General features: G+C 39.5%; 68 protein-coding genes and 2 other annotated features (1 of these 70 only partly in view). Of the genes, 65 read left to right on the forward strand and 3 right to left on the reverse strand.

The window, feature by feature from the left end; translation table 11 throughout:
• Nucleotides 1-135: 135 nt before the first annotated feature.
• Both VXN63_RS11080 and VXN63_RS11085 read right to left on the reverse strand, forming a co-directional pair.
• Nucleotides 136-300 carry a hypothetical protein gene (locus tag VXN63_RS11080; protein WP_327758148.1) on the reverse strand — a complete coding sequence of 55 codons (165 nt, stop codon included), beginning with the start codon at nt 298-300 and terminating at the stop codon, nt 136-138.
• 233 nt (nt 301-533) lie between these two features.
• Nucleotides 534-1,397: an SDR family oxidoreductase gene (locus VXN63_RS11085; RefSeq protein ID WP_327758149.1), complete on the reverse strand. Its 864-nt coding sequence runs from the start codon at nt 1,395-1,397 to the stop codon at nt 534-536.
• A gap of 159 nt (nt 1,398-1,556) precedes the next feature.
• Here VXN63_RS11085 and VXN63_RS11090 point away from each other — a divergent pair, with 159 nt between their 5' ends.
• The 13 genes from VXN63_RS11090 to VXN63_RS11150 all read left to right on the forward strand — a co-directional run bounded on the left by VXN63_RS11090 (nt 1,557) and on the right by VXN63_RS11150 (nt 14,883).
• Complete coding sequence (locus VXN63_RS11090; protein WP_327758150.1) at nt 1,557-2,699, forward strand: glycerate kinase; 1,143 nt, start codon at nt 1,557-1,559, stop codon at nt 2,697-2,699.
• Between the two features lie 11 nt (nt 2,700-2,710).
• Nucleotides 2,711-3,274 carry a sugar O-acetyltransferase gene (locus VXN63_RS11095; RefSeq protein ID WP_327758151.1) on the forward strand — a complete coding sequence of 188 codons (564 nt, stop codon included), beginning with the start codon at nt 2,711-2,713 and terminating at the stop codon, nt 3,272-3,274.
• A 158-nt stretch (nt 3,275-3,432) separates the two neighbouring features.
• Nucleotides 3,433-4,539 carry an ABC transporter ATP-binding protein gene (locus tag VXN63_RS11100; protein WP_327758211.1) on the forward strand — a complete coding sequence of 369 codons (1,107 nt, stop codon included), beginning with the start codon at nt 3,433-3,435 and terminating at the stop codon, nt 4,537-4,539.
• Nucleotides 4,540-4,852: 313 nt separating this feature from the next.
• Nucleotides 4,853-5,389, forward strand: a complete 537-nt coding sequence (locus VXN63_RS11105; protein ID WP_327758152.1) for a dUTP diphosphatase — start codon at nt 4,853-4,855, stop codon at nt 5,387-5,389.
• Nucleotides 5,390-5,555: 166 nt separating this feature from the next.
• Entirely contained in the window at nt 5,556-6,926 is a 1,371-nt protein-coding gene (gene radA, locus VXN63_RS11110; protein WP_327758153.1) for a DNA repair protein RadA, read from the forward strand.
• 18 nt (nt 6,927-6,944) lie between these two features.
• Nucleotides 6,945-8,057: a PIN/TRAM domain-containing protein gene (locus VXN63_RS11115; RefSeq protein ID WP_327758154.1), complete on the forward strand. Its 1,113-nt coding sequence runs from the start codon at nt 6,945-6,947 to the stop codon at nt 8,055-8,057.
• Complete coding sequence (gene ispD, locus VXN63_RS11120) at nt 8,039-8,749, forward strand: 2-C-methyl-D-erythritol 4-phosphate cytidylyltransferase (protein ID WP_327758155.1); 711 nt, start codon at nt 8,039-8,041, stop codon at nt 8,747-8,749. The genes VXN63_RS11115 and ispD overlap by 19 nt, the downstream gene beginning before the upstream one ends.
• A gap of 133 nt (nt 8,750-8,882) precedes the next feature.
• Nucleotides 8,883-10,358: a glutamate--tRNA ligase gene (gltX, locus tag VXN63_RS11125; RefSeq protein WP_327758156.1), complete on the forward strand. Its 1,476-nt coding sequence runs from the start codon at nt 8,883-8,885 to the stop codon at nt 10,356-10,358.
• Nucleotides 10,359-10,364: 6 nt separating this feature from the next.
• Nucleotides 10,365-10,592, forward strand: a binding site (T-box leader).
• 73 nt (nt 10,593-10,665) lie between these two features.
• A complete protein-coding gene (gene cysS / locus VXN63_RS11130) occupies nt 10,666-12,087 on the forward strand; it encodes a cysteine--tRNA ligase (protein ID WP_327758157.1) in 1,422 nt (473 codons plus the stop codon).
• A complete protein-coding gene (locus tag VXN63_RS11135; RefSeq protein WP_442915313.1) occupies nt 12,084-12,491 on the forward strand; it encodes a Mini-ribonuclease 3 in 408 nt (135 codons plus the stop codon). The genes cysS and VXN63_RS11135 overlap by 4 nt, the downstream gene beginning before the upstream one ends.
• A gap of 204 nt (nt 12,492-12,695) precedes the next feature.
• Nucleotides 12,696-13,421 carry a 23S rRNA (guanosine(2251)-2'-O)-methyltransferase RlmB gene (gene rlmB / locus VXN63_RS11140; protein WP_327758212.1) on the forward strand — a complete coding sequence of 242 codons (726 nt, stop codon included), beginning with the start codon at nt 12,696-12,698 and terminating at the stop codon, nt 13,419-13,421.
• A gap of 30 nt (nt 13,422-13,451) precedes the next feature.
• Nucleotides 13,452-13,997 carry an NYN domain-containing protein gene (locus VXN63_RS11145; RefSeq protein ID WP_327758159.1) on the forward strand — a complete coding sequence of 182 codons (546 nt, stop codon included), beginning with the start codon at nt 13,452-13,454 and terminating at the stop codon, nt 13,995-13,997.
• A gap of 256 nt (nt 13,998-14,253) precedes the next feature.
• Entirely contained in the window at nt 14,254-14,883 is a 630-nt protein-coding gene (locus VXN63_RS11150) for a sigma-70 family RNA polymerase sigma factor (RefSeq protein ID WP_327758160.1), read from the forward strand.
• A gap of 27 nt (nt 14,884-14,910) precedes the next feature.
• Here VXN63_RS11150 and VXN63_RS11155 read toward each other — a convergent pair whose 3' ends face one another.
• Nucleotides 14,911-15,438: a Gx transporter family protein gene (locus VXN63_RS11155; RefSeq protein ID WP_327758161.1), complete on the reverse strand. Its 528-nt coding sequence runs from the start codon at nt 15,436-15,438 to the stop codon at nt 14,911-14,913.
• 299 nt (nt 15,439-15,737) lie between these two features.
• On the opposite strand from VXN63_RS11155, the gene rpmG reads away from it, so the two are divergent.
• The 52 genes from rpmG to truA form a co-directional block, all read left to right on the forward strand.
• A complete protein-coding gene (gene rpmG, locus VXN63_RS11160) occupies nt 15,738-15,887 on the forward strand; it encodes a 50S ribosomal protein L33 (protein WP_225744946.1) in 150 nt (49 codons plus the stop codon).
• 46 nt (nt 15,888-15,933) lie between these two features.
• The gene (gene secE / locus VXN63_RS11165; RefSeq protein WP_225744945.1) at nt 15,934-16,110 is read left to right on the forward strand and encodes a preprotein translocase subunit SecE; all 177 of its coding nucleotides are present in this window, start codon (nt 15,934-15,936) and stop codon (nt 16,108-16,110) included.
• 172 nt (nt 16,111-16,282) lie between these two features.
• A complete protein-coding gene (gene nusG / locus VXN63_RS11170; protein WP_327758162.1) occupies nt 16,283-16,837 on the forward strand; it encodes a transcription termination/antitermination protein NusG in 555 nt (184 codons plus the stop codon).
• Nucleotides 16,838-16,987: 150 nt separating this feature from the next.
• A complete protein-coding gene (gene rplK, locus VXN63_RS11175; RefSeq protein WP_327758163.1) occupies nt 16,988-17,413 on the forward strand; it encodes a 50S ribosomal protein L11 in 426 nt (141 codons plus the stop codon).
• A 138-nt stretch (nt 17,414-17,551) separates the two neighbouring features.
• Complete coding sequence (gene rplA, locus VXN63_RS11180; protein WP_327758164.1) at nt 17,552-18,244, forward strand: 50S ribosomal protein L1; 693 nt, start codon at nt 17,552-17,554, stop codon at nt 18,242-18,244.
• A gap of 135 nt (nt 18,245-18,379) precedes the next feature.
• Nucleotides 18,380-18,517 (forward strand) — a sequence feature (ribosomal protein L10 leader region).
• Nucleotides 18,518-18,545: 28 nt separating this feature from the next.
• Nucleotides 18,546-19,055 carry a 50S ribosomal protein L10 gene (gene rplJ, locus VXN63_RS11185; protein WP_327758165.1) on the forward strand — a complete coding sequence of 170 codons (510 nt, stop codon included), beginning with the start codon at nt 18,546-18,548 and terminating at the stop codon, nt 19,053-19,055.
• Nucleotides 19,056-19,149: 94 nt separating this feature from the next.
• A complete protein-coding gene (gene rplL, locus VXN63_RS11190; RefSeq protein WP_327758166.1) occupies nt 19,150-19,515 on the forward strand; it encodes a 50S ribosomal protein L7/L12 in 366 nt (121 codons plus the stop codon).
• 268 nt (nt 19,516-19,783) lie between these two features.
• Nucleotides 19,784-20,968 carry an FtsW/RodA/SpoVE family cell cycle protein gene (locus tag VXN63_RS11195; RefSeq protein ID WP_327758167.1) on the forward strand — a complete coding sequence of 395 codons (1,185 nt, stop codon included), beginning with the start codon at nt 19,784-19,786 and terminating at the stop codon, nt 20,966-20,968.
• Between the two features lie 248 nt (nt 20,969-21,216).
• Complete coding sequence (locus VXN63_RS11200) at nt 21,217-22,416, forward strand: FtsW/RodA/SpoVE family cell cycle protein (RefSeq protein WP_327758168.1); 1,200 nt, start codon at nt 21,217-21,219, stop codon at nt 22,414-22,416.
• A gap of 93 nt (nt 22,417-22,509) precedes the next feature.
• Nucleotides 22,510-22,995, forward strand: coding sequence for an LURP-one-related/scramblase family protein (locus VXN63_RS11205; RefSeq protein WP_327758169.1), 486 nt, complete (start codon nt 22,510-22,512; stop codon nt 22,993-22,995).
• Between the two features lie 315 nt (nt 22,996-23,310).
• Nucleotides 23,311-24,603 (forward strand): uracil-xanthine permease family protein, encoded by a 1,293-nt coding sequence (locus VXN63_RS11210; protein WP_327758170.1) that lies wholly within the window; start codon nt 23,311-23,313, stop codon nt 24,601-24,603.
• Nucleotides 24,604-24,812: 209 nt separating this feature from the next.
• On the forward strand, nt 24,813-26,177 hold the full coding sequence (gene fumC / locus VXN63_RS11215) for a class II fumarate hydratase (protein WP_327758171.1): 1,365 nt from the start codon (nt 24,813-24,815) through the stop codon (nt 26,175-26,177).
• 2 nt (nt 26,178-26,179) lie between these two features.
• The gene (locus VXN63_RS11220) at nt 26,180-26,791 is read left to right on the forward strand and encodes a class I SAM-dependent methyltransferase (RefSeq protein ID WP_327758172.1); all 612 of its coding nucleotides are present in this window, start codon (nt 26,180-26,182) and stop codon (nt 26,789-26,791) included.
• A 329-nt stretch (nt 26,792-27,120) separates the two neighbouring features.
• A complete protein-coding gene (gene rpoB, locus VXN63_RS11225; RefSeq protein WP_327758173.1) occupies nt 27,121-30,726 on the forward strand; it encodes a DNA-directed RNA polymerase subunit beta in 3,606 nt (1,201 codons plus the stop codon).
• A 181-nt stretch (nt 30,727-30,907) separates the two neighbouring features.
• The gene (gene rpoC / locus VXN63_RS11230) at nt 30,908-34,540 is read left to right on the forward strand and encodes a DNA-directed RNA polymerase subunit beta' (RefSeq protein ID WP_327758174.1); all 3,633 of its coding nucleotides are present in this window, start codon (nt 30,908-30,910) and stop codon (nt 34,538-34,540) included.
• A gap of 384 nt (nt 34,541-34,924) precedes the next feature.
• The gene (gene rpsL, locus VXN63_RS11235) at nt 34,925-35,335 is read left to right on the forward strand and encodes a 30S ribosomal protein S12 (RefSeq protein WP_225744931.1); all 411 of its coding nucleotides are present in this window, start codon (nt 34,925-34,927) and stop codon (nt 35,333-35,335) included.
• A 59-nt stretch (nt 35,336-35,394) separates the two neighbouring features.
• Complete coding sequence (gene rpsG / locus VXN63_RS11240; RefSeq protein WP_225744930.1) at nt 35,395-35,865, forward strand: 30S ribosomal protein S7; 471 nt, start codon at nt 35,395-35,397, stop codon at nt 35,863-35,865.
• 137 nt (nt 35,866-36,002) lie between these two features.
• Nucleotides 36,003-38,096 (forward strand): elongation factor G, encoded by a 2,094-nt coding sequence (gene fusA, locus VXN63_RS11245; protein WP_327758175.1) that lies wholly within the window; start codon nt 36,003-36,005, stop codon nt 38,094-38,096.
• A 133-nt stretch (nt 38,097-38,229) separates the two neighbouring features.
• On the forward strand, nt 38,230-39,414 hold the full coding sequence (tuf, locus tag VXN63_RS11250; RefSeq protein WP_327758176.1) for an elongation factor Tu: 1,185 nt from the start codon (nt 38,230-38,232) through the stop codon (nt 39,412-39,414).
• Between the two features lie 419 nt (nt 39,415-39,833).
• Nucleotides 39,834-40,142: a 30S ribosomal protein S10 gene (gene rpsJ / locus VXN63_RS11255; protein ID WP_072693478.1), complete on the forward strand. Its 309-nt coding sequence runs from the start codon at nt 39,834-39,836 to the stop codon at nt 40,140-40,142.
• Nucleotides 40,143-40,174: 32 nt separating this feature from the next.
• On the forward strand, nt 40,175-40,813 hold the full coding sequence (rplC, locus tag VXN63_RS11260; protein ID WP_225744927.1) for a 50S ribosomal protein L3: 639 nt from the start codon (nt 40,175-40,177) through the stop codon (nt 40,811-40,813).
• Nucleotides 40,814-40,839: 26 nt separating this feature from the next.
• On the forward strand, nt 40,840-41,463 hold the full coding sequence (gene rplD / locus VXN63_RS11265) for a 50S ribosomal protein L4 (RefSeq protein WP_327758177.1): 624 nt from the start codon (nt 40,840-40,842) through the stop codon (nt 41,461-41,463).
• The gene (rplW, locus tag VXN63_RS11270; RefSeq protein ID WP_225744925.1) at nt 41,463-41,756 is read left to right on the forward strand and encodes a 50S ribosomal protein L23; all 294 of its coding nucleotides are present in this window, start codon (nt 41,463-41,465) and stop codon (nt 41,754-41,756) included. The genes rplD and rplW overlap by 1 nt, the downstream gene beginning before the upstream one ends.
• A 53-nt stretch (nt 41,757-41,809) precedes the next feature.
• A complete protein-coding gene (rplB, locus tag VXN63_RS11275; protein WP_327758178.1) occupies nt 41,810-42,640 on the forward strand; it encodes a 50S ribosomal protein L2 in 831 nt (276 codons plus the stop codon).
• Nucleotides 42,641-42,693: 53 nt separating this feature from the next.
• The gene (rpsS, locus tag VXN63_RS11280; RefSeq protein WP_225744923.1) at nt 42,694-42,969 is read left to right on the forward strand and encodes a 30S ribosomal protein S19; all 276 of its coding nucleotides are present in this window, start codon (nt 42,694-42,696) and stop codon (nt 42,967-42,969) included.
• Nucleotides 42,970-42,990: 21 nt separating this feature from the next.
• On the forward strand, nt 42,991-43,347 hold the full coding sequence (gene rplV, locus VXN63_RS11285) for a 50S ribosomal protein L22 (RefSeq protein ID WP_208559786.1): 357 nt from the start codon (nt 42,991-42,993) through the stop codon (nt 43,345-43,347).
• A 3-nt stretch (nt 43,348-43,350) separates the two neighbouring features.
• Nucleotides 43,351-44,007: a 30S ribosomal protein S3 gene (gene rpsC, locus VXN63_RS11290; RefSeq protein WP_327758179.1), complete on the forward strand. Its 657-nt coding sequence runs from the start codon at nt 43,351-43,353 to the stop codon at nt 44,005-44,007.
• Between the two features lie 3 nt (nt 44,008-44,010).
• Nucleotides 44,011-44,442: a 50S ribosomal protein L16 gene (gene rplP / locus VXN63_RS11295; RefSeq protein ID WP_225744921.1), complete on the forward strand. Its 432-nt coding sequence runs from the start codon at nt 44,011-44,013 to the stop codon at nt 44,440-44,442.
• Nucleotides 44,432-44,626, forward strand: coding sequence for a 50S ribosomal protein L29 (rpmC, locus tag VXN63_RS11300; protein WP_327758180.1), 195 nt, complete (start codon nt 44,432-44,434; stop codon nt 44,624-44,626). Before rplP ends, rpmC begins: the two co-directional genes overlap by 11 nt.
• Nucleotides 44,627-44,660: 34 nt before the next feature.
• On the forward strand, nt 44,661-44,924 hold the full coding sequence (rpsQ, locus tag VXN63_RS11305; protein ID WP_327758181.1) for a 30S ribosomal protein S17: 264 nt from the start codon (nt 44,661-44,663) through the stop codon (nt 44,922-44,924).
• A gap of 74 nt (nt 44,925-44,998) precedes the next feature.
• Complete coding sequence (gene rplN / locus VXN63_RS11310; protein WP_225744919.1) at nt 44,999-45,367, forward strand: 50S ribosomal protein L14; 369 nt, start codon at nt 44,999-45,001, stop codon at nt 45,365-45,367.
• 34 nt (nt 45,368-45,401) lie between these two features.
• Complete coding sequence (gene rplX, locus VXN63_RS11315) at nt 45,402-45,707, forward strand: 50S ribosomal protein L24 (RefSeq protein ID WP_225744918.1); 306 nt, start codon at nt 45,402-45,404, stop codon at nt 45,705-45,707.
• Between the two features lie 27 nt (nt 45,708-45,734).
• Nucleotides 45,735-46,274, forward strand: a complete 540-nt coding sequence (gene rplE / locus VXN63_RS11320; RefSeq protein WP_327758182.1) for a 50S ribosomal protein L5 — start codon at nt 45,735-45,737, stop codon at nt 46,272-46,274.
• 33 nt (nt 46,275-46,307) lie between these two features.
• A complete protein-coding gene (locus VXN63_RS11325; protein ID WP_208559775.1) occupies nt 46,308-46,493 on the forward strand; it encodes a type Z 30S ribosomal protein S14 in 186 nt (61 codons plus the stop codon).
• A 35-nt stretch (nt 46,494-46,528) separates the two neighbouring features.
• Nucleotides 46,529-46,927, forward strand: a complete 399-nt coding sequence (rpsH, locus tag VXN63_RS11330) for a 30S ribosomal protein S8 (protein WP_225744916.1) — start codon at nt 46,529-46,531, stop codon at nt 46,925-46,927.
• Between the two features lie 31 nt (nt 46,928-46,958).
• Nucleotides 46,959-47,495: a 50S ribosomal protein L6 gene (rplF, locus tag VXN63_RS11335; protein WP_327758183.1), complete on the forward strand. Its 537-nt coding sequence runs from the start codon at nt 46,959-46,961 to the stop codon at nt 47,493-47,495.
• A 205-nt stretch (nt 47,496-47,700) separates the two neighbouring features.
• The gene (gene rplR / locus VXN63_RS11340) at nt 47,701-48,066 is read left to right on the forward strand and encodes a 50S ribosomal protein L18 (protein ID WP_327758184.1); all 366 of its coding nucleotides are present in this window, start codon (nt 47,701-47,703) and stop codon (nt 48,064-48,066) included.
• Between the two features lie 22 nt (nt 48,067-48,088).
• Nucleotides 48,089-48,592 (forward strand): 30S ribosomal protein S5, encoded by a 504-nt coding sequence (rpsE, locus tag VXN63_RS11345; protein ID WP_327758185.1) that lies wholly within the window; start codon nt 48,089-48,091, stop codon nt 48,590-48,592.
• A gap of 14 nt (nt 48,593-48,606) precedes the next feature.
• Nucleotides 48,607-48,789 carry a 50S ribosomal protein L30 gene (gene rpmD / locus VXN63_RS11350; protein ID WP_327758186.1) on the forward strand — a complete coding sequence of 61 codons (183 nt, stop codon included), beginning with the start codon at nt 48,607-48,609 and terminating at the stop codon, nt 48,787-48,789.
• 33 nt (nt 48,790-48,822) lie between these two features.
• The gene (gene rplO, locus VXN63_RS11355) at nt 48,823-49,263 is read left to right on the forward strand and encodes a 50S ribosomal protein L15 (protein WP_327758187.1); all 441 of its coding nucleotides are present in this window, start codon (nt 48,823-48,825) and stop codon (nt 49,261-49,263) included.
• Between the two features lie 3 nt (nt 49,264-49,266).
• Complete coding sequence (gene secY / locus VXN63_RS11360) at nt 49,267-50,562, forward strand: preprotein translocase subunit SecY (RefSeq protein ID WP_327758188.1); 1,296 nt, start codon at nt 49,267-49,269, stop codon at nt 50,560-50,562.
• Nucleotides 50,563-50,694: 132 nt separating this feature from the next.
• The gene (locus VXN63_RS11365; protein ID WP_327758189.1) at nt 50,695-51,339 is read left to right on the forward strand and encodes an adenylate kinase; all 645 of its coding nucleotides are present in this window, start codon (nt 50,695-50,697) and stop codon (nt 51,337-51,339) included.
• A 166-nt stretch (nt 51,340-51,505) separates the two neighbouring features.
• Nucleotides 51,506-51,724: a translation initiation factor IF-1 gene (infA, locus tag VXN63_RS11370; protein ID WP_072693455.1), complete on the forward strand. Its 219-nt coding sequence runs from the start codon at nt 51,506-51,508 to the stop codon at nt 51,722-51,724.
• A gap of 35 nt (nt 51,725-51,759) precedes the next feature.
• On the forward strand, nt 51,760-51,873 hold the full coding sequence (gene rpmJ / locus VXN63_RS11375; protein ID WP_034299928.1) for a 50S ribosomal protein L36: 114 nt from the start codon (nt 51,760-51,762) through the stop codon (nt 51,871-51,873).
• 21 nt (nt 51,874-51,894) lie between these two features.
• Complete coding sequence (gene rpsM / locus VXN63_RS11380; RefSeq protein WP_220727144.1) at nt 51,895-52,260, forward strand: 30S ribosomal protein S13; 366 nt, start codon at nt 51,895-51,897, stop codon at nt 52,258-52,260.
• Between the two features lie 29 nt (nt 52,261-52,289).
• The gene (rpsK, locus tag VXN63_RS11385; protein WP_225744909.1) at nt 52,290-52,691 is read left to right on the forward strand and encodes a 30S ribosomal protein S11; all 402 of its coding nucleotides are present in this window, start codon (nt 52,290-52,292) and stop codon (nt 52,689-52,691) included.
• Between the two features lie 61 nt (nt 52,692-52,752).
• On the forward strand, nt 52,753-53,697 hold the full coding sequence (locus VXN63_RS11390) for a DNA-directed RNA polymerase subunit alpha (RefSeq protein ID WP_225744908.1): 945 nt from the start codon (nt 52,753-52,755) through the stop codon (nt 53,695-53,697).
• Between the two features lie 27 nt (nt 53,698-53,724).
• Complete coding sequence (gene rplQ / locus VXN63_RS11395) at nt 53,725-54,144, forward strand: 50S ribosomal protein L17 (protein ID WP_327758190.1); 420 nt, start codon at nt 53,725-53,727, stop codon at nt 54,142-54,144.
• Between the two features lie 386 nt (nt 54,145-54,530).
• Nucleotides 54,531-55,370, forward strand: coding sequence for an energy-coupling factor ABC transporter ATP-binding protein (locus VXN63_RS11400; protein ID WP_327758191.1), 840 nt, complete (start codon nt 54,531-54,533; stop codon nt 55,368-55,370).
• A complete protein-coding gene (locus VXN63_RS11405) occupies nt 55,346-56,221 on the forward strand; it encodes an energy-coupling factor ABC transporter ATP-binding protein (RefSeq protein ID WP_327758192.1) in 876 nt (291 codons plus the stop codon). Before VXN63_RS11400 ends, VXN63_RS11405 begins: the two co-directional genes overlap by 25 nt.
• Nucleotides 56,218-57,015 (forward strand): energy-coupling factor transporter transmembrane component T family protein, encoded by a 798-nt coding sequence (locus VXN63_RS11410; RefSeq protein ID WP_327758193.1) that lies wholly within the window; start codon nt 56,218-56,220, stop codon nt 57,013-57,015. Before VXN63_RS11405 ends, VXN63_RS11410 begins: the two co-directional genes overlap by 4 nt.
• A gap of 69 nt (nt 57,016-57,084) precedes the next feature.
• On the forward strand, nt 57,085-57,240 hold the start of the coding sequence (gene truA / locus VXN63_RS11415) for a tRNA pseudouridine(38-40) synthase TruA (RefSeq protein ID WP_327758194.1). 600 nt of this gene lie beyond the right edge of the window; the window shows 156 of its 756 coding nt (coding positions 1-156); its start codon is at nt 57,085-57,087; the stop codon falls past the right edge of the window.

Genomic DNA, 57,240 nt, shown 5'->3' on the forward strand with positions numbered 1-57,240 from the left:
CGCGTTGTCGCAGGTTCGAGCCCTGCTTGCGGAGTTTTTTTGTACCCTCAAATAGGAAAAACAGGGTGGTTAAAATTGACCACGCAAAAAGCAGTCGTCCATAAAATTGGACAACTGCTTTTTTTATTGGATTATTTATTTAGCTGTTTCATGAAAATGATAAATTAGGTCTTCATTTTCAAAATCAAAGTCGATTTCTAGATCATAGCCATTAAAGAACCAATCATCTTCTTTACCTGCAAAGTAGGTTATTCCATTGACTTCTTGTTTCGCTAAAGGTTCACCTTCAAGTTCATCCACGGTTAAACCTACTGAAAAACCTTCATGAACTTCTGTATTACCATAAGTTTTTCCGAAGAAGCGTATAGCCCTTCCGTTATCTAGTGAAAATTCATCTTCAAACCATTGAATGGCATTATCTGTTAGTTCTAATTTAATATCACCACTCCTCTCTATATCCTATCATAATCTAATAAGAGGCGGCTGTCTTCCTTTTTTACTCTTAAATTAGACGATTCTGAGTAAACCAATTATTATGAAGATAGTGCTTGCGCTACTGCTTCTTCTAATGTAGTTTCTTTGTCAATCAATCGTTCAATGTCGGTATGGGTTTGTTCAATGTCGCCTTTTTCTATAGCATCGTATAGAGAAGCTGTGAACTGAGCTCCAGGTTCGCTAAGGCCGATAGAGGTAAAATAGTCTACTGCTTCATTTTTTGAAACTGCTTTATATTGAACTTCTTTTTCACTGATTTTACTCATGGTATCTGCAAGTTCTTGGAAAGACCAAGTTGATGAAGCTGCAAGATCAATTATCTGATTTTTAAAATTATCGTTCAGGAGCAATTGAGCAGTAGCTTTTGCTATATCATTTCTACTAGAGGTATTCAGTCTTCCAGAACCTGTATTTGAAACAAGCTTCCCTGATTTAACGGACTCTTTAAGTGAAGGATTAATAAATACTTCTGTATATAAAGGGTTTCTAATAAAGGTATAATCAAGTCCAGAAACTTTAATTATTGCTTCTGTTGCAACATGTAATTTAGCTAGAGATATTGTTGAATGATCTGCATTTGAAATACTAGTATAGTAAATATGAGAAACCCCAGCATCTCGGGCAGCTCTTACAACCGTAGCGTGTTGAACGGTTCTTTCCATGTCATCGTTACTTGGGCTAGAAATAAATAGAAGCTTATCGATTCCTTGAAAAGCATTGACTAGCGACGGTAAGTCATTATAGTCACCATAACGCACTTCGATGTCAGTAGAAAGCTGGCTTTTAGCTTTGTCTTCGTTTCGAACAACTGCTACAAGCGTGTCGTTTACTTTATGATTCAGTAATTCTTCAAGAACTTTGTTTCCTAAGTGTCCGGTCGCTCCAGTAATGGCAATTGTCATAATGTAGTCCTCCAATTAATTGTTTTACGTACTTTTAATAAGTAAATCTAGTTTCATTCTAATTGTAATACAAGCCGAAGTCAATGTGTAAAAAACTATACAGGATAGAAACGGTTTTGGTAAGATAAGTTCAGAATGAAAATTGGAGGATAGTAATCTATGACGAACATTGTGATTGCTTCTGATTCTTTTAAAGGAAGTGCTGATTCTAAAAAAGTAGCTGAGCAAATCGCTAAGGGGATCAAGCGTGTTTCAACAGATGTATCTATTTCTGAATATGTTATTGCTGACGGCGGAGAAGGAACGGTTGAAGCTATTATAGGAATGATCGGCGGGGCCTATCACTATGCAGTAGTCAGAAATCCATATGGTGAGAAAGTAAATGCCATGTTTGGTATGATTGACAAGGAGACAGCTATTATTGAAATAGCAGAAGCGAGTGGATTGCAATACCGAGAGTCAGATAGCGATCCTGGGATATCTTCGACTTACGGCACCGGTGAATTGATACGAGCAGCTTTGGATATAGGAGCGAAGCACATATATATAGGATTGGGTGGTAGTGCAACGATTGATGGTGGTGCTGGAATGGCACAAGCACTTGGAATAAAATTACTAGACCAAGCTGGCGTTGATATTGGCTATGGTGTGAAAGAACTTGAGCGCTTAGATAGAGTAGATTATAGTCAGATAGATACTAGAATTGCCAAAGTTCGTTTCAGTGTATTGTCTGATGTGACCAATCCATTAACAGGTCAAAATGGTGCTACAGCTGTATTTGGTCCTCAAAAGGGTGTTCAGGAATCAGACATCAAACGGTTTGATGAGTTATTAAAGCAATACGCAGATATAATAGAAAAAGAAACCAATCATCGTTATCAAAATGCTCCGGGATCAGGTGCTGCTGGGGGCTTGGGTTTTGCTTTACAAGCATTTTGTAATGCTAAACTTACGAGTGGAATAGAAGAAGTTCTGAAGCTGATCAAGTTAGAAGAGGATTTAAAGAAAGCAGATCTTGTGATAACGGGTGAAGGAAATATGGACGGCCAGTCTGTGCAAGGGAAAGCCCCAGTCGGCGTTGCACGTTTAGCTAAGAAATACGGCTTACCCGTCATCGCAATTGTTGGTGGACGAGAACAAGACTTGTCGAAAATCTATCATAGCGGGATTGATTTGGTCATTGATACGGTTAATCGGCCGATGACCTTACAAGAAGCCATTATTGATGTAGAGGCGTTACTGATTGAAGCAGGGGAAACAGCCTTTAGAGCGTACCAATTAGGAGCAAAAAATAAAAAGTAGAGGAAGTTTATATGAAAACTGAAAAAGCGAAAATGATAGCTGGAGAATTATACAACCCAGGTGATGAAGAATTGGTGAAAGCAAGAGTACGAGCGCACACGTTGTCTAAAGAATACAATCAATTACCAGTGGAACAGGAAAGAACTGAAATGATTAAGGAGATTTTCGGAGGGACCGGTGAAAGGTTACACGTAGAACCGGGGTTAAGAATAGATTATGGATTTAACGTGAGTGTAGGAGAAAGATTCTATGCAAACTTTGACTTGGTATTACTGGATACTTGTCCTATTGCTGTAGGCGACAATGCCATGTTTGGACCAAGAGTTAGCCTTGTGACACCTGAACATCCGCTAGATCCAGTAGAACGGAATTCAGGTGTTGAATTCGGGCGACCGATTACAATTGGAGATAATTGCTGGATTGGTTCGGATGCAACGATTATAGGGGGTGTCACGTTAGGCGATAATGTCGTTGTTGGCGCAGGATCCGTTGTTACAAAATCCTTTGGAGACAACGTCGTAATAGCTGGAAATCCGGCTCGTATAATCAAAAAAATTGAGAATAAGTCTTCATAAACTTTTTTATCATTCTTTTAGAGTTTGGTCACTGTGCACAAAAGCTTCTTTCTTATTTGTGCACTTTAACGTAGAACTATAAAACCGTTTACATTAGAATGAACTATGTAAAGAAGGATAGCAGAAAATATAAAACTCAAAGAGGAATGGTGAATAAAATGGTAGAAATCGCATTGAAAAATATTTATAAGAGTTATGATAATTCAGAAGATTATGCAGTATCAGACTTTGATATGAGAATTAAAGATCGCGAGTTCATCGTATTTGTTGGACCATCTGGTTGTGGTAAATCTACAACACTACGTATGATTGCTGGACTTGAAGAAATCTCAGAAGGCGAATTATGGATTGGCGATACATTGATGAATGATGTGGCACCTAAAGACCGTGATATCGCAATGGTATTCCAAAACTACGCATTATATCCACATATGACTGTTTTTGATAACATGGCTTTTGGTCTTAAATTACGTAAATATAAAAAAGACGAAATCAAGAAACGTGTAGATAATGCTGCTGAGATCTTAGGTCTTACTCCATTACTTGATCGTAAACCAGCTGCATTATCAGGTGGACAACGTCAACGTGTTGCCTTGGGACGTGCGATTGTACGTGATGCAAAAGTATTCCTTATGGATGAGCCATTATCAAACTTAGATGCTAAGCTACGTGTAGCGATGCGTGCTGAGATTGCGAAACTACACCAACGTTTGAATACGACTTCAATTTATGTAACACATGATCAAACAGAAGCGATGACAATGGCAGATAGAATTGTTATTCTTAAAGACGGATTTATCCAACAAATCGGAACACCTAAAGAAGTTTATGATTTCCCTGTAAATGTTTTTGTTGGTGGATTTATTGGATCTCCTGCTATGAACTTCTTTGATGTAACACTTACTGGAAACAGAATATCAAATGGTAACGGTATGGAAGTTGAAGTTCCAGAAGGTAAACTGAAAATGCTTCGTGAAAAAGGCTATACTGATGGTGCTAAACTTGTCTTCGGTATCCGTCCAGAAGATATTCACAGTGAACAAGTAGCGCTAGATGCTTCTCCAAACACAGTAATTACTTCTAAAGTTGCGGTTTCTGAGTTACTTGGAGCTGAAACAATGTTGTACTCTGAGATAGGTGGAGTGGAATTTGTCGCTAGAGTAGATGCGCGTGACTACCATAAACCAGGTGAAAATGTAGATTTAGCTTTCGCTATGGGTAAATCACACTTCTTTGATACTGAAACACAAAACGTTATCCGTTAAGCATATAGATAAGATAAAGATCTTCTCCTGAATAACTTACAGGAGAAGGTCTTTTTTATTGAATTCTGGATATAAAACTTACAGAAGTATAAGGAAAAATTTCTGTAGTTTTTGTGAAAAATTGAGCGATTAAGGGCTGTATAAATGTATAAACATTCAATTGCTTCTTATTTATTCGCGCTTCCTTTTATCATCAATTAATTGGTCTTTGGATAGTATAATAACGAGGGGTATCTGAAAGAAAATATAGGTTTTAAGACCCTACCTTTTCATGTAGAATAGGAACAGATGAATTTAGAGGAGAAGAACGAATATGAGCGAACGTGTACGTGGTTTTGAAGTTGTTACAAAATATGAAGGAGAATCGATTGAGCTACCTAATCGAGCTACAAAAGGATCAGCAGGATACGATTTAAAAGCAGCAGTAGATATTGTAGTACCTTCTATATGGAAAGCTTTATTAGAGAATCAAGGCCTTGCTAACTTAATGGAAGGAAACTCTATTAAAGATGAGAATAAAGCTTTTTTGTCGTCAACTTTAGTTCCTACTGGTGTTAAAGCGTATATGCCTGAGCAAGAGTATTTATTATTAGCGAATCGGTCAAGTAACCCGATGAAAAAACAATTAGCACTACCAAATGGAATTGGTATTATTGATGCTGATTATTATGGGAATTCAAGTAACGAAGGAGAAATATTCGTACAATTGATTAATTATGGTTTCGAAGACGTTGAAGTTAAAAAAGGTGACCGTATAGCACAAGGGATATTTACGCCATATGAGGTTATAGATAATGAGGTAAGTGAATTCCAAACTAGAATCGGTGGATTTGGTTCTTCAGGAGAGTAGTAAAGAAACATTACTCATCATGAGAAAGAAATCAGAACGTTCTATGCATATAATGTGAAGATAGCTCGTTTATTACAGCTATATGGTATAATAATAAAATCAGTTATTAAAAGAAAATAGACTGAATTTTTATCCAGAATCATTTATAAGTAAAGGGGTAAACTGATTGGCGAAAAAGAAAGCGACAGTGTTTGTATGTCAGCATTGCGGGTATGAATCACCGAAATATTTAGGGAAATGCCCGAGTTGTGGAACATGGAATCAAATGGTAGAAGAAACGATTCCAGATAAAACGGATAGCAGAAGTAGAGTCTCTTTAAGTGGTAAATCATCTAAAGCAGAAGCTATTACAGACATTACAATTGAAAAAGAAGAACGAGTAAAAACGAAATTAGCTGAATTTAACAGAGTACTTGGTGGTGGCGTAGTGCCAGGGTCATTGGTTTTAATCGGTGGAGATCCGGGGATCGGAAAGTCTACCTTACTACTGCAAGTTGCTGCGCAGTTGAATAACGGTGGAGGAACAGTCCTCTATGTATCTGGAGAAGAAAGTGCTAGTCAGATCAAGATGCGTGCAGAGCGACTGGAACTTCGCGGGACGGACTTTTATCTTTACGCAGAAACGGATTTAAGTTTGATCCAAGAAACCATTGAGAATATTAAACCTGACTATGTAGTGATCGACTCGATTCAAACAATGCATCATCCTAAAATCGATAGTGCTTCAGGAAGTGTCTCTCAAGTTAGAGAGTCAACAGCAACATTACTGCAGCTTGCTAAAATGAATAATATTGCTATTTTTATCGTAGGGCATGTAACAAAAGAAGGAAACATCGCTGGGCCAAGAATGCTTGAGCACATGGTGGACACTGTTTTGTACTTTGAAGGGGAACGTCACCATACTTTCCGTATCTTGAGAGCTGTGAAAAACCGGTTTGGATCTACCAATGAGATTGGTATATTTGAGATGAGAAATGGCGGTCTTGAAGAAGTACTGAATCCTTCTCAACTGTTTTTGGAAGAAAGATTGGCAGGGGCGACGGGGTCATCGGTCGTAGCAGCAATGGAAGGAACTAGACCTATATTGGTGGAGATTCAATCATTGATCTCGCCTACAGTATTCGGTAATGCCAAGCGAACAGCTAGTGGACTGGATTACTCCAGAGTCTCTTTAATTATGGCTGTTTTAGAAAAAAGAGCGGGTTTGCTTTTGCAAAATCAAGATGCTTATTTGAAAGCGGCCGGTGGTGTGAAGTTAGACGAGCCAGCAATTGATCTTTCAATCGCAGTAAGTATCGCTTCTAGTTATAAAGAAAAAGAAACACGAGCAACAGACTGTTTTATCGGTGAAATCGGCTTGACTGGAGAGGTTAGAAGAGTTTCTAAGATTGAACAACGTGTTAACGAAGCCGCAAAACTTGGCTTTAAACGAATTTTTGTGCCTAAAAATAATTTGGACGGATGGACTTTCCCTAAAGGGATTGAACTCATTGGATGCTCGACCATTTCAGAAGTCATTAAAAAAGCATTCAATTAACGATGAGAGGAGGATTTGATGATTACAAATTTGATTATATTAACACTTGTTTTAGTCGGAGGGAGTCTAGGTTATAATTTCTTCCCGGAGCTTATGGATTTTATTCCTTCGGTACCTGCGTGGATCGCAAATCCTATTGTAGGGTTGATTCTTGGTGCAGCTATTTTTTACCTGCTATCTTTCCAAGTAATCAAACCAATTGAACGGTCAATCAAGAAAATGGAAAGTTTTTTCAGTCAACTAAGTGTTGCTTATCTGATTTTTGGTAGTGTGGGTGCGATTATTGGACTTATTCTTGCTATATTGGTTAGTATACCCCTCGCTGCGCTGAACATGATTTTTGTAAGTAATGTTTTACCCTTGATTTTGGCGGTGTTTTCAGCTTATTTCTGTTTCCAAATTGCGACATCTAGGCGAGAAGAAATCCGCCGTCTTTTCACTTCTAGAGCACAAAAACAAGAAGAGAATGGTGTTTTAGAACGTAAAGAAGGCGATTCATTCAGAAGATACAAAGTTCTAGATACAAGCACCATTATAGATGGTCGAATTCTTGATGTTACAAAAGCTGGATTTTTAGAGGGCACGTTTGTCGTTTCACAGCATGTTTTGCAAGAGTTACAGTATATTGCAGATTCTTCAGATAGCCTAAAAAGAGTTCGAGGCAGAAGAGGGCTCGATATATTAAATGCTTTGCAAAAAGAAGAGAAGATTGAAGTGCAAATGGATGATAGTCCTTTACCGGAATCAGATGAAGTAGATATGAAGCTTGTTCACTTAGCTAAAAAGATGGATGGCGTCGTTGTAACCAACGATTACAATTTAAATAAAGTAGCGGAATTTCAAAAAGTGCCTGTATTAAATATTAATGAACTTGCCAATGCCGTAAAACCCGTTGTTATACCTGGTGAAACGATGCGCGTTATGGTCGTTAAGAATGGTACGGAAAGAAGTCAAGGTGTTGCTTATCTGGACGACGGAACGATGGTCGTGGTAGAGGAAGGCCAACATTATATGAATAAATCCGTCACTGTTGTGGTTACAAGTGCCCTACAGACAAATGCCGGGCGAATGATTTTTGCGAAAATGGAACACAGTCAAAAAGGGATCGACGATTGGAAAGAAACAAAGTGAGAAAAACCTATGAAGTCATCTTACTAGGTGCTGGTTCAGGCGTACGATTTGGAAGTCCAGAAAATAAAATTGTAGTGGAACTGAATCAGCGTCCAATTTATGATTATTCGCTGAATCTTTTTTTGAAAGATCATCGATGTGAACACGTCTTATTTGTGATACAAGCTGAAGAACAAGTCGCAATGGAGAACCAGATCAAACAGCTATATGGACAGTTACCTGAAAAGCTTTCGTTTATACAAGGTGGTTCCCAGCGACAATATAGTGTAGAAAAAGGATTAGCAGCATTACGTTTTCCAGAAGAAGGATATGTTTTTGTGCATGATGCAGCCAGACCATTTATCGATTCAGACATGATAGATCAGTTGTTTGAGGCTGTGAAAGTGGATGAAGCCGTTCTGCTGGCAGTCCCTGCTAAAGATACAATCAAAGTTATTCGAAATGGAGAAGTTCATCAAACGCTCCATCGTCCAGTCATTTGGCAAGTTCAAACACCTCAAGCTTATAAAAGTGAATTGTTGATTCGTGCCTACCAGCAAGCAGCGCAGGATGAATACCTCGGGAATGAAGAAGGGGAACTGGTTGAGAGAATCAATCACCCGGTGAAGGCGCTAGAAGGTAAAGATCATAATTTGAAAATTACAACTTCGACTGATTTTATTATAGCAGAGGCATTACTCAAGCATTTGTAGTAAAATAAGATAGATTAAGCCTGAATGATGAAAAGATACTGGGATTTAGCTTCTGTATGTAGCAATTTTTATCTAATCATGTTAAGTTTTAAAGAAGGAACAGCTAGTAGAGCTTTTAAAAAGGAGAGTCTATATGGATAAAAAAGTTCGTGTAAGATATGCACCGAGTCCAACAGGGCATTTGCATATAGGAAATGCGCGTACAGCATTATTTAATTACTTATTTGCCCGTCACCATGGCGGAGAAATGATCATCAGAATTGAAGATACAGATACCAAACGAAACGTAACAAACGGAGAACAAAGCCAACTAGATAACCTGAAGTGGCTAGGGATTGACTGGGATGAAAGTGCAGATGTGGGTGGACCGTATGCACCATACCGTCAATCTGAGCGTAAAGATATTTATGATCCGCTGATTGAACAGTTACTTGCTAGCAATTATGCTTACAAATGTTATTGTACATCTGAAGAGCTGGAAGCAGAACGTGAAGCTCAACGTGCACGTGGGGAAATGCCTCATTATAGTGGGAAATGTGCAAACCTTACCCCAAGTGAGCAAAAAGCCAAAGAAGATGAAGGTATCGTGCCTGTCGTCCGTCTACGTGTTCCTAAAGGAAGCACATACACATTCGATGATATGGTAAAAGGCGACATCACATTTGAATCAGATTCAATCGGAGGAGATTGGGTGATTCGTAAGCGTGACGGTATGCCGACTTACAACTTTGCGGTTGCAGTGGATGATCACTATATGGAAATCTCTCATGTGTTAAGAGGAGACGACCACATTGCGAACACGCCAAAACAAATGATGGTCTACGAAGCGTTTGGTTGGGAGCCACCTATTTTTGGCCACATGACTTTGATCATCAACAGTGAAACAGGTAAGAAACTAAGTAAACGTGACGAAACCATCTTGCAGTTTATTGAGCAGTATCGTGATTTAGGATATTTACCAGAAGCGTTGTTCAACTTTATTACATTGCTTGGCTGGTCTCCTGTGGGCGAAGACGAACTGTTTTCACGCCAAGAATTTATCGATATGTTTGATCACAAGCGTCTGGGAACTTCTCCAGCTGCCTTTGATTCCAAAAAATTGGAATGGATCAGTAATCAGTATTTCAAACAAGAAGACTTGGATGAAGTGACACTTAAAGCTGTTCCTCATCTAGTTAAAGCGGGTTACCTTGAAGAGAACCCAACACCGGAAAAAAGTGAGTGGGTTAAGAAACTCATTGGCTTATATCACGAACAAATGAGTTATGCAGCTGAAATCACTCAACTGGCTACGTTATTCTTTGAAGAAGATATTGAGTGGGATGAAGCGTCAAAAGAAGTCTTGCAAGGTGAGGGCGTCTCTCAAGTCCTTGAATCTTTCGTTAACCAGTTAAAAGAGGTTGAACCGTTTGAAGCAGATGAGATCAAAAAAGCAATCAAAGCTGTTCAGAAAGAAACCGGTATAAAAGGTAAGAACTTATTTATGCCTATTCGTGTTGCCGCAACAGGACAACAACACGGACCTCAATTAAACGATGCGATTGAACTGCTTGGAAGAGACCGTTCTATTGAACACGTTGAAAAAGCAAAAAGCTTACTACCAGAATAAATACAGCCAAAAATCAAGATAAGAAAAGTAGTTTGAAAGTAGCCTTCAGAAAGCCTGAGTAGATGTGAACAGGTGGCGGACTTTCAAATGAAGTGCCTCTTTGAATTAAATCATCGAATCTGACTATTTAAGTAGATGATTTCGATTTATCTCCGTTAAAAGATAGAAAGGGAAAGGTCTTTTTCAAAGAGTCTTTCTGAAAAAAAGTGGAACCACGTATTTGGCGTCTTTTATAGAAGCTGAATGCGTGGTTTTTTGGTAGACTGGAAATGAAAAAAGAACAAGTAGGTTGGGAGGAGCCAGATAGATGATTGAATTATATAATACATTATCAAATCAGAAAGAACGGTTTGAGCCACTTCAGGAAAATAAAGTGAGCATGTATGTTTGTGGACCCACTGTCTACAACTATATCCATATTGGAAATGCAAGAAGCACGGTTGCTTTCGACACGATTAGACGATACTTTGAATACCGAGGATATGAGGTTAATTATGTATCGAACTTTACAGATGTTGACGATAAAATCATAAAAGCTGCTGAAGAGCTTAAGTTGACTGCTCCAGAAGTAGCGGATCGCTTTATTGAAGCGTACTATGAAGATACAGAAGCTTTACATGTGAAAAGAGCTACACATGCACCAAGAGTAATGGATAATATCCAGGAAATTATTCAATTTATTGAGGTACTGATTGAAAAAGGATTTGCCTATCAAACAGACGGAGATGTTTATTATCGAACCAGAAAGTTTGAAGGCTATGGGAAATTGAGTGGGATATCAGTAGACGACTTGGAATTGGGCGCCAGTAACAGATTAGAAGAATCAGAAAATATGAAAAAAGAAGATCCTCTTGATTTTGCACTATGGAAGTCAGCTAAAGGAGAAGAAATTAGTTGGACATCTCCATGGGGAGAAGGTCGTCCGGGTTGGCATATCGAATGTTCAGTCATGGCTACAAAGTATCTTGGAAATACAATTGATATTCACGCAGGGGGACAGGATCTGACATTTCCGCATCATGAGAACGAAATTGCACAATCAGAAGCGAAAACTGGAGAACCTTTTGCGAAGTACTGGCTACACAATGGTTTCGTGACGATGAACGAAGAAAAAATGAGTAAGTCGCTGGGAAACTTTGTTTTAGTGCATGATCTTAAGAAAATTCATGATCCTCAAGTACTAAGGTTTTTCTTGTCTACCGTACACTACCGCCATCCAATCAACTATACGGATGAGACGATTCATGAAGCAAAGTCTAATCTAACAAGAATCCAAACGGCCTATGCAAATGCTAGCCACCGTATTGAACAAGCAGAAGAATCTTTAGAAGATGATACAAGCCAGATTCAAAAATGGAAAGACCTGGTTCAACAGTTTGAAAAGCATATGGATGACGATTTCCAGGCACAAAATGGTATCACAGATGTATATGAAATGATTAGAAACTTAAATGTCTACCTTGAACAAAAGCAAGTATCCAAAAAAGTTTTGGCATTTGCTATGAAGCATCTAGAAGAAGTTCTAGCTATATTTGGGATACAATTAGACTTAGTGATTGATACAGAACTTCTGGATAAAGAAGTTGAAGAGTTAATTGAAGAAAGAAATCAGTCTAGGAAAGATAGAAACTTTGCTAGAGCAGATGAAATTAGAGACTTGCTACAAGAAAAAGGCATTTTACTTGAAGATACACCGCAAGGAATTCGCTGGAAAAGGAAGGAATCCTGATGAAGGCGAAGGACGCGGAGTTGCTGAACGGACTGGCGCTTGCATACATGGGAGATGCTGCGTATGAACAGTCGATAAGAGAGCATTTACTGACAAATGGCCAGACGAAACCAAACCAACTGCACCGCTTGGCAACGAATTATGTATCGGCCAAAGCACAAGCTTGGTTGATTGAAGAACTGATCGAAGAAGATCGTTTGAATGAAGTTGAAATGGATTTTTACAAAAGAGGGCGTAACGCAAAAAGTTATTCTAAAGCCAAAAATACAGATGGATCAACTTACAATAAGTCTTCTGGATTTGAAGCCGTGATGGGATACTTGTATCTGACAAAACAAGAAGATAGATTACACGAATTAATAGAAGTATGTATAAAAAAAGTCGACAAGACACTCACTCAGTAAAGTGTCTTGAAAGGAGGAAATCGCTTGCCTAAGAATCAAGGTGGTAAAAGACCAGATCGAAATAGGTCTGACAAGAATAGACCTGACAGAAACAAGTTTGATAGAAACAAAGTAAAAGGATCTGGTGAACGTAAGCAGAATCGCATTCAGCCAAAGACCGAACCAAAACCAGAAGTGATTGAGCAAGATATTGCACAAGATGAAATGGTGATTGGAAGAATCCCGGCACTAGAAACGATCAAGTCAAATCGTGATATCAACAAAGTGTTTCTACAAGAAGGTTTATCAGGTGGTAAACTAAAAGATATTCAGGAAGAAGCTAAAAAGCGTAAGATACAGTTGAGTTTTGTTCCAAAAAGCAAATTAGATTTATTGAGTGATGGTGAGAATCACCAAGGCGTTCTTGTAGCAGCGAGTCCGGTCGCTTATGCTGAAATAGATGACTTATTCGCAGCTGCAAAAGCAAAAGACGAAGTTCCGTTCTTTGTATTGTTAGATGGAATAGAAGATCCACACAATTTAGGATCCATCATGAGAACCGCAGATGCCGCAGGTGTTCACGGAATTATTATTCCTAAACGCCGTGCAGTCGGTTTAACTTCTACTGTTGCAAAAGCAGCAACCGGAGCCATTGAACATGTACCTGTCGTACGCGTAACTAATCTTGTTCAAACCATTGAAGAACTGAAAGAACGTGGATTATGGATTTTCGGAACAGATATGAACGGAACGGATTATAGACGATGGGAAGTAGAGGCACCGATTGGTTTAGTAATTGGGAATGAAGGAAAAGGGCTGTCTCGTCTTGTTAAAGAAAAAGTAGACGAAACATTAACGATTCCTATGACAGGACATGTGCAAAGTTTGAATGCAAGTGTGGCTTCCAGCTTATTAATGTACGAAGTATTCCGTAAAAGAAACGCCTTGTAAGAAATTGATTCAGAGGAAGGGAGGCGCGCGATGAAAAAAGAACTGCTTTACGTAGATGGGTATAACATGATCGGAGCTTGGCCAGAATTGGTAAAGCTTAAAAAAATCGATAAAATGGCAGATGCAAGAGATCAATTACTTCATGAACTAAGTAATTATGCAAAGTATCAGGGAGTAGAAGTCAGAATCATATTTGATGCTCAGCTCGTTCCTGGGATTCAGCAAAGGTATGATAAGTACGATGTCGTTGTCATCTTTACAAGTGAAGGCGAGACCGCTGATAGTTATATCGAAAGATCGGTTGGAGAAGAGAACTTATTGATTACGAATGTATCTGTAGCTACTTCTGACCTTGCAGAGCAATGGATTGTTTTCCAAAAAGGTGCAGCTAGAAAATCAGCTATAGAATTATACAAAGAGTTAAACCGAGTCAAAAAGAACATCGCTTTAGATGCAACCTTATACAAGATGCAGCAGTATCGGCGTAACTCCCCTCTGAAAGAAGAAGATGAGAAAAGGCTGAAAGAGTTTTATCAAAAGTTGATTCAAAACGAGCACCCAAAAGATTTTTTATGAATGTGAATAAAATGTGAAAAAGAAGTCCTTTTAAAGGGCTTCTTTTTTTTGGAAAACATTTATGAAAACGGATCAAAACAATGACGTTCAGAATTTCCTAATTTGTTGTATTTAAATATATGTGAGTTAGGTAAAAAAAGATTGAAAAACAGAGAAAATCTTCGTTAAAAATAGAAGAGTTATGGCAATATAATATTGTATAAGAACGTTTCTCATCTAATGCGAGCGTTCCATTACAGAAAGGGGTATTAAGACAATGCTGGATCAGCAAAATGGACAGTTACGTAGAAGGAGAATCAAACCAGAGGAGCATATCAATGAGACGTTGATATTTATGGTGCAACACGTCGACGAAAGTCGGTTCAGTGAATTGTTTGAAAGATGTAAACCCCTCTTTTACAGATCAATTAGAAAGAGATTTATTAGAGGATATGACCAAGATGATTTATGGCAAGAAGCTTGTGAATGTTTTGTAGAAGCAACGAGGAAATATGAAAGAGACCGCGGTATGAGTTTTAGCCAATACGTCTCATTGTGTTTGGATAATCATTTTAATCGACTGAGCAGGTGGAACAACGCCTTGAAGAGAAAGTCTAATAAAGAAGCTTTATCGTTAGATGGTATTGTTGAGCAAAAGGGCAATCAAGTAATGGGTACAGCCAAATCACTGTCCCCATCAGAGTGGATTCTCATGCAAGAGTCTATGGCGGAGTACCAAGAAGCTTTATCTGGATTTGAGAAAATTGTCAGTATGCTTTATATGAGTGGATATAATTATGATGAAATTGCAACTAGTCTGCGGTGTTCAAGAGAAAAAGCGATGAATGCAAAACACAGATGCAGTCAGAAATACAAAGAATTGTTTTTTAAAAAATCGCTCACTTGAAAAAAGGCAGGTGACTGTTTTACTCGGTCATTCCTCATACTGACGACGGAAGCGATGAATAATAGATGTTTTGTCCATCAAGAAATTTGCCGAGATTCCAATGGCAATACCAGATAAGATGCCCATAAAAGATAGTACAGGCAGGTACAGAAGAACCGTCCATGTTTGAGCAATAAAACTGGCAACGAATAATTGGCCTAAATTATGTAAAATACCACCAGTAGCACTTACTCCAATGATGCTGACTTTTTTACCACCAGTAGTTTCAACAAAGACCATCCCTAAAAAGCTAAGTATAGCTCCTGCTGCACTGTAGAGGAGTGTAGAAATTGTTCCGCCTAGCAAAGTTGTCATCAACAAGCGCATGCCAACAACCTTCATACTATCTTTAAAAGGAAGGGTATAGATTGCGACGATGGTGATCAAATTGGCTATACCAAGTTTAGCACCTGGAGCGAATGCAAAAGGAAATGGAATACTTCGCTCTATAAGCCCTAAAATAACCGCTTGAGCAGAAAGTAAAGATATATAAATGAGTTTTTGAGTTTTAGTCATAAAAAAACGTCCTTCGAATAAGCATTTATGTAAGGCTATTGTGCCATAGATTAGAAGCTTCTTCTATAGAAAGATATAAATTAAAACAAACTTGATTTGTTCTTATACATAAACGTCTGTTTCTAGACACAACTGAAGTGCCTATACATAAAATCATATACTCCATATAAGAAAAAGAATACGTAGAGTCTAAAGTAGTGGTTGACTAACTTATTGATAAACAGTATTATTTAGATTGGTACGCAGTGAAGTTGCGTTTTAGAGCAACCGTGGGAAAAAAGAAACGAGGAACAGAAAATATGCAAAAGAAAATCGTCCTAGCCTGTACAGAATGTGGTTCAAGAAACTACTCTAAAAACGGCGGATCAAAAGTTCGAACAGAACGACTAGAAGTAAAAAAATACTGTAGTTACTGTTCAAAGCACACATTACACAGAGAAACTAAATAACCTTTAATAAATCAAATGAATCAAATAGTATGGGAGGATGACACCGATGGGTAAAATAAAGAAGTTTTTCGGAGAAGTGAAATATGAGTTACAAGAAACCACTTGGCCGACGAACAAAGAAATGCGAAAAAATACGTTAACTGTATTTGGAGTTGTAGCATTTTTCAGCGTTTTCTTTTTTGGAATAGATTCGATCATTACTTTTTTACTGAATTTGATTTAAAAAAAGTTGAATGACTAATTGCAATAGATTATCAGACGTTTAAGTGATATAATGCGAATAGATTAAACGAAACGACTAAAACCTTCTCAATCGATAACACGTGCAGAAGGTTTTTTATTATGGTTTGGAACAATTGAGGAAAATCAGAAAAACAACAAAAAAGGAGAAAGACATGTCTGAAATTGAATTATCAAAAGCTTGGTATGTACTACACACTTACTCAGGTTACGAAAATAAGGTAAAACAGAATCTAGAATCTCGTGCGACTAGTATGGGAATGGAACACAACATTTTACAAGTGTTGATTCCGGAAGAACAAACTTATGAGGAAAAAGACGGAGAAACAAAAGTTTCTACACATAAAACTTTCCCAGGATATGTACTCGTTGAGATGATTATGTCAGATGATGCTTGGTATATCGTACGTAATACTCCCGGTGTAACTGGGTTTGTTGGGTCACACGGTGCAGGAAGTAAGCCTTCTCCATTGTTACCAGAAGAAGTGGATCAGATCTTGCGTAGTATGGGTATCAATCCTCGTAAAGTAAATATGGATGTTGAAATTGGCGAACGTGTCAAAATTATCAACGGTGCCTTTTCAGGAATGGAAGGTACAATTACAGAAATCGAGTCTGAAAAAGGTAAAATCAAAGCGCTCGTTGAAATGTTTGGCCGTGAAACAAACGCTGAACTTGACTATGATCAGATTTCTAAGGTAAAAGATTAAAAAACATTTGACAGATAATCTTTGAAGGACTATAATATATCGGTACGCAAAGTAGGCGATACGCATATTTTGTATGCAAAGAAATAGGTGGGAGAGGAAAACTATAACCTCATTTAACCACTCGCGAAACAAATCAAGGAGGTATGTCTCGTGGCAAAGAAAGTCGTAAACCTAGTCAAATTGCAGATTCCTGCAGGGAAAGCTAATCCAGCTCCTCCAGTAGGTCCAGCACTAGGACAAGCACAAGTAAACATTATGGGATTTTGTAAAGAATTCAACGCGCGTACTGCAGACCAAGCCGGAATGATCATTCCAGTTGTTATCTCAGTATACGAAGACCGTTCATTTACATTCATCACTAAAACACCACCAGCTGCAGTATTACTTAAAAAAGCTGCCGGCGTTGAGTCTGGTTCTGGTGAACCAAACACTAAAAAAGTTGCATCTGTAACAAGTGCACAAGTTAAAGAAATTGCTGAAACAAAAATGGAAGACTTAAACGCTGCATCTGTAGAAGCTGCTATGCGTATGGTCGAAGGTACAGCTCGTAGCATGGGCTTCACTGTTGAAGGTTAATTAAAACCCTACAACTCTAAGCTCTTGCTGTCTCCAGAGTTGTAGTCGTGAGTTGTTTTTAAACGATTCACTCAGCTACTTCTAAGGAGAACAAGTGGGAGGTTAAGCCGTTAATACCACAACAAGGAGGAAATAATCATGGCGAAGAAAAGTAAAAAGTTTTTAGCTGCTCTGGAAAAAGTCAACAGAGAACAATTGTATGACGCAACTGAAGCACTAGAATTAGTTAAAGAAATCGACTACGCTGGATTTGATGCATCTGTAGAAGTTGCTTATCGTCTAGGAGTAGACCCTAAACAAGCTGATCAACAAATTCGTGGAGCAATGGTATTGCCACACGGAACAGGTAAAACATCAACAGTTATCGTTTTCGCAAAAGGAGATCAAGCAAAAGCTGCACAAGAAGCTGGAGCTGATTTCGTTGGAGATAGCGATTTAGTTGAAAAAGTACAAGGTGGATGGTTCGACTTCGACGTAGTTGTTGCAGCGCCGGACATGATGGCTGAAGTTGGTAAACTTGGACGTGTCCTTGGACCCAAAGGCCTTATGCCAAACCCTAAAACTGGTACAGTAACACCTAACGTAGCGAAAGCCGTTAACGATATCAAAGCTGGACAGGTTACTTACCGTGTAGACCGTCAGTCAAATATTCACGTTCCAATCGGAAGAGTTTCATTTGGCATCGACAAATTACAAGAAAACCTTTCTGCGCTTCACGAAACAATCGTTAAAGCTAAGCCATCTAGTTCAAAAGGTGTTTATATTAAAAACATGGCTGTTGCAAGTACTTTTGGTCCTGGTGTTAAAGTAGACCAAACAACAGTAAAATAATTATAATCTTAACTTAAAAAAATCAATTAATTCTTGACCTGTAGAGTGTAGCTTGCTATACTTATGCAGGTTAAGCAATTAACTGAACATTGATGAGTAAAAGTAAAGTGAATCTGTTTCTTGAATACAACAGAAGAACGATGCTAGATTATACCGAAGACAGTATGTGGCGAAAGCCTTAATACCATACCGAGGATAACTGTGATGTATATTTACGTTAAACACACACAATCCCTCTTTGTCTACGGAGACATGGGGTTTTTTTATTGCCCTTTACAATCGATCAGGAGGTGAAACATCAATGAGCAAAGCGAACATTTTAGCTAAAAAAGAAGAAATCGTTAAAGACATTACTAAAAAATTCGAAGACGCGGCTGCAGTAGTCGTAGTTGATTACCGTGGACTAACAGTTGAGCAAGTAACTGAATTACGTAAACAATTACGTGAAGCTGGAGTTGAAATGCACGTATTGAAAAATACTATGCTACGTCGTGCCGCTGAAGCAGCAAACTTGAACGGTTTAGATGACGTCTTTAAAGGACCTACAGCAGTAGCATTCAGTAATGAAGAAGTCGTAGCGCCTGCAAAAATCATTGCAGAATTTGCGAAAGATGCAGAAGCTTTAGAAATTAAAGGTGGCGTATTGGAAGGTAAAGTAGCAACTGTTGCAGAAATCAACAAAATTGCGACACTACCAAGCCGCGAAGGACTACTTTCTATGCTATTATCTGTACTTCAAGCACCAGTTCGAAACACTGCCTTGGCAATCAAAGCAGTTGCAGAGAAAAAAGAAGAAGAGGAAGCAGCGTAAGCTCACGTTCTTATGCAGAACGGCCTCTTCTGCAAATCATTTGGCACTATCATTTAATTAAAAACACAACTAATATACTGGAGGAAAATATAAAATGGCATTAGATATCGAAAAAATCATTGCTGACTTAAAAGAGTCTACAATCGTTGAATTGAACGACTTAGTTAGCGCAATCGAAGAAGAATTTGGCGTTGAAGCTGCAGCACCAGTTGCAGCAGCAGGAGCAGGAGTTGCAGCAGCAGAAGAACAAACTGAATTTACAGTTGAATTAACAAGTGCTGGATCTGCTAAAATCAAAGTAATCAAAGCTGTTCGTGAAGCTACTGGTCTTGGTTTGAAAGAAGCTAAAGCATTAGTTGATGGCGCTCCATCAGCAATCAAAGAAGGCGTTTCTAAAGACGACGCTGAAGAACTTAAAGCTAAAATCGAAGAAGCTGGCGGATCTGTAGAAGTTAAGTAATTAACTTTTCAATCGTTTGCTGAATCACTTAAAGAGCACCGCCACCCTGAGCCTGTTATGGTCAGAGTGGTCAGGTGCTCTTTTTTTATGAGGAAATAGGAAACCTTAAGAAATCTTTGCGTTTCTGTGGCTATTTTATGCTAAATGCCTGCCATAGCTATGAATGCTGAAACGAATCTGTTAAAATGTTTCCTTGAAGAGTGTTACAAAAAAATTTAAAATGTTAGATGCATACCAGAATTTGGATTGAAAAGGAGCATAAAAATAGATGAGTGAAGATAAACACACAAACCGTATAGATTACGGGGTCATATTGAGCGTCATGCTACTAGCGTTGTTCAGTATTGCCATGATTTATTCAACAACGAATTTAATGGCTGGTGAGGGCATGCGACAAACCATCATGCATACCATTTGGTACGCCTTAGGAACAATTGCGGTAGCTATCATTATGCAGTTTGACTCTGAGCAATTATGGAAAATGACGATGGTTCTTTACATTATCGGAATACTATTGTTGGTTGCTACACTTTTATTTTATGACAGAGAATTGGCTGCTAGGACCGGTGGTAAATCATGGATTAGGATACCTGGAATAGGTACAATACAACCCGCAGAAATCTCTAAGATTCCTTTTATCCTTATATTAGCCAAAACAGTCACGAAACATAATAGTTATTATACGAGTCATGAATACAGTAGTGACTTTAAATTACTGGGGAAAATCGCTTTATATTCGGCTCCGTATCTTGTGCTTGTAATCAATGACTTGGGAACAGCTTTAGTTTATATGGCAATACTAGTGGGAATTGTCTTACTTTCAGGTGTGAAATGGCAAATTATCCTACCGACTTTTTTGGTAGTCATGTCTCTTGGGATCGGTTTAATTTTATTGGTAGTTTATAACAGAGAGTTTCTGATTAATTTAGGTTTTAGTAATTATCAATTTGCACGAATCGATACTTGGCTGAATCCTCTTCAAAGTTCATCGGATGATGCGTACCAGATCACTCAAGTATTTAAGGCTATTGGATCTGGTGGAATTATGGGTAAAGGTTTAGGCGTAACAGAAGTCTACATTCCTGTTAGAGAGTCCGATATGATTTTTTCAACTGTTGGAGAGAATTTCGGATTCGTAGGTGGAGCCTTCTTGATATTGCTTTACTTTATCCTCATCTATCACATGGTAAAAATCGTTTACGATACAAGAAATGAATTCTATGCTTATATTGCAACAGGTGTTATTATGATGATTGCTTTCCACGTACTGGAAAATATCGGAATGAGTATTGGTTTATTACCAATGACAGGAATACCTTTACCGTTTATCTCTCAAGGAGGATCGGCTTTGCTTGGGAATATGATGGCGATAGGCTTAATCATGTCTATGCGTTTTCACCATAAGTCCTACTTTTTCTCTGGCGAGTCTGAAGAGTTTCACACAGGTTCGTAATAGAGTTGGATATTCTGGAACGATTTCTTGAAAATGAATTTAAATAAACGACCAATAAGGTTTAGTGTATGAAAAAAGCTGATAACCGGAGTACCAAAAGCGGATTTTTCTAATTGAAAGTCAAGTCAATGTGGTATCATCAGTAGTCTTAGATGGTAATGTAAAAATTTCACATCATTTCCTAAAGAGTAGAGAAAGATTTAATACAAATATTTTCAAATAGTAGACACTCAAATAAATGGTCATCAATGAAAAAGTATAGAGAAGGGAGTGAAGGATCGATGTTCAAAGAGAGAATCAAGCATATGGATAAATATCTAGTGATTCCTTTTCTTGTCTTATCGCTGTTTAGTATCGTAATGGTCTACAGTGCTAGTAGTTATATGGGATTAAAAGATTACAACAATCCGCAATTCTATCTTGTTAGACAGACTGCCTACGTCATCGGGGGGCTGCTGTTTGCGTTTATCGGTGCTTTTTTTCCATTTCGACTCCTTAAGAAAAAGAAAGTCGTCATACTTGGTATTTTGTTGACGATTGTACTCTTGCTTATCCTATTGATCTTCGGAAGAGAGATTAATGGCGCGAAAAGCTGGATTGAATTACCGTTTTTTAACGTACAACCAGCGGAAATTGCTAAAGCAACCTGTATTTGGTACTTAGCTTACATTCTATCCAAAAAACAAAAGGTCATCGCTGATGATTTCTTGAATTCTATTATGGCACCTAGCTTGCTGATTGGTCTCGTTGTGGCTTTGATTTTGATTCAACCAGATACTGGGGCGGCTGTCGTAATCGTTGCGATCAGTGCAATTATGATCTTTGCCAGTGGTGTATCTGCTAAAGTAGGATTGATGCTTAGTGCTATGGGGACAGTCCTAGTGGCTGGAGTTTTAGAACTGGTAAGGCACTTTGGAACACATCTACCTTTTTTAAGAGGCTATCAGTATCAGCGTTTTCTAGCTTTTTGGGATCCTTTCGCGTTAGCGGATGGTGCTGGTCTTCAGCTGGTTCAGTCCTATTACGCACTAAGTCGAGGTGGACTTTTCGGTGTGGGGATTGGAAATAGTGTTCAAAAAACAGGCTATCTACCAGAGCCCTATACAGATTTCATCTTGTCCATTACGGGAGAAGAGTTGGGGTTGGTCGGGATTTTGTTTGTGCTTGGTTTGTTTACCTTCATGATTTCTCGTATTTATCTGATAGGAATTCGTTCTAAACGAAGTTTTGAATCTCTCATGTGCATCGGGATTGCTACAATGTTCTTTATTCAAGCACTCATTAATATCGGCGGAGTAATCGGGTTGATGCCAATTTCTGGTATGACGTTCCCGCTGTTAAGTTATGGGGGATCAAGTATGTTGATTCTTTCTGGATCCATTGGACTGGTCGCCAATATATCAGCTAGAGACCGCATTGAAAGAAGCAAAGCTCTGGTGAACAAATAGGAAGGTTGGTCTCTTAAAGAGATCGACCTTTTTATTTTTCGAGCTTATGCTTATAATAGAGGTAGGATAAAAACAAATCAGGGGGGAAGTCGCATGAAGTATTTCATAAAACAAAAGGTTTTCTCGTTCAATAATCAGTTTTCCGTAAAGGATGAAACCGGGCAATCGCTGTACCAAGTCGAGGGCAAGATGCTGAGTTTAGGGAATAAGTTACACGTGTATAATATGGATAACGAAGAAGTTCTTTATATCGAGCAAAAGCTTTTAAAGTTTCTTCCTGAATATGATTTAATTAAAAATGGAGAAAAAGTCGCTACGGTCAAAAAAGCATTCAGATTTTTTAAAAATGATTATTCCATTTTGGGACCAGACTGGGATGTCGAAGGATCCATCATGGCGCATGACTATGTGATCAAGCAAAGAGGAAACGTCATTGCAGACATTAACAAAGAGTGGTTATCTTGGGGAGATACTTATGCCATTGATATTCTAGATGAGAGTCAGACAGAATTACTGCTCGGTATTGTTATTGTCATTGATTGTGTTTTCTCAGCACAAAGAAACAATGGTTCTTCTTAGTAAGAGACCTCCGATAGCTACTGTTCAAAATTTTTCTTGCAAGGTTTGTGATTAATTGCTACAATAATAAAAGCAAAACTCCTTTAAAATTTATCCAGTGAGGTAAAAAAGGATGGAATAGCTCTACATAATTACATGCCTTCCGGGCGCCCACTGTGAATTTCTGAGTTTAGAAATGAAGCGTATTACAGGGTGCGAGTAGAAGCAGGTGATTTCCATCTGATAAACGAGGTCCTTTTGCGTAAATGCAAAGGGTATTTTTTTGCAAAAAATTCTGGAAATAACCTATTCAAACTCAGGAAGGAACGATAACATATGGCAGTAGAAAAACAAACACTTATCCTTGACGTGGAGGACAAACCAGCGCTAACAACGGGGTTATTACTAAGTCTTCAGCATGTTTTTGCAATGTTTGGGGCAACGATTTTAGTCCCTATCTTACTAGGGCTTCCGGTATCAGTCGCATTATTAGCGAGTGGAGTCGGAACTTTGATTTATCAAATTGCTACAAAGGCGAAAGTGCCTGTTTACTTAGGTTCTTCCTTTGCATATATTGCAGCGATGCAAGTAGCTATTGAGCAAATGGGAGGAGACATTAGTGCGGCTCAGACGGGTATCGTTATGGTTGGTCTTGTCTACATTGTGATAGCAGGTGTAGTTAAAGTGGTTGGAACAAACTGGATTGATAGGCTCCTCCCACCAATCGTTATCGGGCCCATGATTATGGTGATCGGTCTGGGATTGGCTTCTAATGCTGTTTCAAACGCTGGACTTGTAGCCGATTCAGATTGGAAAACGATTCTCGTAGCCGTTTCTACATTCTTAATTACAGCTTTCATCAACACGAAAGCTACAGGCTTCTTCAAAATCATTCCTTTTTTAACTGGGATTATCTTTGGATATATCGTCGCTATCCTGCTCGGTCTTGTCGATTTCACACCAATTATTGAAGCAAACTGGTTGGCAGTACCAGAAATTTATGTTCCATTTGAAAACAATCTGTTTAATTCTTATACCTTTTACTTTGGTCCGGAAACATGGGCCATTTTACCGATTGTGCTGGTTACAGTAGCAGAACACATCGGGGATCATACAGTGCTTGGTAAAATCGTCGGACGTCCATTCCTGAAAAATCCTGGTCTTTCTAGAACATTGATTGGAGATGGCGCAGCAACAGCCGTGTCTGCATTTTTTGGAGGACCGGCCAATACAACTTACGGTGAGAATACCGGTGTTATTGGTATGACAAGAATTGCTTCTGTCTCAGTCATTCGAAACGCGGCCTTTATCGCAATTGGATTGAGCTTTTTTGGGAAGTTCACAGCATTGATCTCAACAATTCCAAATGCTGTATTAGGTGGTATGTCCATTCTACTTTACGGGGTCATTGCCAGTAACGGTTTAAAAGTCATGATTGAAGATAAAGTGGACTTCAATCAATCTCGTAATTTAATCATTGCAAGTTCAATGCTCGTGATCGGTCTAGGTGGAGCGGTCCTAGATATTGCTGGATTCGTTACTTTGTCGGGGACGGCTTTAAGTGCTCTAACAGGTATTGTATTAAACTTGATTTTGCCGCGCGAAGAACCTTTCAAGGCAGAAGTGTAAGGAACTCCTAGAATAAATGACTTGAAATAAAAGAGGTGCGAGAGCGCCTCTTTTTATTGTTTCTTATAAAATTTAAGAATATTTTTTGATTATTATGATTATTACGGTAAAATATAAAGTGAATTGAAGACGAAACTGACAGCTATAAAGAAATGGATCAGTAAACGATGACCTTAATCCAACCAATATACTAGAAAGTGTGTAAATAAATGAACCAAAGAATTGAAAGAGACGCAATTGGGACAGTGAAAATAGCTGCTGAGAAAAAGTGGGGAGCTCAAACGCAGCGAAGTCTAGAAAATTTCCCCATCGGAAGTGAGAAGATGCCGATCGAAGTGATTCAGGCTTTGGGGCTGGTCAAGAAAGCTGCGGCTTTGACGAATGCAGAGATCAGCCTTCTGGATACAAGTAAAGCAGAAGCGATTTCTGAAGTATGCGATGAGCTGGTGTGGGGGATGCTAAATGATGAATTCCCTTTATCTGTTTGGCAGACGGGCAGCGGGACACAAACGAATATGAACCTAAACGAGGTCATCTCCCATATTGCAAACGAGAAAAGAGCATCCGACCCAATACACCCTAATGATGACGTCAATAAAAGTCAAAGTTCAAATGATACCTTCCCGACAGCGATGCAAATAGCTGTTGTCTTGAAAGTTAAAGAGCGCTTAGTACCTGTACTGGCAGAGGTTAAACAAACATTAAATAGACTTGCCGAGACGTATAAGGATACAATCAAAATCGGACGAACACATCTTCAAGATGCAACACCGCTAACGTTTGGACAAGAAATTAGTGGATGGATCGGTATGATTGAACGAAACGAAAAAATGATCGAAGAATCTATGAAAATGATGTACGATTTACCACTGGGAGGAACAGCTGTTGGAACGGGTCTAAATGCTGAGCCGACTTTTTCTGGAAAAGCCATTCAAAAAATTACACGTTGGACAAATGAACCTTTTGTTCAAATGGAAAACAAATTTCATGGATTGTCCAGTAAAGATAACTTTGTCTTCTTTCACGGTGCTCTAAAATCACTTGCAGCAAACGTTATGAAAATGGCAAACGATATTAGATGGCTAGCTAGTGGGCCGCGCTCAGGGTTTTCTGAGATTACCATACCAGCGAACGAGCCAGGTAGCTCAATCATGCCAGGGAAAGTTAATCCGACTCAAGTAGAAGCACTGACGATGGTCTGTGTCCAAGTCATGGGCAATGATACAACCGTTGGTATAGCTGCCTCGCAAGGGAACTTTGAATTGAACGTCTATATGCCAGTCATTATCTATAACACAATTCAGTCCATTACCCTTCTAGCAGACGGGTTGCAGAGTTTCAATAAAAGGTGTTTAACTGGTCTAACAGCGAATGAAGAAAAAATGCGTACTTATGTCGATCAATCACTAATGCTAGTTACAGCGTTAGCGCCAGTGCTTGGATATGACACAGCGAGTGCTTTAGCGAAACAGGCATTTGAAGAAAACAAAACATTAAAAGAAGTCGTTATGTCAGCTGAGCTGATGAGTGAGCAAGACTTTGATGACTATACAGATCCTAGAAAGATGGTTTAAGCATGGGCGATCACTATTACACAAATGATCCACAATCGAAAAGTAATCAACAGTCGTGGACAACACAATTAAGAGGGTTCGAATTCACCTTTAATACAGATGCTGGAGTATTCTCGAAAGAAAAAGTCGATTATGGCTCCAAAGTATTGCTTGATGCGGTCGACTTAACAGAATTTCCAGAAGGTTCCTTACTAGACGTTGGATGCGGATACGGACCGATTGGATTAACACTAGCAAAGCTTGATAAAAATAGAGTAGTTGAAATGGTAGACATCAACGAACGTGCACTAGCGCTTGCTGAGAAAAATGCTGCAACGAATGGTGTGAACAATATTTCGATTCATGCATCTTCTCTTTATGAAACCGTAACGCATCAAAAGTTTGCAGGAATCTTTTCAAATCCACCGATAAGAGCAGGGAAAGAAACAGTTCACAAAGTTCTGGAAGAAGCGATCGATCATCTGACAGTGGGAGGTTACTTGGTGATTGTTATTCAGAAAAAACAAGGGGCACCGAGTGCACAAAAGAAAATGTCAGAAGTATTCGGAAATGTAGAGAGAATTGCGCTGGACAGAGGGTACTGGATTTTGAGATCTAAAAAAGTATCTTCATAGGAAATTGACGGAAAAAGAAGCCATTAGAAGAAGGTTGTCTAAAGTATGAAAATATGCTTGACACCCTTCTATTTGTCGTGTAAACTAAGTAGACGCTAAACAATGTATACAGTGGAGCGCTATGCGAAATATTGTCCGTATAGGGTTTTGAATGCTAAACAAAAGAACGTGAGAATGAAATCTATCGATTCTTCACATATCTTTTGTATTTTTTTTGGTCTAAAACAGGAAAACAAGGGATGATTTAAACGAATCGTCATCTTTGTAACTTAAATGTAATATTTAGATCGAGTGAAATGGTTAGTCTATACATTGAATATTAACGAGGGGTGAAGAGGTTGGCAGGCCATAATGTGAATTACGGTAAACACCGTATAAGAAAAAGTTTTTCACGAATCAACGAAGTGCTGGAACTCCCGAATTTGATCGAAATACAGACAGATTCATACGAATGGTTTTTAGAAGATGGATTGAGAGAGATGTTCAAGGATATCTCACCAATTGAGGATTTTTCTGGAAATCTTTCACTGGAGTTTACAGATTACAAACTACAACAACCAAAATATACAGTAGATGAAGCGAGACAACATGATTCAAACTACTCTGCTCCACTATATGTTAAATTACGCTTGATCAACAAAGAAACAGGAGAAGTTAAAGAACAAGAAGTATTCTTTGGCGACTTCCCTCTAATGACTGAACAAGGTACCTTCATCATCAATGGTGCAGAACGTGTTATCGTTTCTCAATTAGTTCGTTCACCAGGTGTTTATTTCAGCCCTAAAGTTGAAAAAAATGGTATGGAAGGTTTTGGAGCAACAGTTATCCCTAACCGTGGAGCTTGGCTAGAATATGAAACAGATTCTAAAGGTTTGTCTAACGTTCGTATTGACCGTACACGTAAGATTCCATTAAGTGTCTTGGTACGTGCATTAGGATTCGGATCAGATGATGAAATCATGGATCTTTTTGGAGCTAACGAAAGCCTAAAAGCTACATTAGAAAAAGATGTTCATAAAAACAGTGCAGATTCTCGAGTAGAAGAAGCATTGAAAGATGTTTACGAACGTCTACGTCCAGGTGAGCCGAAAACAGCAGACTCATCAAGAAGTTTACTGACAACTCGTTTCTTTGATCCTAAGCGTTACGATCTAGCTCGAGTAGGACGTTACAAGATTAATAAAAAATTAGACCTTAAAATTCGTTTGATGGGACTGACTTTAGCAGAAACGTTAGTAGATCCTGAAACAGGAGAAATTCTAGCTAAAGAAGGCACAATCGTTACACGTGATGTAATGGATAACCTTGGAGAGCATATCGATAACGGACTTGGCGGCATTACAATTCATCCTTCGGATGAAGGTGTTGTACCTGAGCCGATTAATCTTCAAGTCGTTAAAGTATACTCACCAATCGATTCAGATCGTGTCATTAACGTGATTGGAAATGCAACACCTGACCGTGAAATCAAATACGTAATTCCTGCGGACATGATTGCTTCAATGAGTTATTTCTTCAACCTTCAAGAAGGTATTGGCGAAACAGACGACATTGACCACTTAGGTAACCGTCGTATTCGTTCTGTTGGTGAATTGCTACAAAATCAATTCCGTATCGGACTATCTCGTATGGAACGTGTTGTACGTGAGCGTATGTCTATTCAAGACACCTCTACAACAACGCCTCAACAATTGGTCAATATTCGTCCAGTCGTTGCGTCGATCAAAGAATTCTTTGGATCTTCTCAACTATCTCAATTCATGGATCAAACGAACCCACTTGGAGAGTTAACACATAAGAGACGTCTATCTGCACTTGGACCCGGTGGTTTAACACGTGACCGTGCTGGATATGAAGTTCGAGATGTTCACTATTCTCACTATGGTCGTATGTGCCCGATTGAAACGCCTGAGGGACCGAATATTGGTCTGATCAACAGTTTATCGACATACGCTAAAATTAATGAATATGGATTTATTGAAACACCTTATCGTAAAGTAGATCGTGAAAACTTACGTGTAACAGAAGAAATCCACTATCTAACAGCAGATGTGGAAGATTTATATGTAGTAGCTCAGGCTAATGCACCACTTAATGCGGATGGTACATTCACAAACGATATCGTTCTTGCACGTACGAAAAACAAAAACGAAGAGATCGATGTAACGAAAGTCGATTACATGGATGTATCTCCGAAACAAGTTGTCTCTGTAGCGACTGCAAGTATTCCTTTCTTGGAAAACGATGACTCTAACCGTGCCTTAATGGGTGCGAACATGCAACGTCAAGCAGTGCCATTGATGCAACCAGAAGCACCGCTTGTTGGTACAGGTATCGAACACCTTGCTGCACGTGACTCTGGAGCTGCAATCATTGCGAAACATGACGGAGTTGTTGAATATGTGGATGCAAAACAAGTTCGTGTTCGTAGAGAAGACGGAACATTAGATAAATATAATATTGCGAAATTCAAACGTTCAAATGCTGGAACATCATACAACCAACGCGCTTTAGTTAGTAAAGACGAAAAAATAGACAAGGGAGACATCTTAGCAGATGGTCCGTCTATGGAAAATGGAGAAATGGCTCTTGGCCGTAATCCACTAATTGCCTTTACAACATTCGACGGTTATAACTTTGAAGATGCGATCATCATGAGTGAACGTCTGGTTAAAGATGATGTATATACGTCTATTCATATTGAAGAATTTGAATCAGAAGCCCGTGATACAAAACTTGGACCTGAAGAAATCACGCGTGAATTACCAAACGTTGGAGAAGATGCATTAAAACATCTTGATGACCGAGGAATTATTCGTATCGGTGCAGAAGTAAAAGACGGAGATATCCTAGTTGGTAAAGTAACGCCTAAAGGTGTATCTGAATTATCTGCAGAAGAAAAACTACTACACGCAATCTTTGGAGAAAAAGCCCGTGAAGTTCGTGATACATCTCTACGCGTACCACATGGTGGCGGCGGAATTGTACACGACGTTAAGATCTTCACACGTGAAGCTGGAGACGAATTATCACCAGGTGTTAACTTCTTGGTTCGTGTATTCATCGTTCAAAAACGTAAAATCAACGTTGGAGATAAGATGGCGGGTCGTCACGGAAACAAAGGGGTTATCTCTTTAATCCTTCCTGAAGAAGATATGCCATTCATGCCAGATGGAACGCCAGTAGATATCATGCTGAATCCACTTGGTGTACCATCGCGTATGAACATCGGTCAAGTTATCGAACTTCATATGGGTATGGCAGCACGTAAACTTGGTATCCACATTGCATCTCCAGTATTCGATGGAGCGCATGAGGAAGACATCTGGGAAACAATCAAAGAAGCTGGAATGGACGACGATGCAAAAACTGTCTTGTATGATGGACGTACTGGTGAAGAGTTCGACAATAGAGTGTCTGTTGGCGTTATGTACTATATCAAACTAGCTCACATGGTCGATGATAAACTTCATGCTCGTTCAACTGGTCCTTACTCTCTTGTTACACAACAACCACTGGGTGGTAAAGCTCAGTTCGGTGGACAACGTTTCGGAGAGATGGAAGTTTGGGCACTGGAAGCATATGGTGCAGCTTATACGCTACAAGAGATTCTGACATACAAATCAGATGATGTAGTCGGTCGTGTGAAAACTTACGAGGCCATCGTCAAAGGTGAGCCGATTCCACGTCCAGGTGTACCAGAATCATTCCGAGTACTTGTAAAAGAGTTACAGTCACTAGGACTGGATCTTAAAGTATTAGATAAAGAAAACTTAGCAATCGATCTTCAAGATACAGAAGAAGAAGACGATTACGGCAACGTAGATTCTTTAGAAGAAATGAAAAAAGAACAAGACATTAAACGTGCTGAAGAAGCGCAACAACGTGCTGACGAAGAAGCATTAATTGAAACGCAAGAGCAAGAAACGGAGTAAGTCGTTTTAAAAGAATCACCATAGAAGGGTAAGGCAAGCTGAGTAGTTTAGATACGTGGAGGCCACCTCGAAATGATACGAATCATTTTGAGCTGGCCTTGCCCGTTCTCTCGACTGCCCAGCGCCGTCTTGTTCTGGAGCTTTAGGGCAGCTCACAATCTAATAAAGGGAGGTCGCCCCTTTGATCGATGTTAATAATTTTGAAAGTATTCAAATTGGATTAGCTTCACCAGACAAGATCCGTAGCTGGTCTTTTGGAGAAGTTAAGAAACCAGAAACAATCAACTACCGAACACTTAAACCTGAAAAAGATGGACTGTTTTGTGAAAGAATCTTTGGACCAACCAAAGATTACGAATGTTCTTGTGGAAAATACAAACGAGTGCACTATAAAGGCATCGTTTGTGACCGTTGTGGCGTAGAAGTAACTAAATCTAAAGTACGTCGTGAACGTATGGGACATTTAGAACTTGCTGCACCAGTAACACACATCTGGTACTTTAAAGGTATTCCAAGTCGTATGGGTCTTGTACTTGATATGAGTCCTCGTGCATTGGAAGAAATTATTTATTTTGCATCTTATGTTGTAACAGATGCTGGTGATACACCACTTGAGAAAAAACAACTGATGACTGAACGCGAATACCGTGAGCGTCGTGCACAGTACGGAAAAAATTTCCAAGCTGAAATCGGAGCTGAAGCAATTAAAACATTATTAAATGATGTTGACCTTGTGGAAGAAGTCGCAGAACTTAAAGAACTTTTACAGTCTGCAACTGGACAAAAACGTACGAGAGCGGTTCGTCGTCTAGATATCTTAGAAGCTTTCCGTAACTCTGGTAACCACCCATCTTGGATGGTTATGGATGTTGTTCCTGTTATTCCTCCTGAACTTAGACCAATGGTTCAACTTGAAGGTGGACGTTTTGCAACAAGTGATTTAAATGACCTTTACAGACGTGTTATCAACCGTAACAACCGTCTGAAAAGATTATTAGACTTGAATGCACCACACATCATCGTTCAAAACGAGAAGCGTATGCTACAAGAAGCAGTAGATGCTTTAGTAGATAACGGTCGTCGTGGACGTGCTGTAACTGGACCAGGTAACCGTCCACTTAAATCTCTTTCGCATATGCTTAAAGGGAAACAAGGGCGTTTCCGTCAAAACTTACTAGGTAAACGTGTAGATTATTCTGGACGTTCCGTTATCGTAGTAGGACCAAGCCTTAAAATGTATCAATGTGGTCTTCCAAAAGAAATGGCCATCGAACTCTTCAAACCTTTCGTAATGAGAGAACTTGTTGCAAGAGACATTGCAAACAATATCAAAAATGCTAAACGTAAAGTAGAGCGCTTGGATGAAGAAATCTGGGAAGTTCTTGAAGATGTTATTCGTGAGCATCCAGTTCTCCTTAACAGAGCACCTACATTACACCGTTTAGGTATTCAAGCGTTTGAACCGATCTTAGTAGAAGGAAAAGCGATTCGTCTACACCCATTAGTATGTGAGGCATATAATGCCGATTTCGATGGGGACCAAATGGCGGTTCACGTACCTCTAAGTGACGAAGCTCAAGCAGAAGCACGTATTTTAATGCTTGGTGCTCAAAACATCTTGAACCCTAAAGATGGTAAGCCAGTTGTTACACCATCTCAGGATATGGTTTTAGGTAACTACTACCTGACTATGGAAGATCCAGAACGCGAAGGCGAAGGCATGATCTTCTCAAGCACGTCTGAAGCGATTCAAGCTTACCAAAGTGGTTATGTACACTTACATTCACGTGTAGGGATTCATACATCAGCTATCCAAAACAAACCATTCACAGAATGGCAAAAAGACAAGTACTTGATTACGACTGTTGGAAAATTGATCTTTAACGAGATTATGCCTGCAGAGTTCCCGTACTTGAATGAACCCACTCAAGCTAACCTTGAGAAACAAACACCAGATCACTATTTTGTTGCTTATGGTACCAATATTCCTGAGCACATCAAAAATCAAGAAGTCGTAAAACCATTCAAGAAAAACAACTTAGGAAATGTTATCGCGGAAGTCTTCAAACGATTCCACGTTACAGAAACTTCTAAAATGCTCGATCTTATGAAAAACCTTGGATATAAATATTCAACTAAATCAGGGATCACTGTAGGTATTGCGGATATTTCTAACCTGAAAGAAAAGGAAGAAATTCTTGAAAAAGCACATGAGCAAGTAGATCGCATTGATGCTTCTCATAGACGTGGTCTAATTACAGAAGAAGAGCGTTATACTTCAGTTATCAATGTCTGGACTAAGACAAAAGATCTTATCCAAAATCATTTAATGAACTCACTGGATCCACATAACAACATCTTCATGATGAGTGATTCAGGAGCCCGTGGTAATATCTCCAACTTTACCCAATTAGCTGGTATGCGTGGGTTGATGGCAGCTCCAAGTGGACGTATCATGGAATTACCGATTACTTCTAACTTCCGTGAAGGACTTTCAGTTCTTGAGATGTTCATCTCTACCCACGGTGCTCGTAAAGGTATGACAGATACGGCCCTTAAAACAGCCGATTCTGGTTACTTGACTCGTCGTCTAGTAGATGTTGCACAAGATGTCATCATCCGTGAAGACGATTGTGGAACAAAACGTGGACTACTTGTTACAGCAATCAAAGATGGTAACGAAGAAATCGAGCCACTTGAAGACCGTATTATCGGACGTTACGCTCGTAAAACAGTTAAGCACCCTCAAACTGGTGCAGTAATGGTTTCGGAAAATGAACTGATTACAGAAGATCTTACAAAAGAAATCATTGAAGCAGGAATCGAAGAAGTTACGATTCGTTCCGTATTCAACTGTAATACAAATCACGGTGTATGTAAGAAATGTTATGGTCGTAACTTAGCAACTGGCCGTCAAGTAGAAGTTGGAGAAGCTGTTGGAACAATTGCTGCTCAATCTATTGGACAACCAGGTACTCAGTTGACAATGCGTACATTCCATACTGGTGGGGTTGCCGGAGACGATATTACACAAGGTTTACCTCGTGTACAAGAGATCTTTGAGGCACGTCACCCTAAAGGGCAAGCGATGATCACTGAAGTTACTGGAGAAATTGCATCGATCGATGAAAATCCATCTGAACGTACGAAAGAGATCGTAGTTAAAGGTGCAACAGATACACGTACCTATACACTACCAATCAATGCGCGTCTTCGTATTAAAGAAGGAAGCTTTATCGAACGTGGAGATGCCTTTAACGATGGTTCAGTAGATCCTAAAGAATTGTTAGCTGTTAGTAATGTACTCAAATTACAAAACTATCTGTTACAAGAAGTTCAAAGAGCCTACCGTAGCCAAGGGGTAGAAATCGGAGATAAGCACGTTGAAGTTATGGTTCGTCAGATGCTACGTAAAGTACGCGTACTGGATCCAGGTGACACAACAATTCTTCCAGGTAACTTGATGGATATTCACGATTTCAAAGATCAGAATAAAGCAACATTATTATCAGGTGGACTACCAGCGACTGCTCGTCCTGTTTTACTGGGTATTACAAAAGCATCACTTGAAACGAATAGTTTCTTGTCCGCTGCTTCATTCCAGGAAACGACTCGAGTATTAACAGATGCTGCCATCCGTGGTAAAAATGATAAACTGATCGGATTGAAAGAGAATGTTATTATCGGTAAGAGAATTCCAGCCGGAACAGGCATGAAAGTCTATAACCAGATAAAACCAAAAAGTGTCGGCGTTGTAAGCGAAAATGTTTATAGCATCAATGATGAAATTAGTTCATCAACTATAGAAGAATAAAACAATGATGAGGCGAGCGGGAAACAATATCCCGCTCGAAACTCGTCTTTATATAAAAAAGATCAACCAGGATGTTGACAGCCCATTATAGACGTGGTAATATTCTAGAGGTGCTTTTGTGTACAGATTCCTGCTCTAGATCGTTTAAGCTCGATAGAGTCAACAGTCGTTCAGACTGGAATACAAGAGCCGTTAATGTGCTACGCAATTAGGTATAGTTTTTCAATATTAGATTCTAGACGTTAAGTCTTAAGCTGATATAAAGTGAATGAAATATCATCGCTAACAAAGCGATACTTTCTTTTGCTTAAAGAAGAACCGCCTGGATGTGTGGGTCTAGAAAAACCATTATTTATAAGAAAATCCGGAAGGAGGAAACAGAAAATGCCTACTATTAATCAATTGATTCGTAAACCTCGTAAATCAAAAATCGTTAAATCTGAATCACCAGCATTGAACAGAGGATATAACACTCAGAAACGTAAACAAACGACTGTATATTCTCCACAAAAACGTGGTGTTTGTACTCGTGTAGGAACAATGACTCCTAAGAAACCAAACTCTGCGCTTCGTAAATATGCTCGTGTTCGTTTATCTAACATGATTGAAGTAACTGCATACATTCCAGGAGAAGGACACAACTTGCAAGAACACAGTGTTGTCTTACTTCGTGGAGGACGTGTGAAAGATTTACCGGGAGTTCGTTACCACATCGTTCGTGGTGCGCTTGATACTGCTGGAGTTACTGATCGTAAACAAGGCCGTTCTAAATACGGTACTAAAAAACCTAGCTAAAACGGGTTAACCAAAAAAAATAAACTTTTAAATCATACTCTATGAAAGGAGGAATTTACATGCCTCGTAAAGGTCCTGTTACAAAACGTGACGTGTTACCAGATCCAATTTATAATTCTAAATTAGTTTCTCGTTTAATCAACCGTTTAATGGTTGACGGAAAACGTGGAAAAGCTTCTACAATCTTATATGATGCATTTGCTGCTATCAAAGAACAAACTGGAAATGATCCAATCGAAGTGTTTGAAGAAGCATTGAAGAACATTATGCCAGTTCTTGAAGTTAAAGCTCGCCGTGTTGGGGGTTCTAACTACCAAGTACCAGTAGAAGTACGTCCTGATCGTCGTACGACACTAGCATTACGCTGGTTAGTAAGCTACGCTCGTCTTCGTGGAGAAAATACCATGGAAGATCGTCTAGCTAAAGAAATCATGGATGCAGCTAACAACACTGGAGCATCTGTTCGTAAACGCGAAGAAATGCACCGTATGGCTGAAGCTAATAAAGCTTTCGCTCACTACCGTTGGTAATATAAATCAGGAATGTGTTCAGCAGAGGTTGTTTCTTGTTTTCAAGAAACAATACTTACTGACTCATTCTTTTATGCTGTATAACCGATTCATGTATATGCATGAACTGAATGAATTAAAGAGAGGTGTAGAGACAAGTGGCTAAAAGAAAGTTCCCTCTAGAAAAAACACGTAATATTGGTATTATGGCGCATATCGATGCGGGTAAAACTACTACTACTGAACGTATTCTTTATTATACTGGTCGTATCCACAAAATTGGTGAAACACACGAAGGTGCTTCACAAATGGACTGGATGGAACAGGAACAAGAGCGTGGAATTACAATCACTTCAGCAGCTACAACTGCTCAGTGGAATAATCACCGCGTAAACATCATCGATACACCTGGTCACGTGGATTTTACCGTTGAGGTAGAACGTTCACTACGTGTACTTGATGGTGCCGTTGCAGTACTAGATGCACAATCTGGTGTAGAGCCTCAAACTGAAACAGTTTGGCGTCAAGCTACAACTTATGGTGTTCCTCGTATCGTATTCGTAAACAAAATGGATAAACTAGGTGCAAACTTCTTAGATGCTAACCATTCTATGCACGATCGCCTTATGGCTAACGCTCATCCTATCCAGTTACCAATTGGTGCTGAAGATGACTTTAGCGGAATCATTGACTTGGTTCGTATGAGAGCTTTCATGTATGGTAATGACTTGGGAACTGAGATTACTGAAGAAGATATCCCAGCTGACCACATGGAATTAGCAGAAGAATGGCGTACTAAATTAGTTGAAGCTGTTGCTGAAATGGATGAAGATCTAATGATGCAATACCTTGAAGGAGAAGAAATCTCTGAAGAGCAACTAAAAGAAGGTATCCGTAAAGCAACATTGAGCGTTGAATTCTACCCAGTATTAGTAGGATCAGCATTTAAAAACAAAGGTGTACAATTGCTATTAGATGCGGTAGTTGACTATCTTCCTTCTCCACTTGACGTTCCTGCAATCCAAGGACACGCTCAAAGAGATCCAGAAGAAGTTATCGAACGTACTGCTGGCGATGACAATCCTTTCTCAGCATTAGCATTTAAAGTTATGACTGACCCTTATGTAGGTCGTTTGACATTCTTCCGTGTATACTCTGGTACTCTTCAGTCTGGCTCATATATCTTGAATGCAACAAAAGACACTCGTGAGCGTGTAGGTCGTATCTTACAAATGCACGCAAACTCTCGTGAAGAGATTCCTGAAGTATTCTCTGGAGATATCGCCGCAGCAGTTGGGTTGAAAGACACAACTACTGGTGACACTTTATGTGACACTGACAGCCCGGTAATCCTTGAATCTATGGACTTCCCTGAACCAGTTATCCAAGTAGCGATTGAACCTAAATCAAAAGCTGACCAAGATAAAATGGGTATTGCATTGCAAAAACTAGCGGAAGAAGATCCTACTTTCCGTGCCGAAACTGATCAAGAAACTGGAGAAACACTAATCTCTGGTATGGGTGAGTTACACTTAGACATCATCGTTGACCGTATGAAACGCGAATTCAAAGTTGAAGCTAACGTTGGAGCTCCTCAAGTATCTTACCGTGAAACATTCACTAAACAAGTACAATCAGAAGGTAAATTTGTTCGTCAGTCTGGTGGTAAAGGTCAATTCGGTCACGTATGGATTGAATTTACTCCAAACGAAGAAGGAGCAGGTTTCGAATTTGAAGATGCAGTTGTTGGTGGGGTTGTTCCACGTGAATACATTCCTGCAGTTAAAGCTGGACTAGAAGCTTCTCTAGATAACGGAGTTTTAGCTGGATATCCATTAGTGGATGTTAAAGCAAAACTTTATGATGGTTCTTACCACGATGTCGATTCGAATGAGACGGCATTTAAAGTAGCGGCTTCTCTTGCACTTAAAAATGCAGCTCAAAAAGCCGGTGCAGTAATTCTTGAACCAGTAATGGCTGTAGATGTTACAGTTCCTGAAGATTACATGGGTGATATCATGGGTCACATTTCTGCACGTCGTGGAAATATTGAAGGATCTGAACAACGTGGTAACTCAATGATCGTTAGAGGAATGATTCCTTTAGCTGAGATGTTCGGTTACGCAACTACACTACGTTCTGCTACTCAAGGTCGTGGAACATTCTCTATGCAATTTGACCACTATGATCAAGTTCCTAAGAGTATTGCTGAAGAAATTATCAAGAAAAATGGCGGATCTGACTCAGAATAATTTATTCTGAGCAACCGCTCAAACTGATTGATTAATGTAACATTAATCGGTATAATTATATGTGATAAAATGGTTTGAAAACTAAGTTTTCTTACCAATTAAAGGAACACAATCTAAGGAGGAAATGTTTAAAATGGCTAAACAAAAATTTGACCGTACAAAACAACACATGAACATTGGTACAATCGGACACGTTGACCACGGTAAAACAACTTTAACTGCTGCAATTACTACTGTATTATCTCTTAAAGGATATGCAGAAGCACAAGCATACGACAGCATTGACGGAGCTGCAGAAGAAAAAGAACGTGGAATTACAATTTCTACTTCTCACGTTGAGTACGAAACTGATACTCGTCACTATGCACACGTTGACTGCCCAGGTCACGCGGATTACGTTAAAAACATGATCACTGGTGCTGCTCAAATGGACGGAGCTATCTTGGTAGTTTCTGCTGCTGATGGCCCAATGCCTCAAACTCGTGAGCACATCTTGCTTTCACGTCAAGTAGGTGTTCCATACATCGTTGTTTTCTTAAACAAAGTTGATATGGTTGATGATGAAGAATTACTAGAATTAGTTGAAATGGAAGTTCGTGACTTATTGTCTGAATATGACTTCCCAGGCGACGACATTCCTGTAGTTGCTGGTTCAGCTCTTAAAGCTCTTGAAGGCGACGAAGCTTACCAACAAAAAATTCTTGATCTTATGGAAGAAGTAGATAACTACATTCCAGCTCCAGAACGTGACGCTGATAGACCATTCATGATGCCAGTTGAGGATGTATTCTCAATTACTGGACGTGGAACTGTTGCAACTGGACGTGTTGAGTCTGGTAAAGTTTCTGTTGGTGACGAGATTGAAGTTATCGGTATCAAAGATACTGCTAAAACAACTGTTACTGGTGTTGAAATGTTCCGTAAATTGTTAGATTACGCTGAAGCGGGAGATAACATTGGAGCACTTTTACGTGGTATGTCACGTGATGACATCGAACGTGGACAAGTACTAGCTAAACCAGGTTCAATTACTCCGCATACTGTTTTTGATGCTGAAGTATATGTTCTTTCAAAAGAAGAGGGTGGACGTCACACTCCATTCTTCACTAACTACCGTCCTCAGTTCTACTTCCGTACAACTGACGTAACTGGTATCGTTGAATTGAACGAAGGTACTGAAATGGTTATGCCTGGAGACAACACAACTATGAAAGTTAGCCTTATTGCACCAATCGCTGTAGAAGACGGAACTAAATTCACTATTCGTGAAGGTGGCCGTACTGTTGGAGCGGGCGTTGTAACTAAGATCGTAGAATAATCTTTATTCTTTCGATATTCGCTTAACAATTAAATGGAGCGTCATTTCGGATTCGTCCGAAGTGACGCTTTTTTATTTCTTTATTGATAAAGAGCGTGAGTACATACTATAGAAGAAACACGTTCGAACTGTATTTCAGAAAAGAAAAAGCATCGTAAAAAAGAAATTTCCCTTTTTTATAAAATATTTTAAAAAAGGGTTGCTTCTCTATTGTATTGTATGTATACTTGTATAGGTGTCTGCGAGGTACTTATTTTTGTGTGAATCAGAGTGATTTACTGCAAGAAGGGTAATAACTTCAGATCCAGGGCTTTGAAGCGAGAGGTTGCGACACACCCGGGTGCATTGCCATGGTGGGTGAGTTGGAAAATTTTCGTGGAGCTAGGTTTATTTTTTAAATAAGCGAAGGAGGGAAAAACATGGCAAAACAAAAGATTCGTATTCGTTTGAAAGCATATGAACACCGCGTGCTTGATCAATCTGCTGATAAAATTGTAGAAACGGCAAAAAGAACTGGGGCAACTGTTTCAGGTCCAATTCCATTACCTACAGAACGTAAATTGTATACAATTATCCGTTCACCGCATAAATACAAAGATTCACGTGAGCAATTCGAAATGCGCACACACAAACGTCTAATCGACATCGTGAACCCAACACCGAAGACAGTTGATGCTTTAACTAAGCTAGACTTACCATCAGGTGTGGACATCGAAATCAAATTATAATACTAAAAAAATCATATAACGGAGGTGTACTCATGACCAAAGGAATCTTAGGTAAAAAAGTCGGAATGACACAAATCTTCAGCGAAACAGGAGAATTAGTTCCTGTAACAGTAATCGAAGCAGCTCCTAACGTAGTTTTACAAGTTAAAACTATGGCAACTGACGGTTATAACTCAGTTCAATTAGGATTCGACGACAAACGCGAAGTACTATCAAACAAACCGGCACAAGGTCATGTTAAGAAAGCTAACACGACTCCTAAGCGCTTCATTAGAGAATTACGAGATGCTGAGCTTGGAGACGTCGAAGTAGGAAACGAAATTACAGTAGCAACATTCGCAGAAGGCGACATTGTGGATGTTACTGGGACTTCAAAAGGTAAAGGATTCCAAGGTGTTATCAAACGCCACGGACAATCACGTGGGCCTGAAACTCACGGATCTCGTTATCACCGTCGTCCTGGTTCAATGGGTGGCGCATCTGATCCATCACGCGTATTCCCTGGTAAGAAATTAGCAGGACGTATGGGTGGGGACACAGTAACTGTTCAAAACCTTGAAATTGTACGTGTTGACGCTGAGCGTAACGTATTATTGATTAAAGGTAATGTACCAGGAGCTAAAAAATCACTTATTCAAATCCAATCTGCACTTAAAGCAGGAAACAAGTAATAGATTAGGAAGGGAGGACAAGCAGAATGCCAACTGTAGCGTTATACAAACAAGATGGAACGCAAAATGGTGAAGTAACATTAAATGATGCAGTCTTTGGTATCGTACCAAACGAAAGTGTCGTATTTGATGCAATTACCATGCAACGCGCTTCTTTAAGACAAGGAACACACGCGGTTAAAAACCGTAGTGCAGTACGAGGCGGTGGACGTAAACCGTGGCGTCAAAAAGGAACTGGACGTGCTCGTCAAGGGTCTATCCGTTCACCACAATGGCGTGGAGGTGGAGTAGTCTTCGGACCAACACCACGTTCATATGGCTATAAATTACCGAAAAAAGTTCGTCGTTTAGCGATTAGATCAGTACTTTCAACTAAAGTAACAGATCAAGAGTTAGTCGTAGTAGATGGTTTGAACTTTGACGCACCAAAAACTAAAGAGTTCAGAGCTGTTCTAACAAACTTAGATGCTGGCAAAAAGGTCTTAGTAGTGTTGGAAAACGACAATGAATTTGCAGCGCTGTCAGCTCGCAACCTTCCAGGGGTAAAAGTTGTTGCACCAAACAACGTATCTGTACTGGACGTAGTTGCTCATGACAAGCTCATCTTAACGAAGGCTGCTCTGGAAAAAGTAGAGGAGGCACTTCAATAATGAATGCACGTGACGTAATTTTACGCCCGATCATCACTGAAGCTTCTATGAATGCTATGGACGATAAAAAGTACACATTCGAAGTAGATGTTCGCGCTAAGAAAACTACAGTAAAACAAGCTATCGAAGAAATTTTCGATGTTAAAGTTAAAAAAGTAAACATCATCAACACTGCTCCAAAACCAAAACGTATGGGTCGTTACATGGGCTATACTAAAAAACGTCGTAAAGCGATCGTTACTTTAACGACTGAATCGAATGATATTACTATCTTCGGAGAAGAAAACGAATAAGCACTTACTTCTAGAAAAGTAAGCTATATGATTATTACAAGGAGGGAATTTGCGTGGCGATTAAAAAGTACAAACCTACCACAAACGGACGTCGTAACATGACTGGGTCAGATTTCGCTGAAATCACAACTAGCACACCAGAAAAAACTTTGCTAGCTCCAAGCCCAAAACGTGCTGGACGTAACAATAAAGGTAGAATCACTGTCCGTCATCAAGGCGGCGGCCACAAGCAAAGATACCGTATTATTGATTTCAAACGTCAAAAAGATGGCGTTCGCGGTATTGTAAAAACAGTTGAGTATGATCCAAACCGCTCAGCAAACATTTCATTGATCCAATACGAAGATGGTGTTAAAACTTACATTTTAGCTCCTAAAGGTATCGAAGTTGGACAAAACATTATGTCTGGTGAAGATGTAGATATCAAAGTTGGTAATGCACTTCCACTAGCAAACATTCCTGTTGGTTCTGTTATCCACAACATCGAGTTGAAACCTGGTAAAGGTGGACAATTAGCTCGTTCAGCTGGAACTTCTGCTCAAATCCTTGGTAAAGAAGGAAAATACGTATTAGTACGTTTGAGATCTGGAGAAAGCCGTCTGATTCTTGCTAGCTGCCGTGCAACTCTTGGTTCAGTTGGTAACGAACAACACGAATTAATTAACATTGGTAAAGCCGGTCGTAACCGTTGGAAAGGCAAACGTCCTTCAGTTCGTGGATCTGTAATGAACCCGAATGATCACCCACACGGTGGTGGTGAAGGTAAAGCTCCAATCGGACGTCCAAGCCCAATGACTCCATGGGGTAAACCTACTCTTGGTAAGAAAACACGTAATGGTAAGAATCGTTCAGATAAACTTATCGTTCGTCGTCGTAAAAAATAATTTAAAACTTAAATGAAGAAAATTCAGGATTTATCCTGGAAGGAGGGCAATACATGAGCCGTAGTTTGAAAAAGGGACCTTTCGTCGATGCTCATTTGATGAAAAAAGTTCGTGAACTTGGTGAAGACAACAAACGTGTTATCAAAACATGGTCACGTCGCTCAACGATCTTCCCGAACTTTGTAGGTCACACCATTGCCGTATATGATGGAAGAAAACACGTGCCAGTTTATGTTCAAGAGGACATGGTTGGTCACAAACTTGGTGAATTCGCACCAACAAGAACATACCGTGGACACGGTAAAGATGATCGCACAACTAAACGTTAATAGCGAAGGGAGGAAATTTCCATGGCAGAAACAGTAACAGCCGCAAAAGCAACTGCTCGTACAGTTCGTATTGCACCTCGTAAAGCTAGATTAGTAGTCGATACTATTCGTGGTAAAAGTGCTGCAGAAGCTATTTCTATCCTTCGCTTCACTAACCGCGGAGCATCTGAAGAGGTAGAAAAAGTTTTAATGTCAGCAATTGCGAACGCTGAGCATAATTATGATATGGATATAGAAGAATTATTTGTAAGTGAAGCCTATGTCAACGAAGGAGCTACTTTAAAAAGATTCCGTCCGCGCGCAAAAGGTGCAGCTTCAAGAATCAACAAACGTACTAGCCACATTACAGTAGTGGTATCAGAGAAGAAGGAGGGGTAATCTGTGGGACAAAAAATAAACCCTAATGGTATGCGTGTTGGCGTCATCCGTGATTGGGACGCTAAATGGTATGCAGAAAAAGACTTTGCGGACACATTGCTAGAAGACTTAGCTGTTCGTGAATATATTGCAGAAAAATTAAGCACTGCTTCAGTTTCACGTGTTGAAATCGAACGTGCTGCAAACAGAATCAACTTGTCAATTCACACTGCTAAACCAGGTATGGTTATTGGTAAAGGTGGATCAGAAGTTGACTCATTAAGAAATAACTTGAACAGTATGACTGGCAAACGTGTTCACGTCAATATTGTTGAAATTAAAAGACCTGATATGGACGCTACTTTGGTAGCTAAAAGTATCGCTGAACAACTTGAAAACCGTATCTCATTCCGTCGTGCTCAGAAACAAGCAATTCAACGTACAATGCGTTCTGGCGCTAAAGGAATCCGTACTATGGTTTCAGGTCGTTTAAATGGGGCAGACATGGCCCGTAACGAAAGCTTTTCTGAAGGAACAGTTCCATTGCACACTATCCGTGCTGATATCGATTTTGCTAACGAAGAAGCAGATACAACTTACGGTAAAATCGGCGTAAAAGTATGGATCTACAAAGGAGAAGTTCTTCCAGGAAAGACTCAGAACATGAAAGGAGGAAAATAATCAATGTTAGTACCAAAACGTGTAAAACACCGTCGTGAATTCCGTGGTAAAATGCGAGGAGAAGCGAAAGGTGGAAAAGAAATTGCTTACGGTCAATACGGCTTACAAGCAGTTGACTCAACTTGGATCACAAGTCGTCAGATAGAGTCTGCTCGTATCGCTATGACACGTTACATGAAACGTGGTGGGAAAGTATGGATTAAAATCTTCCCTCACAAACCGGTGACAGCTAAAGCAATTGGTGTACGTATGGGTTCCGGTAAAGGAGCTCCTGAGGGCTGGGTAGCACCCGTAAAACGTGGTAAAATCATGTTTGAAATCGGTGGCGTATCTGAAGAAGTAGCTCGCGAAGCATTGCGTTTAGCTTCACACAAACTACCAGTTAAAACTAAGGTAGTAACTCGTGAAGAAAGTGGTGACTCACATGAAGGCTAATGAATTAAAAGGCTTATCCACTACTGAATTAATTAAAAAAGAAGCAGAGTACAAAGAAGAATTATTCAACTTGCGCTTTCAGTTAGCAACAGGACAACTAGAAAACACATCTCGCATTAAAGATGTACGTAAAAACATCGCACGTGTAAAAACAGTTTTGCGTCAGGCTGAACTAGTTAAGTAATCGTGACGGATCTGTATTCAAAGGAGGCTGGAAAATGGCTGAACGTAATGATCGTAAAGTATATCAAGGTAAAGTTGTTTCAGACAAGATGGATAAAACTATCGTTGTAGAAATCTCTACACAAAAACAACATACTAAATACCATAAACGCATGAAATACTCTACAAAATTCAAAGCTCATGACGAAGACAATACTGCCAAAATAGGTGATGTCGTTAAAATCATGGAAACTCGTCCATTATCTAAAGATAAACGATTCCGTTTATTAGAAGTGGTTGAAGTAGCAGTAGTATTATAGAAAAAAGTATTGCTAGCCTAACAGGCTACGCAGCGAAGAGTGTATCTTCGTGAGTTTGAAAGGAGGATCCTAACGTGATTCAAACAGAAAGTCGAATGAAAGTTGCTGACAACTCTGGTGCACGCGAAGTACTTGTAATTAAAGTATTAGGCGGATCAGGTGCAAAGACTGCCAATATCGGAGACGAAGTAGTTGTAACTGTTAAACATGCAACACCAGGCGGCGTTGTTAAAAAAGGTGAAGTTGTTCGTGCGGTTATCGTTCGTACAAAATCAGGAGCTCGTCGTTCAGACGGTTCATATATTAAATTTGACGAAAATGCTTGTGTTATTATTCGTGAAGACAAAGCACCACGTGGAACACGTATCTTCGGACCAGTTGCTCGTGAATTGCGTGAGAATGACTTTATGAGAATTGTTTCGTTAGCTCCGGAAGTTCTTTAATTCCGACAAATGTCATAAGGAGGTGCGCTAGAGAATGTTTGTAAAATCAGGAGATAAAGTTAAAATTTTAGCTGGTAAAGACAAAGGCAAGCAAGGTACGATCAAAACTGCTTTGCCAAAACAAAACAAAGTAATCGTTGAAGGTATTAATATCATGAAGAAACATACCCGTCCTACTGGTATGGGCCAAGAAGGCGGAATAGTCGAGATTGAAGCGCCTATTCACGTATCTAACGTTCAATTGATTGATCCTAAAACAGATGAACCTACAAGAGTAGGATATAAATTCGAAGATGGTAAGAAAGTACGTTACGCTAAGAAATCAGGCGAAACACTTTAATATAGTAGGGAAGGAGGGCATTCATAAATGACACGCCTTAAAGATAAATATCTTAATGATGTACGTCCGTCATTAGTTGAAAAATTTGAGTATAATTCAGTTATGCAAGCACCTGTTGTAGACAAAATCGTCTTAAACATCGGTGTTGGTGACGCTGTATCAAATACTAAAAATCTAGACAAAGCTGTAGAAGAATTAACACTTATTGCAGGACAGAAACCTATCGTTACTCATGCTAAAAAATCTATTGCTGCTTTTCGTTTACGTGAAGGTATGCCAATTGGTACTAAAGTAACTTTACGTGGTGAACGTATGTATGATTTCTTGGACAAATTAGTAACTGTTTCTCTACCTCGTGTACGTGACTTCCGTGGAGTTAGCAAAAATGCTTTCGACGGACGTGGAAACTACACGCTAGGTGTTAAAGAGCAACTGATCTTCCCAGAGATCGACTATGATGATGTTGATAAAGTTCGCGGAATGGACATCGTTATCGTTACAACGGCTAATACAGATGAAGAAGCTCGTGAATTACTTGGACAATTGGGAATGCCGTTCCAAAAATAACCACGACACCTTATTAGGAGGGAAAATGTAGAAATGGCTAAAAAATCGATGATTCAAAAGAATAAAAAACCAGCCAAGTTTTCGACTCGTGAGTATACTCGTTGTGAACGTTGTGGACGCCCACATTCAGTATATCAACAATTTAAATTGTGCCGTATTTGCTTGCGTGAGCTAGCTTATAAAGGACAAATTCCAGGCTTGAAAAAAGCAAGCTGGTAAAAATAGAAAACTTGTCACAAAGGAGGATATAACGAATGGTCATGACAGATCCTATCGCAGATTTCTTGACTCGTGTACGTAATGCTAATAATGCTCGTCATACGAAAGTAGAAATTCCTGCTTCAAACATTAAAAAAGGTATGGCCCAAATCCTGAAAAATGAAGGATTCGTAAAAGATATCGAATTCGTGGAAGATGACAAACAAGGAATCGTCCGCATTTTCTTGAAATATGGTCAAAATGACGAACGCGTTATTACTGGCTTGAAACGTATTTCAAAACCAGGTTTGCGTGTTTACGTAAAAGCAGAAGAAATGCCAAAAGTATTGAACGGTTTAGGAGTTGCGCTTGTTTCTACGTCTGAAGGCGTTGTAACTGATAAAACTGCTCGTTCTAAAAACATCGGTGGAGAAGTCCTCGCGTACGTTTGGTAATAAACATAAAGAATGAAGGAGGTGCCGTACTTTGAGTCGTATCGGAAATAAACCTATTACTATTCCAGAAGGTGTAGAAATCGACCTTAACGGAACAGAAATCACAGTTAAAGGTAAAAATGGCGAGTTATCTCGTACATTAAGCCCAGTTATTTCAATTAACATTGAAGATAACGTAATGACATTTACAAGACCTGATGAATCTAAAGCAAGCCGTACTATCCATGGAACTACACGCGCTGTCGTGAACAACATGGTAGAAGGTGTTACTGAAGGATTCCAGAAAACACTTGAATTGATCGGTGTTGGTTACCGTGCACAATTGCAAGGTAAAACATTAGTATTAAACGTTGGTCTTTCACACACAGTTGAATTCGAAGAAATCGAAGGCTTAACTGTTGAAGTTCCATCAAATACTACTGTAGTAGTTAAAGGTGCTAACAAAGAAAAAGTTGGCGCATTAGCTGCAAACATTAGAGCCGTTCGTCCCCCTGAGCCATATAAAGGTAAAGGAATTCGTTACCAAGGCGAGCAAGTTCGTCGTAAAGAAGGTAAAACAGGTAAATAATGCATTCAAGTCGAACTTAAACTTGGAATGTCTAAAATCAGTTGCAGATCATACCCTGCGTATGATCTTACTGCTCGGTTTGAAACTATTCCGACGTATTTCTGTGTCAGTTAGCTGACATCAGTGATCAAGCCGTTCGACTTAACTTTGCGTTTTCCTGAAGAACACAATACTCAATTCGAACTGAGTAAATAACTATGAAGAGGTGACAATTGTGATTACAAAACCAGATAAAAATAAGTTACGTCAAAAAAGACACAACCGTGTCCGTAGAAATCTTTCTGGTACTGCAGCGCGCCCACGTTTGAACGTATTCCGTTCTAATAAACACATCTATGCTCAAGTAATTGATGACGTAGAGGGTGTAACGCTCGCAAGTGCATCTACTTTGGATACTGATGTTTCAGGAGATTCTAAAGTTGCTTTAGCAGCATCTGTTGGAAAATTAGTAGCTGAACGTGCAAGTGAGAAAAACGTTACAGAAGTAGTATTTGATCGTGGTGGATATCAATATCACGGGCGTGTTAAAGCATTAGCTGACGCAGCTCGCGAAAACGGACTAACATTCTAGAGTAAAGGAGGAGTTAAGGTACATGACAACTCATATTGATGCAGCAAAATTAGACATTGAAGACCGCGTAGTAGAAATTAACCGCGTAACTAAAGTTGTTAAAGGTGGACGTCGTCTACGTTTCGCAGCGCTAGTAGTCGTTGGAGACAAAAATGGACATGTAGGATTCGGTACTGGTAAAGCACAAGAAGTTCCTGAAGCAATCCGTAAAGCGATTGAAGCAGCTAAAACTAACCTTGTACAAGTACCAATGGTCGGAACTACAATACCTCACGAAGTTATCGGACGCCACGGTGGCGGAAATATCATCATGAAACCAGCCGTAGCCGGTTCTGGAATTTCTGCTGGTGGACCTGTTCGTGCCGTACTGGAATTAGCTGGTGTACAAGATGTTTCATCTAAATCAGTTGGATCTAGTTCTCCAATCAACATGGTTCGAGCAACTATCGATGGTATTAGTCAATTAAAACGCGCTGAAGAAGTTGCAAAACTTCGTGGCAAATCTGTAGAAGAATTACTTGGATAAGGAGGGATGACACAATGGCAAATCTAGAAATTACTTTAAAGCGTAGTTTAATTGGTCGTCCTCAAAACCAACATCAGGTAGTTAAATCTTTAGGTCTTAGAAAAACAAACTCTTCTGTTGTGAGACCAGATAATGATGCAGTTAGAGGCGCAATCAAGAAAATCGCTCATTTAATTGAAGTAAAAGAAGTTCAATAAGTTTAAGTTTAACTAAAGGAGGTGCCAAGATTTATGAAACTTCATGAATTAAAACCTGCAGAAGGTTCTCGTAAGACACGTAACCGTGTTGGTCGTGGTTCGTCTTCTGGTAATGGTAAAACATCAGGTCGTGGTCAAAAAGGACAAAAAGCTCGTTCAGGTGGTGGAACTCGTCTAGGGTTCGAAGGTGGACAAACTCCATTATTCCAAACATTACCAAAACGTGGGTTTACAAACTACAACCGTAAAGAATTCGCGATCGTTAACTTAGATTCATTGAATCGTTTTGACGCAGATACAGAAGTAACTCCAGAATTATTGATATCAACAGGTGTTGTTAAAAATAAAAAATCCGGTGTGAAAGTATTGGCGAAAGGAAACGTTGATCGCAAACTTACTGTTAAAGCACACAAGTTTTCAACTGCTGCGAAAGAAGCGATTGAAGCTGCCGGTGGATCAGTAGAGGTGATCTAATTTATGATCGAGCTGATTAAAGGTGCGTTTAAAGAAAAAGATGTTCGAACACGAGTGTTGTTCACTCTTGGAATTTTAATTGTATTTCGTTTAGGTACCCATATAACGGTCCCAGGCGTTAATACAAATGCACTTACCGATTTGTCTTCAACAGGACTATTTGGACTCTTGGATACACTTGGTGGGGGAGCCTTAGGGAGTTACTCAGTTTTCGCTCTAGGCGTTTCACCATATATCACAGCTTCAATCGTGGTTCAGCTTCTTCAGATGGATGTCCTTCCGAAATTCAAGGAATGGGCAGAACAAGGAGAAGTTGGAAGAAAGAAGCTTAATCAGGTAACTCGCTATTTAACGATTGTCTTAGCTTTTTTCCAAGCAATGGGTATCTCTTATGGGTTTAATGCATTAACTGAATTTGGGCTGGTGAATAATCCTGGGCCGTCAACGTATATCGCGATTGCGGTTATGCTGACTGCGGGAACGATGCTTGTAATGTGGTTAGGTGAGATGATAACAGTGCATGGTTTCGGAAACGGAACTTCACTAATCATTTTCTCTGGTATCGTTGCACGCCTTCCTCAGGACATCGTTGAATTCTACAATGTTCAGATCCGTAACGCCGGTGATGAGATTGTTCAAAGTCTTGTGTTTACTGTTGCAGTAATCATGGCCATTGTCATTCTTATTATCTTTGTTACCTATATGGAAAATGCTAAACGCAATATTCCTGTACGTTATTCAAAACGTGCAAGTGATACAAAAGATGGTGCAGTACTGCCACTTAAAGTCAACTCAGCAGGTGTTATCCCTGTTATCTTTGCGAGTTCATTCTTATCAACTCCGCAAATTATACTTGGATATTTTGCTTCAAGTCATCAGAATGCTGGATGGTTCCAATTCTTGAATAGTATATTCAATTTACAAGAACCAGCCGGAGCTGCTTTGTATCTTCTGTTGATCGTTGTATTCACGTACTTCTATGCATTTATTCAGGTCAACCCTGAAAAAGCTGCTGAAAATCTTCAGAAACAAAACGGTTATATTCCTAGTATTCGTCCTGGTAAAGCTACGGAAGAGTATCTTGGATATATGCTGATTCGATTGAGTACAGCTGGTGCGTTGTATTTAGGTGTCATATCTATACTTCCTATAATAGCTTCAGCACTTTGGAATCTTCCTAGTTCGATCGCATTAGGTGGTACTAGTCTACTAATTGTAGTCGGTGTGGCACTTGATTCAATGAGACAACTAGAAGGGCTACTCAGTAAAAAAAGCTATCAAGGATTTATTCAAAGATAAAGTTGAATCTTTTATCCTTTGTACGAAAATAGACGATTTGCCCCATAGGTATTTATAGCCTCATCGATGGGTAAATCGATCTTTTTTTCCTAAGAATGTAAAAGTTAGGAATTAGTCAAGGAGGAAACAACCATGAATCTGATTCTTTTAGGCCTTCCAGGCGCAGGGAAAGGAACTCAAGCTTCACGTATTACAGAAACTTACGGGATACCTCATATCTCGACAGGCGATATGTTCCGTGCAGCGATGAAAAACGAAACCCCTTTAGGCAAGGAAGCTAAAAAGTTTATAGATGCTGGAGACCTCGTACCTGACGAAGTTACCAATGGTATCGTGAAAGAGCGTCTTGAAGAAGCTGATGCTCAGAACGGATTTCTATTGGATGGCTACCCTCGTACGTTGAATCAAGCAGATGCTTTGAAAAAAGCACTTAGCAGCTCTGGTCGTACCTTGGATAATGTGTTGTACATCAAAGTCAACAGAGATATCCTTATGGAACGTCTAACAGGTCGCTTCATCTGCTCTAATTGTGGAGCAACGTATCACAAATTGTTCAATTCAACTAAAGTTGAAGGCACTTGTGATCAATGTGGCGGTCATGATTTTTATCAGCGTGAAGATGATAAACCAGAGACTGTTGAAAGACGTATCGAAGTAAATGAAGCACAGACGAAAGAACTGGCTGCATATTACGAAGAAGAAGGAATCGTAAGAAATATCAACGGAGAACAAAATCCGGATTCTGTATTTGAAGATATTCGAAATATTTTGAAATAGTCATAAAAAAAGAGGTTGCAACAGCTTTTTTTGCGTGGTATAATATTTCGAGCGTCGTGTTGGCATGACGGTTAAACAAAACATTTATAATTAAGAAAATGTGAGAGCAGTCTGCCCTCACAATTTCATGCGTACAAAAGAGAGTCATTGAAGGAGGAAACTCGACATGGCAAAAGACGATGTTATTGAGATTGAAGGAAAAGTACTAGAAACCCTGCCAAATGCAAGTTTTAAAGTTGAACTTGAAAATGGTCACGAAATTCTAGCGCATGTTTCGGGTAAAATTCGTATGAATTATATCCGTATTCTACCTGGAGATAAAGTAACTGTTGAAATGTCTCCATATGATCTAACTCGTGGACGCATTACGTATCGATTCAAATAACTTAAGACTCCGTAAAACCAAGGAGGGAAAGTTTCATGAAAGTAAGACCATCAGTCAAAAAAATGTGTGACAAATGTAAAGTGATTCGTCGTAACGGCCGTGTAATGGTTATCTGCGAGAATCCTAAACACAAGCAACGTCAAGGTTAATAAAAGAGGAGGTGCTCATATATGGCTCGTGTAGCAGGAGTAGATATTCCACGTGATAAACATGTGGTAATTTCATTAACTTATATTTATGGTATTGGTAAAACAACTTCTAAAGGTATTTTAGAAGCTGCCGGTGTTCCAGAAGAAACTCGCGTACGTGAATTGACAAATGATCAATTGGATGCGATCCGTGCTGAAGTAGACAAACTTAAAATTGAAGGTGACCTTCGTCGTGAAGTAAACCAAAATATTAAACGTTTGATTGAAATCGGATCTTACCGTGGTATTCGTCACCGTCGTGGTTTGCCAGTTCGTGGACAAAACACTAAAAACAACGCTCGTACTCGTAAGGGTAAAGCAGTAGCAATCGCTGGGAAGAAAAAATAATTACCTAAAGTTAGGAGGTCAATATACGTATGGCTAAAGCAAATAGACCCGCAGCACGTTCTCGTAAAAAAAGAGCTAAAAAGAATATTGAACACGGAGTGGCTCACATCCGTTCAACATTCAACAACACAATCGTAATGATTACTGATGTTCATGGTAATGCAATTTCATGGTCTTCAGCTGGATCTTTAGGATTCAGAGGTTCTAAGAAATCAACTCCATTTGCTGCTCAAATGGCTGCAGAAGCAGCTGCAAAAGGCTCAATGGAAAATGGCATGAAATCAGTTGAGGTTACTGTTAAAGGACCTGGTTCTGGTCGTGAAGCTGCAATTCGTTCATTACAAGCAACAGGTTTAGACGTAACTGCAATTCGTGACGTAACTCCGGTACCACACAACGGATGTCGTCCTCCAAAACGCCGTCGCGTTTAATAGTAGTGACATTTAAAAAATATTGCGTGAACTGAACGTTTTGAAAGGGGTAAACGACTAGATGATCGAAATTGAAAAACCGGTAATAGAGACAGTTGAGATCAGTGAGGATGGAAAATTCGGTAAGTTTATTGTAGAACCACTTGAACGTGGCTATGGTACAACTCTAGGGAACTCTCTACGCAGAATTCTTTTATCATCCTTGCCAGGTGCTGCCGTCACAAACATTCAGATCGATAGTGTTTTACATGAATTCACAGCGATCGATGGGGTAGTAGAAGATGTGACTGCCATCATCTTGAACTTGAAAAAACTTGCACTTAAGTTGTATTCTGACGAAACGAAAACGATTGAGATAGATGTTGAAGGACCAGCAACTGTAACAGCAGCTGACATTATTTATGACAGCGATGTTGAAATAATGAACCCAGACCTTTACATTTGTACAGTTTCCGAAGGCGGACATTTACATGCTCGTATGGAAGCTCAAAAAGGTAGAGGATATGTTCGCGCTGAACACAACAAACATGAAGATATGCCAATTGGTGTACTGCCGGTTGATTCGATTTATACCCCAATCAGCCGTGTGAATTATCATGTTGAAGATACTCGTGTAGGAGAGAAAAACCAGTTCGACAAGTTAACGCTTGACGTATGGACTGATGGATCAATCTCACCTGAGGATGGCGTGAGTTTAGCGGCGAAAATCATGACAGAACATTTAAATATCTTTGTTAACTTGACAGAAGAAGCTCGTGAAGCTGAAATCATGGTTGAAAAAGAAGAAACTCAGATGGAAAAAATGCTTGAGATGACTATCGAAGAGCTTGATTTATCTGTACGTTCTTACAACTGTTTGAAGCGCGCCGGCATTAACACTGTTCAAGAGCTGACAAATAAAACAGAACCAGAAATGATGAAAGTTCGTAACTTAGGACGTAAATCGCTGGAAGAAGTAAAATATAAACTGGGTGAGCTTGATTTAGGCTTACGCGAAGAAGAATAATCTTGTAGTTAAGGAGGGTTTCGACTAATGGGCTATCGTAAATTAGGACGCACTAGTTCTCAACGTAAAGCATTGCTACGTGATCTAACGTCTGACTTAATTATTAACGAGCGTATCACTACGACTGAAACTCGTGCAAAAGAAGTATCTAAAATGACTGATAAAATGGTTACTTTGGGTAAACGTGGAGACTTGCACGCACGTCGTCAAGCAGCAGCGTTTGTTCGTAATGAATTAGCAACTGTTTCAGAAACTGATGAAGAAATCGTAGTACAAACGGTTTTACAAAAATTGTTTAATGATTTAGCTCCTCGTTTCGCTGAGCGTAACGGTGGATATACTCGTGTTTTAAAAACAGAACCTCGTAGAGGAGATGGCGCACCAATGGCTATCTTAGAATTCGTGGTTAGAGCAGAAACTGCTGAAACTGAAGCAGAAGAAGCTTAATTTAATTCATAAAAAAAGAATTTAACCAAATTCACTTTTGGATGTATGATGGGCGTTATGATGATGGAACTTGTTTCCAAGTGTCTAGCTCAAGTTTCTCCCTTAGGACGTGTTCCTTTGGGAGGACCATATATCGTTTAAAGTGTTTTTTTTGTATCTTTTTAAGCTTAAGGGTCTACTGTATATGGATTCTTGAGAATAAATTCATATACATACATAGAATAAGAAACATGGTTTGTTTGAACGAGTGATTTTTGGTAACCTTGTACTATTGAAGACTGTCAAGACACCTTGAAATAAGGTATAATAGCTGAGTATGTCTGATATTAAAAGAGTGGAATCGTATCCTAACTCGAACTCACTACTCAAAGATAGAGGTTAAAACAATGAGTGAAATTATAAAAGTAAATCATATTTCTTATAAATATACTGATGAACAGACTCAAAATGCTTTGAATGATGTATCTTTTACAATTAATAAGGGTGAATGGATTGCAGTCATCGGGCCGAACGGTTCTGGTAAGTCAACACTTGCGAAGACAATCAATGGTTTGATTGAACCGATGAGTGGAGATGTTCTCGTGGGAGATTTGGCATTAAATGAACAGAATATTTGGTCGATTCGTGAAATGGTCGGAATGGTCTTTCAAAACCCAGATAATCAGTTTGTTGGATCTACTGTCCAGGATGATGTTGCTTTTGGCTTAGAGAACTTAGGTGTTCCAAGAGACGAGATGGTCGAACGTGTACGCGATGCGTTAGATAAAGTGAATATGCTAGAGTTTGCTGAACGTGAACCCGCTCGTCTTTCTGGTGGACAGAAACAGCGTGTTGCCATTGCTGGAATCGTTGCATTACGTCCAGAGATTATGATTCTAGATGAAGCAACGAGTATGCTAGATCCCAAAGGACGCAACGAAGTTCTGAGAACAGTAAAAGAAGTGAAAGAAAAAGAGAACTTAACAGTGATTTCGATTACACATGATATTGATGAAGCAGCATCTGCGAATCGCATTCTGGTAATGAAAGCTGGAGAACTCATCAAAGAAGGTACACCAGAAGAAATTTTTTCTTATGGAGACCAACTGATTGAGATGGGCTTAGACCTTCCGTTTCCGGAAAAATTGAAGTCTTCTCTTAAAGACATTGGCATCAAAGTACCGACAGATTATTTGACGGAGGAAGGCATGGTGGACTGGTTATGGACATACGATTTGAAGAAGTAGGGTATACGTATCAGAAAGGCACACCTTTTCAAAGCCGTGCTTTGTACGATATCAATTTGTCTATAAATGATGGAAGCTTTACTGCGCTAGTCGGTCACACCGGTAGTGGGAAATCAACAGTGCTTCAGCACCTCAATGCATTAAAGAAACCAACTGAAGGCTCTATCACCATTGGAGACAGAGTCGTTACGTCTTCGACCGATAATAAAGGGTTGAAAGCTCTGCGTAAAAAAGTTGGGATTGTATTCCAGTTTCCTGAGGCTCAGTTATTTGAAGAGACGATTGCAAAAGACATTGCCTTCGGCCCGAAGAATTTTGGGGTTAGTGAAGAAGAAGCGATTGAACGAGCACGAGTACTTTTGCCTCAAGTAGGCTTGGATGAAAGTTTTATGGACCGTTCCCCGTTCGATTTGTCTGGTGGACAGATGCGCCGGGTAGCGATAGCTGGTGTGTTGGCGTTGGAACCTGAAGTACTCGTTTTAGATGAGCCGACTGCTGGACTGGATCCACAGGGACGCAAAGAAGTGATGGATATGTTTTATAACTTGTATAAGACTAAAGGGTTAACGATTGTGCTAGTCACGCATCAAATGGACGATGTGGCGCAATACGCGGATCATATGGTCGTGCTTGAAAAAGGAACCGTTAAAAAGGAAGGGTCGCCTAGAGAGCTGTTTAAAGAGTCTGAGTGGTTGACCAGTATGCAACTTGGTGTACCTTCTACCGTTGCTTTTACCCATCAACTGGAATCTCGGTTTGGTTGGACATTTGATTCTTTACCGATGACGACAGATGAGCTTGCTGCTCAAATTAAAGTGAAGTTAGGTAGAAATGAAGGTGATGAGCTATGATGGATAAACTGATTTTTGGTCGGTATATTCCCGGCGATTCACTGATTCATCGATTGGATCCCAGAACGAAATTAATGGGTGCGATGTTTTTCATTATTATTATTTTTCTTGCTAATAATTTATGGACTTATCTGGCATTGGCTGTTTTTGTAGGCTTAGCGGTTAGTTTGTCACAGATTTCACTGAAGTTTTTCATTAATGGAATCAAGCCGCTATTATGGCTGATTCTGTTTACAGTGATTTTACAGGTACTGTTTACAAGTGGGCAGACGATCTTTTTTAGATGGGGACCAATCATCTTGTCTCAAGAAGGCTTGATTAATGGTGGATTCATCTTTATGAGGTTCGTACTGATTATCTTTATGTCAACGTTACTGACGTTAACAACGATGCCCTTATCTTTGTCAGATGCGATTGAGTATCTGTTGAGACCTTTTGGTAAAGTGGGCGTACCAGTTCATGAGATTGCACTGATGTTGTCGATTGCGTTACGTTTCGTACCGACACTGATGGATGAGACAGAGAAGATTATGAATGCTCAGCGTGCACGTGGGATTGATTTTGGTGAAGGTAGTATTTATCAACAGATGAAATCAATTGTGCCATTGCTGATACCGCTATTTGTGAGCTCGTTTAACCGCGCTGAGGAACTTGCAACAGCGATGGAGGCTAGAGGATACAAAGGTGGCGAAGGGCGTACAAAGTACCGTCAATTGAACTGGCAGACGAAAGACTCGCTTGCTATGGGAACGATTGGCTTGCTTGTCGTTGTACTGATATTATTTAGAACTTAAAGTGGGAGAGGATAAGGATGTAAGTCTTTATCCTTTTTCTGTATAAAAAAGTAAAGGAAGCTGTTAGATTTGGAAAATACAAGATACAGATTGAAACTGGCTTATGATGGCACAAACTTTTCAGGTTTTCAGGTGCAGCCAAACAAAAGAACTGTGCAAGGAGAAATTGAAAAGGCACTAAATACCATGTCTAAAGGGACTTTCATCCGCATCAAAGGAGCCGGC

It is taken from the genome of Marinilactibacillus sp. XAAS-LB27 (genome assembly GCF_036039175.1).
Classification (GTDB): domain Bacteria; phylum Bacillota; class Bacilli; order Lactobacillales; family Carnobacteriaceae_A; genus Marinilactibacillus.

Excerpts from the sequence above, each read along its gene's own strand:
- rpsG (WP_225744930.1), top strand. The coding sequence starts at position 35,395 with ATGCCTCGTAAAGGTCCTGTTACAAAACGTGACGTGTTACCAGATCCA.
- VXN63_RS11200 (WP_327758168.1), top strand. The coding sequence starts at position 21,217 with ATGAAAAAGTATAGAGAAGGGAGTGAAGGATCGATGTTCAAAGAGAGA.
- rplW (WP_225744925.1), top strand. The coding sequence starts at position 41,463 with ATGAATGCACGTGACGTAATTTTACGCCCGATCATCACTGAAGCTTCT.
- rplA (WP_327758164.1), top strand. The coding sequence starts at position 17,552 with ATGGCGAAGAAAAGTAAAAAGTTTTTAGCTGCTCTGGAAAAAGTCAAC.
- rplD (WP_327758177.1), top strand. The coding sequence starts at position 40,840 with ATGCCAACTGTAGCGTTATACAAACAAGATGGAACGCAAAATGGTGAA.
- rplP (WP_225744921.1), top strand. The coding sequence starts at position 44,011 with ATGTTAGTACCAAAACGTGTAAAACACCGTCGTGAATTCCGTGGTAAA.
- rpsJ (WP_072693478.1), top strand. The coding sequence starts at position 39,834 with ATGGCAAAACAAAAGATTCGTATTCGTTTGAAAGCATATGAACACCGC.
- VXN63_RS11210 (WP_327758170.1), top strand. The coding sequence starts at position 23,311 with ATGGCAGTAGAAAAACAAACACTTATCCTTGACGTGGAGGACAAACCA.
- rpmD (WP_327758186.1), top strand. The coding sequence starts at position 48,607 with ATGGCAAATCTAGAAATTACTTTAAAGCGTAGTTTAATTGGTCGTCCT.
- VXN63_RS11145 (WP_327758159.1), top strand. The coding sequence starts at position 13,452 with ATGAAAAAAGAACTGCTTTACGTAGATGGGTATAACATGATCGGAGCT.
- fumC (WP_327758171.1), top strand. The coding sequence starts at position 24,813 with ATGAACCAAAGAATTGAAAGAGACGCAATTGGGACAGTGAAAATAGCT.
- rplC (WP_225744927.1), top strand. The coding sequence starts at position 40,175 with ATGACCAAAGGAATCTTAGGTAAAAAAGTCGGAATGACACAAATCTTC.
- VXN63_RS11195 (WP_327758167.1), top strand. The coding sequence starts at position 19,784 with ATGAGTGAAGATAAACACACAAACCGTATAGATTACGGGGTCATATTG.
- rplE (WP_327758182.1), top strand. The coding sequence starts at position 45,735 with ATGACACGCCTTAAAGATAAATATCTTAATGATGTACGTCCGTCATTA.
- VXN63_RS11100 (WP_327758211.1), top strand. The coding sequence starts at position 3,433 with ATGGTAGAAATCGCATTGAAAAATATTTATAAGAGTTATGATAATTCA.
- VXN63_RS11085 (WP_327758149.1), bottom strand. The coding sequence starts at position 1,397 with ATGACAATTGCCATTACTGGAGCGACCGGACACTTAGGAAACAAAGTT.
- rpsL (WP_225744931.1), top strand. The coding sequence starts at position 34,925 with ATGCCTACTATTAATCAATTGATTCGTAAACCTCGTAAATCAAAAATC.
- rplO (WP_327758187.1), top strand. The coding sequence starts at position 48,823 with ATGAAACTTCATGAATTAAAACCTGCAGAAGGTTCTCGTAAGACACGT.
- VXN63_RS11150 (WP_327758160.1), top strand. The coding sequence starts at position 14,254 with ATGCTGGATCAGCAAAATGGACAGTTACGTAGAAGGAGAATCAAACCA.
- VXN63_RS11390 (WP_225744908.1), top strand. The coding sequence starts at position 52,753 with ATGATCGAAATTGAAAAACCGGTAATAGAGACAGTTGAGATCAGTGAG.
- rpmG (WP_225744946.1), top strand. The coding sequence starts at position 15,738 with ATGCAAAAGAAAATCGTCCTAGCCTGTACAGAATGTGGTTCAAGAAAC.
- secE (WP_225744945.1), top strand. The coding sequence starts at position 15,934 with ATGGGTAAAATAAAGAAGTTTTTCGGAGAAGTGAAATATGAGTTACAA.
- rpsE (WP_327758185.1), top strand. The coding sequence starts at position 48,089 with ATGACAACTCATATTGATGCAGCAAAATTAGACATTGAAGACCGCGTA.
- rpsH (WP_225744916.1), top strand. The coding sequence starts at position 46,529 with ATGGTCATGACAGATCCTATCGCAGATTTCTTGACTCGTGTACGTAAT.
- rplV (WP_208559786.1), top strand. The coding sequence starts at position 42,991 with ATGGCAGAAACAGTAACAGCCGCAAAAGCAACTGCTCGTACAGTTCGT.
- infA (WP_072693455.1), top strand. The coding sequence starts at position 51,506 with ATGGCAAAAGACGATGTTATTGAGATTGAAGGAAAAGTACTAGAAACC.
- VXN63_RS11220 (WP_327758172.1), top strand. The coding sequence starts at position 26,180 with ATGGGCGATCACTATTACACAAATGATCCACAATCGAAAAGTAATCAA.
- rplQ (WP_327758190.1), top strand. The coding sequence starts at position 53,725 with ATGGGCTATCGTAAATTAGGACGCACTAGTTCTCAACGTAAAGCATTG.
- rpmC (WP_327758180.1), top strand. The coding sequence starts at position 44,432 with ATGAAGGCTAATGAATTAAAAGGCTTATCCACTACTGAATTAATTAAA.
- VXN63_RS11400 (WP_327758191.1), top strand. The coding sequence starts at position 54,531 with ATGAGTGAAATTATAAAAGTAAATCATATTTCTTATAAATATACTGAT.
- rpsM (WP_220727144.1), top strand. The coding sequence starts at position 51,895 with ATGGCTCGTGTAGCAGGAGTAGATATTCCACGTGATAAACATGTGGTA.
- VXN63_RS11205 (WP_327758169.1), top strand. The coding sequence starts at position 22,510 with ATGAAGTATTTCATAAAACAAAAGGTTTTCTCGTTCAATAATCAGTTT.
- rpsK (WP_225744909.1), top strand. The coding sequence starts at position 52,290 with ATGGCTAAAGCAAATAGACCCGCAGCACGTTCTCGTAAAAAAAGAGCT.
- VXN63_RS11325 (WP_208559775.1), top strand. The coding sequence starts at position 46,308 with ATGGCTAAAAAATCGATGATTCAAAAGAATAAAAAACCAGCCAAGTTT.
- rpmJ (WP_034299928.1), top strand. The coding sequence starts at position 51,760 with ATGAAAGTAAGACCATCAGTCAAAAAAATGTGTGACAAATGTAAAGTG.
- VXN63_RS11365 (WP_327758189.1), top strand. The coding sequence starts at position 50,695 with ATGAATCTGATTCTTTTAGGCCTTCCAGGCGCAGGGAAAGGAACTCAA.
- rpsS (WP_225744923.1), top strand. The coding sequence starts at position 42,694 with ATGAGCCGTAGTTTGAAAAAGGGACCTTTCGTCGATGCTCATTTGATG.
- rplX (WP_225744918.1), top strand. The coding sequence starts at position 45,402 with ATGTTTGTAAAATCAGGAGATAAAGTTAAAATTTTAGCTGGTAAAGAC.
- VXN63_RS11095 (WP_327758151.1), top strand. The coding sequence starts at position 2,711 with ATGAAAACTGAAAAAGCGAAAATGATAGCTGGAGAATTATACAACCCA.
- VXN63_RS11155 (WP_327758161.1), bottom strand. The coding sequence starts at position 15,438 with ATGACTAAAACTCAAAAACTCATTTATATATCTTTACTTTCTGCTCAA.
- VXN63_RS11105 (WP_327758152.1), top strand. The coding sequence starts at position 4,853 with ATGAGCGAACGTGTACGTGGTTTTGAAGTTGTTACAAAATATGAAGGA.
- VXN63_RS11405 (WP_327758192.1), top strand. The coding sequence starts at position 55,346 with ATGGACATACGATTTGAAGAAGTAGGGTATACGTATCAGAAAGGCACA.
- VXN63_RS11115 (WP_327758154.1), top strand. The coding sequence starts at position 6,945 with ATGATTACAAATTTGATTATATTAACACTTGTTTTAGTCGGAGGGAGT.
- secY (WP_327758188.1), top strand. The coding sequence starts at position 49,267 with ATGATCGAGCTGATTAAAGGTGCGTTTAAAGAAAAAGATGTTCGAACA.
- nusG (WP_327758162.1), top strand. The coding sequence starts at position 16,283 with ATGTCTGAAATTGAATTATCAAAAGCTTGGTATGTACTACACACTTAC.
- rlmB (WP_327758212.1), top strand. The coding sequence starts at position 12,696 with ATGGTGATTGGAAGAATCCCGGCACTAGAAACGATCAAGTCAAATCGT.
- gltX (WP_327758156.1), top strand. The coding sequence starts at position 8,883 with ATGGATAAAAAAGTTCGTGTAAGATATGCACCGAGTCCAACAGGGCAT.
- tuf (WP_327758176.1), top strand. The coding sequence starts at position 38,230 with ATGGCTAAACAAAAATTTGACCGTACAAAACAACACATGAACATTGGT.
- rplJ (WP_327758165.1), top strand. The coding sequence starts at position 18,546 with ATGAGCAAAGCGAACATTTTAGCTAAAAAAGAAGAAATCGTTAAAGAC.
- rplL (WP_327758166.1), top strand. The coding sequence starts at position 19,150 with ATGGCATTAGATATCGAAAAAATCATTGCTGACTTAAAAGAGTCTACA.
- cysS (WP_327758157.1), top strand. The coding sequence starts at position 10,666 with ATGATTGAATTATATAATACATTATCAAATCAGAAAGAACGGTTTGAG.
- VXN63_RS11410 (WP_327758193.1), top strand. The coding sequence starts at position 56,218 with ATGATGGATAAACTGATTTTTGGTCGGTATATTCCCGGCGATTCACTG.
- VXN63_RS11090 (WP_327758150.1), top strand. The coding sequence starts at position 1,557 with ATGACGAACATTGTGATTGCTTCTGATTCTTTTAAAGGAAGTGCTGAT.
- rpsQ (WP_327758181.1), top strand. The coding sequence starts at position 44,661 with ATGGCTGAACGTAATGATCGTAAAGTATATCAAGGTAAAGTTGTTTCA.